This window comes from Paenibacillus mobilis (assembly GCF_058267595.1).
In genome coordinates this window covers 288,357-346,027 of sequence record NZ_JBZCMS010000006.1, presented here as the reverse complement: position 1 = coordinate 346,027, position 57,671 = coordinate 288,357, and the positions used below count along the sequence as shown (strand labels likewise).

General features: G+C 52.7%; 53 protein-coding genes and 2 tRNA genes (2 of these 55 cut by a window edge). 11 read left to right on the top strand and 44 right to left on the bottom strand.

Translation table 11 applies throughout. From position 1 onward, the window contains the following. A protein-coding gene (locus AC3ZPD_RS13885; protein ID WP_490984878.1) for an APC family permease crosses the window boundary here: on the bottom strand, positions 1 to 690 show its start. The gene continues 1,128 nt to the left of window position 1, outside the view; only the first 690 of its 1,818 coding nucleotides appear in the window; the start codon lies at positions 688 to 690; the stop codon falls past the left edge of the window. Positions 691 to 1,032: 342 nt separating this feature from the next. Further along, positions 1,033 to 1,899 (bottom strand): YitT family protein, encoded by an 867-nt coding sequence (locus AC3ZPD_RS13880; protein WP_490984877.1) that lies wholly within the window; start codon positions 1,897 to 1,899, stop codon positions 1,033 to 1,035. A 170-nt stretch (positions 1,900 to 2,069) separates the two neighbouring features. Here AC3ZPD_RS13880 and AC3ZPD_RS13875 point away from each other — a divergent pair, with 170 nt between their 5' ends. Further along, complete coding sequence (locus AC3ZPD_RS13875) at positions 2,070 to 2,231, top strand: asparagine synthase (protein WP_490984876.1); 162 nt, start codon at positions 2,070 to 2,072, stop codon at positions 2,229 to 2,231. Between the two features lie 108 nt (positions 2,232 to 2,339). On the opposite strand, the gene msrA is transcribed toward AC3ZPD_RS13875, so the two are convergent. Then, entirely contained in the window at positions 2,340 to 2,858 is a 519-nt protein-coding gene (msrA, locus tag AC3ZPD_RS13870) for a peptide-methionine (S)-S-oxide reductase MsrA (RefSeq protein WP_490984875.1), read from the bottom strand. Between the two features lie 118 nt (positions 2,859 to 2,976). Here msrA and AC3ZPD_RS13865 point away from each other — a divergent pair, with 118 nt between their 5' ends. After that, positions 2,977 to 3,315 (top strand): L,D-transpeptidase, encoded by a 339-nt coding sequence (locus AC3ZPD_RS13865; RefSeq protein ID WP_490984874.1) that lies wholly within the window; start codon positions 2,977 to 2,979, stop codon positions 3,313 to 3,315. Positions 3,316 to 3,564: 249 nt separating this feature from the next. On the opposite strand, the gene AC3ZPD_RS13860 is transcribed toward AC3ZPD_RS13865, so the two are convergent. Next, positions 3,565 to 4,989 (bottom strand): HAMP domain-containing sensor histidine kinase, encoded by a 1,425-nt coding sequence (locus tag AC3ZPD_RS13860; protein WP_490984873.1) that lies wholly within the window; start codon positions 4,987 to 4,989, stop codon positions 3,565 to 3,567. Continuing rightward, entirely contained in the window at positions 4,974 to 5,657 is a 684-nt protein-coding gene (locus AC3ZPD_RS13855; RefSeq protein ID WP_490984872.1) for a response regulator transcription factor, read from the bottom strand. The genes AC3ZPD_RS13860 and AC3ZPD_RS13855 overlap by 16 nt, the downstream gene beginning before the upstream one ends. 251 nt (positions 5,658 to 5,908) lie before the next feature. Between AC3ZPD_RS13855 and AC3ZPD_RS13850 the strand changes: the two genes are divergently transcribed. Continuing rightward, complete coding sequence (locus tag AC3ZPD_RS13850; protein ID WP_490984871.1) at positions 5,909 to 6,628, top strand: YceI family protein; 720 nt, start codon at positions 5,909 to 5,911, stop codon at positions 6,626 to 6,628. 284 nt (positions 6,629 to 6,912) lie between these two features. On the opposite strand, the gene AC3ZPD_RS13845 is transcribed toward AC3ZPD_RS13850, so the two are convergent. The 4 genes from AC3ZPD_RS13845 to AC3ZPD_RS13830 form a co-directional block, all read right to left on the bottom strand. Continuing rightward, positions 6,913 to 8,238: an extracellular solute-binding protein gene (locus AC3ZPD_RS13845; RefSeq protein WP_490984870.1), complete on the bottom strand. Its 1,326-nt coding sequence runs from the start codon at positions 8,236 to 8,238 to the stop codon at positions 6,913 to 6,915. 114 nt (positions 8,239 to 8,352) lie between these two features. After that, entirely contained in the window at positions 8,353 to 9,132 is a 780-nt protein-coding gene (locus AC3ZPD_RS13840; protein WP_490984869.1) for a response regulator transcription factor, read from the bottom strand. A gap of 4 nt (positions 9,133 to 9,136) precedes the next feature. Beyond that, positions 9,137 to 10,930 (bottom strand): cache domain-containing sensor histidine kinase, encoded by a 1,794-nt coding sequence (locus tag AC3ZPD_RS13835; protein WP_490984868.1) that lies wholly within the window; start codon positions 10,928 to 10,930, stop codon positions 9,137 to 9,139. A 13-nt stretch (positions 10,931 to 10,943) separates the two neighbouring features. Further along, entirely contained in the window at positions 10,944 to 11,864 is a 921-nt protein-coding gene (locus AC3ZPD_RS13830; RefSeq protein ID WP_490984867.1) for an AraC family transcriptional regulator, read from the bottom strand. 133 nt (positions 11,865 to 11,997) lie between these two features. Here AC3ZPD_RS13830 and AC3ZPD_RS13825 point away from each other — a divergent pair, with 133 nt between their 5' ends. Further along, complete coding sequence (locus tag AC3ZPD_RS13825; RefSeq protein ID WP_490984866.1) at positions 11,998 to 14,259, top strand: glycoside hydrolase family 52 protein; 2,262 nt, start codon at positions 11,998 to 12,000, stop codon at positions 14,257 to 14,259. 120 nt (positions 14,260 to 14,379) lie between these two features. On the opposite strand, the gene AC3ZPD_RS13820 is transcribed toward AC3ZPD_RS13825, so the two are convergent. Beyond that, entirely contained in the window at positions 14,380 to 14,778 is a 399-nt protein-coding gene (locus tag AC3ZPD_RS13820) for a VOC family protein (protein ID WP_490984865.1), read from the bottom strand. Positions 14,779 to 15,127: 349 nt separating this feature from the next. On the opposite strand from AC3ZPD_RS13820, the gene AC3ZPD_RS13815 reads away from it, so the two are divergent. Continuing rightward, positions 15,128 to 16,402 (top strand): ATP-binding protein, encoded by a 1,275-nt coding sequence (locus tag AC3ZPD_RS13815; RefSeq protein ID WP_490984864.1) that lies wholly within the window; start codon positions 15,128 to 15,130, stop codon positions 16,400 to 16,402. 103 nt (positions 16,403 to 16,505) lie between these two features. Here AC3ZPD_RS13815 and AC3ZPD_RS13810 read toward each other — a convergent pair whose 3' ends face one another. Both AC3ZPD_RS13810 and AC3ZPD_RS13805 read right to left on the bottom strand, forming a co-directional pair. Then, entirely contained in the window at positions 16,506 to 17,252 is a 747-nt protein-coding gene (locus AC3ZPD_RS13810) for a glycoside hydrolase family 73 protein (protein WP_490984863.1), read from the bottom strand. A 143-nt stretch (positions 17,253 to 17,395) separates the two neighbouring features. Next, entirely contained in the window at positions 17,396 to 17,728 is a 333-nt protein-coding gene (locus AC3ZPD_RS13805; RefSeq protein ID WP_490984862.1) for a hypothetical protein, read from the bottom strand. Positions 17,729 to 17,989: 261 nt separating this feature from the next. On the opposite strand from AC3ZPD_RS13805, the gene AC3ZPD_RS13800 reads away from it, so the two are divergent. Beyond that, complete coding sequence (locus AC3ZPD_RS13800) at positions 17,990 to 18,112, top strand: hypothetical protein (RefSeq protein ID WP_490984861.1); 123 nt, start codon at positions 17,990 to 17,992, stop codon at positions 18,110 to 18,112. A gap of 79 nt (positions 18,113 to 18,191) precedes the next feature. Here AC3ZPD_RS13800 and AC3ZPD_RS13795 read toward each other — a convergent pair whose 3' ends face one another. Further along, positions 18,192 to 19,097: a cation diffusion facilitator family transporter gene (locus AC3ZPD_RS13795; protein ID WP_490984860.1), complete on the bottom strand. Its 906-nt coding sequence runs from the start codon at positions 19,095 to 19,097 to the stop codon at positions 18,192 to 18,194. 745 nt (positions 19,098 to 19,842) lie between these two features. Between AC3ZPD_RS13795 and AC3ZPD_RS13790 the strand changes: the two genes are divergently transcribed. Further along, the gene (locus tag AC3ZPD_RS13790; RefSeq protein WP_490984859.1) at positions 19,843 to 20,046 is read left to right on the top strand and encodes a DUF6199 family natural product biosynthesis protein; all 204 of its coding nucleotides are present in this window, start codon (positions 19,843 to 19,845) and stop codon (positions 20,044 to 20,046) included. Between the two features lie 222 nt (positions 20,047 to 20,268). Here the strand turns inward: AC3ZPD_RS13790 and AC3ZPD_RS13785 are convergent, their stop codons facing one another. The 4 genes from AC3ZPD_RS13785 to AC3ZPD_RS13770 all read right to left on the bottom strand — a co-directional run bounded on the left by AC3ZPD_RS13785 (position 20,269) and on the right by AC3ZPD_RS13770 (position 25,513). Then, positions 20,269 to 21,684, bottom strand: coding sequence for an MDR family MFS transporter (locus AC3ZPD_RS13785; protein ID WP_490984858.1), 1,416 nt, complete (start codon positions 21,682 to 21,684; stop codon positions 20,269 to 20,271). A 331-nt stretch (positions 21,685 to 22,015) separates the two neighbouring features. Continuing rightward, on the bottom strand, positions 22,016 to 23,218 hold the full coding sequence (locus tag AC3ZPD_RS13780) for a multidrug effflux MFS transporter (protein ID WP_490984857.1): 1,203 nt from the start codon (positions 23,216 to 23,218) through the stop codon (positions 22,016 to 22,018). A gap of 241 nt (positions 23,219 to 23,459) precedes the next feature. After that, positions 23,460 to 24,539 (bottom strand): undecaprenyldiphospho-muramoylpentapeptide beta-N-acetylglucosaminyltransferase, encoded by a 1,080-nt coding sequence (murG, locus tag AC3ZPD_RS13775; protein ID WP_490984856.1) that lies wholly within the window; start codon positions 24,537 to 24,539, stop codon positions 23,460 to 23,462. Continuing rightward, positions 24,536 to 25,513, bottom strand: a complete 978-nt coding sequence (locus AC3ZPD_RS13770; RefSeq protein ID WP_490984855.1) for a polysaccharide biosynthesis protein — start codon at positions 25,511 to 25,513, stop codon at positions 24,536 to 24,538. Before AC3ZPD_RS13770 ends, murG begins: the two co-directional genes overlap by 4 nt. A 173-nt stretch (positions 25,514 to 25,686) precedes the next feature. Here AC3ZPD_RS13770 and AC3ZPD_RS13765 point away from each other — a divergent pair, with 173 nt between their 5' ends. From AC3ZPD_RS13765 to AC3ZPD_RS13755, 3 genes are all read left to right on the top strand, one after another. Further along, positions 25,687 to 25,851: a hypothetical protein gene (locus AC3ZPD_RS13765; protein ID WP_490984854.1), complete on the top strand. Its 165-nt coding sequence runs from the start codon at positions 25,687 to 25,689 to the stop codon at positions 25,849 to 25,851. A 61-nt stretch (positions 25,852 to 25,912) separates the two neighbouring features. Further along, positions 25,913 to 25,986, top strand: a tRNA-Met gene (locus AC3ZPD_RS13760). An 11-nt stretch (positions 25,987 to 25,997) separates the two neighbouring features. Beyond that, positions 25,998 to 26,071 (top strand) — tRNA-Ile (locus AC3ZPD_RS13755). A gap of 197 nt (positions 26,072 to 26,268) precedes the next feature. Here AC3ZPD_RS13755 and AC3ZPD_RS13750 read toward each other — a convergent pair. From AC3ZPD_RS13750 to lspA, 16 genes are all read right to left on the bottom strand, one after another. Then, entirely contained in the window at positions 26,269 to 27,816 is a 1,548-nt protein-coding gene (locus AC3ZPD_RS13750; protein ID WP_490984853.1) for an extracellular solute-binding protein, read from the bottom strand. Then, positions 27,813 to 28,706, bottom strand: coding sequence for an ABC transporter ATP-binding protein (locus AC3ZPD_RS13745; protein ID WP_490984852.1), 894 nt, complete (start codon positions 28,704 to 28,706; stop codon positions 27,813 to 27,815). Before AC3ZPD_RS13745 ends, AC3ZPD_RS13750 begins: the two co-directional genes overlap by 4 nt. A 3-nt stretch (positions 28,707 to 28,709) precedes the next feature. Then, positions 28,710 to 31,706 (bottom strand): ABC transporter permease, encoded by a 2,997-nt coding sequence (locus AC3ZPD_RS13740; protein WP_490984851.1) that lies wholly within the window; start codon positions 31,704 to 31,706, stop codon positions 28,710 to 28,712. Further along, positions 31,706 to 32,806, bottom strand: a complete 1,101-nt coding sequence (locus AC3ZPD_RS13735) for an efflux RND transporter periplasmic adaptor subunit (protein ID WP_490984850.1) — start codon at positions 32,804 to 32,806, stop codon at positions 31,706 to 31,708. The genes AC3ZPD_RS13740 and AC3ZPD_RS13735 overlap by 1 nt, the downstream gene beginning before the upstream one ends. Next, entirely contained in the window at positions 32,772 to 33,494 is a 723-nt protein-coding gene (locus AC3ZPD_RS13730; RefSeq protein WP_490984893.1) for an ABC transporter ATP-binding protein, read from the bottom strand. Before AC3ZPD_RS13730 ends, AC3ZPD_RS13735 begins: the two co-directional genes overlap by 35 nt. Positions 33,495 to 33,963: 469 nt before the next feature. Beyond that, a complete protein-coding gene (locus tag AC3ZPD_RS13725; RefSeq protein WP_490984849.1) occupies positions 33,964 to 35,136 on the bottom strand; it encodes a M20 metallopeptidase family protein in 1,173 nt (390 codons plus the stop codon). A 106-nt stretch (positions 35,137 to 35,242) separates the two neighbouring features. Beyond that, positions 35,243 to 35,884: an orotate phosphoribosyltransferase gene (gene pyrE / locus AC3ZPD_RS13720; protein WP_490984848.1), complete on the bottom strand. Its 642-nt coding sequence runs from the start codon at positions 35,882 to 35,884 to the stop codon at positions 35,243 to 35,245. Further along, positions 35,877 to 36,614, bottom strand: a complete 738-nt coding sequence (pyrF, locus tag AC3ZPD_RS13715; RefSeq protein WP_490984847.1) for an orotidine-5'-phosphate decarboxylase — start codon at positions 36,612 to 36,614, stop codon at positions 35,877 to 35,879. Before pyrF ends, pyrE begins: the two co-directional genes overlap by 8 nt. A gap of 82 nt (positions 36,615 to 36,696) precedes the next feature. Further along, a complete protein-coding gene (gene carB / locus AC3ZPD_RS13710) occupies positions 36,697 to 39,924 on the bottom strand; it encodes a carbamoyl-phosphate synthase large subunit (protein ID WP_490984846.1) in 3,228 nt (1,075 codons plus the stop codon). Positions 39,925 to 39,928: 4 nt separating this feature from the next. Then, entirely contained in the window at positions 39,929 to 41,065 is a 1,137-nt protein-coding gene (locus AC3ZPD_RS13705) for a carbamoyl phosphate synthase small subunit (RefSeq protein ID WP_490984845.1), read from the bottom strand. 44 nt (positions 41,066 to 41,109) lie between these two features. Further along, positions 41,110 to 42,405, bottom strand: a complete 1,296-nt coding sequence (gene pyrC, locus AC3ZPD_RS13700; RefSeq protein WP_490984844.1) for a dihydroorotase — start codon at positions 42,403 to 42,405, stop codon at positions 41,110 to 41,112. A 105-nt stretch (positions 42,406 to 42,510) separates the two neighbouring features. Then, complete coding sequence (locus AC3ZPD_RS13695) at positions 42,511 to 43,425, bottom strand: aspartate carbamoyltransferase catalytic subunit (RefSeq protein ID WP_490984843.1); 915 nt, start codon at positions 43,423 to 43,425, stop codon at positions 42,511 to 42,513. After that, entirely contained in the window at positions 43,422 to 43,976 is a 555-nt protein-coding gene (pyrR, locus tag AC3ZPD_RS13690; protein WP_490984842.1) for a bifunctional pyr operon transcriptional regulator/uracil phosphoribosyltransferase PyrR, read from the bottom strand. Before pyrR ends, AC3ZPD_RS13695 begins: the two co-directional genes overlap by 4 nt. A 562-nt stretch (positions 43,977 to 44,538) precedes the next feature. Beyond that, complete coding sequence (locus AC3ZPD_RS13685; RefSeq protein ID WP_490984841.1) at positions 44,539 to 45,321, bottom strand: class I SAM-dependent methyltransferase; 783 nt, start codon at positions 45,319 to 45,321, stop codon at positions 44,539 to 44,541. Positions 45,322 to 45,520: 199 nt separating this feature from the next. Beyond that, positions 45,521 to 46,450, bottom strand: a complete 930-nt coding sequence (locus AC3ZPD_RS13680; protein WP_490984892.1) for an RluA family pseudouridine synthase — start codon at positions 46,448 to 46,450, stop codon at positions 45,521 to 45,523. Positions 46,451 to 46,497: 47 nt separating this feature from the next. Then, positions 46,498 to 46,995, bottom strand: a complete 498-nt coding sequence (gene lspA, locus AC3ZPD_RS13675) for a signal peptidase II (RefSeq protein ID WP_490984840.1) — start codon at positions 46,993 to 46,995, stop codon at positions 46,498 to 46,500. A gap of 207 nt (positions 46,996 to 47,202) precedes the next feature. Between lspA and AC3ZPD_RS13670 the strand changes: the two genes are divergently transcribed. Further along, a complete protein-coding gene (locus AC3ZPD_RS13670; protein WP_490984839.1) occupies positions 47,203 to 47,940 on the top strand; it encodes a TraR/DksA C4-type zinc finger protein in 738 nt (245 codons plus the stop codon). 9 nt (positions 47,941 to 47,949) lie between these two features. Here AC3ZPD_RS13670 and AC3ZPD_RS13665 read toward each other — a convergent pair whose 3' ends face one another. The 11 genes from AC3ZPD_RS13665 to sigE all read right to left on the bottom strand — a co-directional run. Then, positions 47,950 to 48,309, bottom strand: coding sequence for a DUF5665 domain-containing protein (locus AC3ZPD_RS13665; RefSeq protein ID WP_490984838.1), 360 nt, complete (start codon positions 48,307 to 48,309; stop codon positions 47,950 to 47,952). 182 nt (positions 48,310 to 48,491) lie between these two features. Next, positions 48,492 to 51,590, bottom strand: a complete 3,099-nt coding sequence (gene ileS / locus AC3ZPD_RS13660) for an isoleucine--tRNA ligase (RefSeq protein ID WP_490984837.1) — start codon at positions 51,588 to 51,590, stop codon at positions 48,492 to 48,494. Between the two features lie 445 nt (positions 51,591 to 52,035). Then, positions 52,036 to 52,548: a DivIVA domain-containing protein gene (locus tag AC3ZPD_RS13655; RefSeq protein ID WP_490984836.1), complete on the bottom strand. Its 513-nt coding sequence runs from the start codon at positions 52,546 to 52,548 to the stop codon at positions 52,036 to 52,038. Positions 52,549 to 52,719: 171 nt separating this feature from the next. After that, entirely contained in the window at positions 52,720 to 53,505 is a 786-nt protein-coding gene (locus tag AC3ZPD_RS13650; RefSeq protein WP_490984835.1) for a YlmH family RNA-binding protein, read from the bottom strand. A 6-nt stretch (positions 53,506 to 53,511) separates the two neighbouring features. Beyond that, positions 53,512 to 53,778: a YggT family protein gene (locus AC3ZPD_RS13645; protein ID WP_490984891.1), complete on the bottom strand. Its 267-nt coding sequence runs from the start codon at positions 53,776 to 53,778 to the stop codon at positions 53,512 to 53,514. A gap of 11 nt (positions 53,779 to 53,789) precedes the next feature. Further along, the gene (locus AC3ZPD_RS13640) at positions 53,790 to 54,239 is read right to left on the bottom strand and encodes a cell division protein SepF (RefSeq protein WP_490984834.1); all 450 of its coding nucleotides are present in this window, start codon (positions 54,237 to 54,239) and stop codon (positions 53,790 to 53,792) included. Then, complete coding sequence (locus tag AC3ZPD_RS13635) at positions 54,240 to 54,935, bottom strand: YggS family pyridoxal phosphate-dependent enzyme (RefSeq protein WP_490984890.1); 696 nt, start codon at positions 54,933 to 54,935, stop codon at positions 54,240 to 54,242. 6 nt (positions 54,936 to 54,941) lie between these two features. After that, on the bottom strand, positions 54,942 to 55,796 hold the full coding sequence (gene pgeF, locus AC3ZPD_RS13630) for a peptidoglycan editing factor PgeF (protein ID WP_490984833.1): 855 nt from the start codon (positions 55,794 to 55,796) through the stop codon (positions 54,942 to 54,944). 115 nt (positions 55,797 to 55,911) lie between these two features. Beyond that, the gene (locus AC3ZPD_RS13625; protein ID WP_490984832.1) at positions 55,912 to 56,256 is read right to left on the bottom strand and encodes a YlmC/YmxH family sporulation protein; all 345 of its coding nucleotides are present in this window, start codon (positions 56,254 to 56,256) and stop codon (positions 55,912 to 55,914) included. A 167-nt stretch (positions 56,257 to 56,423) separates the two neighbouring features. Next, a complete protein-coding gene (gene sigG, locus AC3ZPD_RS13620) occupies positions 56,424 to 57,206 on the bottom strand; it encodes an RNA polymerase sporulation sigma factor SigG (RefSeq protein ID WP_068696416.1) in 783 nt (260 codons plus the stop codon). A 104-nt stretch (positions 57,207 to 57,310) separates the two neighbouring features. Continuing rightward, positions 57,311 to 57,671, bottom strand: the 3' end of a protein-coding gene (sigE, locus tag AC3ZPD_RS13615; protein ID WP_490984831.1) for an RNA polymerase sporulation sigma factor SigE. Its footprint extends 362 nt past the window's final position; the window shows 361 of its 723 coding nt (coding positions 363-723); the start codon falls outside the window, past its right edge; the stop codon is at positions 57,311 to 57,313.

Genomic DNA, 57,671 nt, shown 5'->3' with positions numbered 1-57,671 from the left:
AACACCCGTAAGCGCCGAACAGCCGGAACAAAAAGCTTTAAGCAGCAGAAAAAGACTGACGTTCGACACTGCCGATCCAAACTCGGCATGCGCCACTGCGGCGCCTACCGTAAAATATTTAATAACACCGCATATAATCAGGACAAAAATGGCCACTACAAACAAATAAATGGGCACTGCCAAAATGGAGGCCGATTCGGTAACTCCTCTAAGATTCAGGATCGTCAGGAATACAATCATAATTAAAGCAATGGTAACCCGGTATTCGTGTAAGGATGGAAAAGCGGACGTTATGGCATCCGTTCCCGCCGAGGCACTTACCGCCACCGTCAAAATATAATCGACCAGAAGCGAGCCGCCTGCGAGCAGGCTTGGAGCCTTACCCAAGTTGTCTTTTGCGACGATATAAGCGCCGCCGCCGCTTGGATAAGCAAAAATGGTTTGGCGGTAAGACGTAATCAAAATGGCTAGCAGTGCTAGAACCGCCACGGCTATCGGAAGCGAATACCAAAGCGCCATAAACCCTGCCGCCACCAGAACCAGCAAAATCTGCTCGGTACCGTACGCGACGGAAGACAGCGCATCGGAGGACAGAATCGCCAGCGCTTTGAGCTTGCTAAGCTTTTCCCCTTCAAGCTCCGCCGACTTCATGGGTCTGCCGATTAAAAGCCGCTTTACTTTCTCATACATAATTAACTCATCATCCTTTACACTACGAGTGACATTCATAAAATTGAAGCAATTGATATTATTGCTTAATTCATACTCGTTTTCAACTGTTTTTGCAAATATTTCACCTAAGGATTTAACGCCATTTTCTAAAATTGAAACCTTAGAACAAGTTAACTTTACTATTCCCAGAATGCTGTTACTTTCTTCACAGCATATTCACAAAATCCCTCTGGACCGCAAAAGAAAAAACCTAACCTCTGAAAAGAGATTAGGCCCTATAAACACCCGCGCAATAGACTCAATAAGCCATACAAGCCAAGCCATAAAAGCAAATGGATGGAATATCACTTCGAGTTCCTTTTAATGAATGCTTTTTTTGGCAAAATTGCCGCCGGTTACGTCCGAAACATGTTCGATCGCCATAAAGGCGCTACGGTCAATGTCGGTAACGATCGCCTTAAGCTTTGCCAGTTCAAGACGGGACACGACGCAGTAAACCACCTGCGTATCTTCCTTCGTGTATCCTCCGCGGGCATACATAAACGTTGTGCTCCGGCCTAGCCGGTCCATGATCGCTTGGGAAATTTCCTCATATTCCTTCGAAATGATGGTAACTGACTTCGATTCGTCCAAACCTTCCACTACGACATCCATGACTTTGGAGGCTATGTAATAGGTAAAGATCGAATACATGGCCGAATCCCAGCCGAGATAAAAGCCGGCAACGATAAAGATAAGCACATTGATAATCAAAATAATTTGGCCGACCGGCATATTGGTTTTCTTCGAAATGAGGATGGCCAAAATCTCCGCCCCATCCGTCGATCCTCCGAAACGAAGAACCAGGCCGACGCCAAGGCCCAGCAGCAGGCCTCCAAACAAAACAGCCAAAATCGTTTCATTCGTAAAAGCTTCAACATGGTGCAGAACCGTTGTCGTCAAGGACAACACCACAATCCCGTACAACGAGGAAACGGCAAAGGTTTTTCCCACCTGCTTGTAGCCGATAATCAGAAACGGAAGGTTGATAATGAACAGAAACAAACCGAGCGGCAGCCCTGTCGACTGGTTCAGCATGATGGAAATCCCCGTGATCCCGCCGTCAATGATGTCGTTCGGCACCAAAAAGATTTCAAGCGCCACGCCGGCCAATATGGCCCCGGCCGTAATAAAGATAAATCGGACGATTATATCCCTCACCGACAATTTCCTGTGCTTGTTCGCCATTCCCGCAGCCCCTTTTTTCTATGTATTTTGTCTCTTTATCTCTAATAATTGTATAGAAATTTTTCCGCGAGCTCAAATCGGGTCCTCTTTCTGTGGCACATAAGGCTGCTCTTTTTCGGAAAAACTACTGCTGTCTTTCAATCCAAATCCCTGAAAAGGAGTGTTGTGACATGCGTGAAGGTTTGATTCCAACCGTTCTAGGAACTGTGGTCTCCGCTTCGGCAGCTTCATTTCTTGGCAGCAGGTACAAGCTTGCGGCAACAGGTCTGCTCGGCTTTGGTCTAGCCCACATCGTGCTGGGAGCTATTGATTTGGTCGAACACCGTCGTTAAGGGTGGTTGAAGGATGCATGAAAAAAGAGCTGTCCAAAGTAGCGCCTGCTACATCCCGGACAGCTCTTTGTTTTGCCTGGAAGAAGGGGCGGTTTCGCCCGTGTTCCGTTATTTTTTCCAGTGCTCGTTAATAAACTCGTCACGGCCGGATTTTTCCCGGTCTTCTTTGTAGTGTTTCGTGTTTTTCTTATGGTAATCCTGGTGATAATCCTCGGCCGCATAAAAAGGCGCCGCCTCCAGAATCTCGGTCACGATCGGTTTATCGAAGCGGCCGCTGGCTGCCACCGCTGCTTTGGAGGCCTCCGCCAGTTCCTTTTGCTTCTCATTATGATAAAAAACGGCCGTCCGGTATTGGGAGCCGCGATCATGGAACTGCCCGCCGTCATCCGTCGGATCGATTTGCTGCCAGAACAGCTCAAGCAGCCGCTCATAAGGAAACAGCTCCGGATCAAACGTAATTTGAACCACTTCATAATGACCCGTATCGCCTTTTTTTACCTGCTCATAGGTCGGGTTCTCGACCGTTCCGCCCGAATATCCCGATATAATGCCATGAATCCCCGGAAGCTCGTCAAACGGCGTCACCATGCACCAGAAACAACCTCCGGCGAAAGTCGCTTTCTCCATGTCTTTCATCTCCTTCAACAATGCACCTATCAAGGGCTGCTGCATAAACTGTTATAACTTCAGCGCAAGCCCATGATAACACATCCCTTAATTAAGGGTCTATATAAGGAGCGTTCTTATGCCGAATTACCGGATTATCGTCGATCTTTCCGATCACATACTTTACCTGCTTGATAACGATACCGTGGTCCGGGGGTTTCCGGTCGCCACGGGCGCCATGCTGACGCAAACGCCCTACGGGGATTATACGATTGTAAATAAACAGCCAAATCCCGGAGGTCCCTTCGGCGTGCTTTGGATGGGACTGTCCAAACCCCACTATGGCATTCACGGCACAAACGATCCCTCTTCCATCGGGAAATCGGTATCCCACGGATGTATCCGCATGTACAACGAAGATGTGCTGCAGCTTTCGGAATTGGTGCCTATCGGGACCAGGGTTTCAATCAGGCCTTGAAGTGCGACCAGCCGGGCGCTCGGCCTGATGCAGGCAGCTCGGCGGGTCGAGCCTGGCGGAGCGGCGGGGCTCCTTCTCTTTTTAAGAAACCAGCCTTATGTTAAACTGGCTAAAAAAGACAAAGGAGTTCCCGCCTTATGTACATACTTCTGATCGTAATCATTATTTGGGTCGTTTACATGGTCATGAAAAAACGAAAAAAATAGGCCCGCAGAGTCAACTGCGGCCCTATTTTTATCAGGCATCGGGTCAGGCTGTAAAAAGCGTAAGCGCAAACGAGCTGCCTTCCTTGGACGATTGGACAAGCTCCAGTTCGCCGCCAAGCGCCTGGGCCAGCAGCCGGCTGTAGGTCAGGCCGAGCCCGAGCCCTCTCGGGCGGGCAGCCCGGCGTTCCCCGCGGTAAAAACGTTCAAAAATATTCGGCAGATCCTCCTGGCTTACTCCGATCCCGTTGTCCCGGACCACAATTCGGACCTGCTCCTGCCCCGCTTCTTCAAGGGTCACGCTGATGACCGGCGTGCGGTCACGGTGCGCGGCCTGAAAGCTGTTATTCAGCAAATTGACGATAATTTGCCTGATCCGCAAAGCGTCGCCGACCACATACAGCTTGGCTTCGGGAAGCTCTGTCGTCACCACGGCCGGACTGTGTTCCTCCATAAGCCCCCACTGCCGGACGACCTCGGAAAGCAGGTCGTTCAGCTCGATCCGGTCGCTGCGGACGCTGACATTGCCGGCAACAAGCGCATTATAGTCCAGCAGATCCGCCACCATTCTGTCCAGCCTGCCTGTTTCCTTAAGCGCAAGCTGCAGAAACTCCTCCGCCTCTTCCTCCACCACCACTTTGTCTTTGACGGCATGGATCAATCCTTTAATCGACGTTACAGGCGTTTTCAGCTCATGACTTACCCCCGCCAGCGACAGCATTCTCCACTCCTCCAGCTGTTTGAGCCGGTGAGCCATGTCCCGGAAGGACTCGATCAGTTCCGCAATCTCACGCTCCTGGGTGGAAATGCGCAAATTTTCAATGTTATAATTCCCGCCCCGGATTCGTCCGGCGGCGATCGTGATTTGTTTTAGCGGGTGGGCCAAGCGGCTGGAGAGCAGGTAAAGCGTCAGCCAGCCCGATAAAGCAAACGTCACCAGCAGAATCGCGACGACGACAAGCACGGATTTGCTGGTCGTCAGCGATCTGGAGGACTGCAGAAGCGTGACCCAGCCCACTTCCTGTCCGCCGCTCCAGACGGTAGCCGACACGGACTCGTATTGGGAATTGCGGGACTTCAAGCTGTCCGGGTTCCATTTTTCCTCCATCTCCTGCTGGGTAATTTTAGGCATGCTGTAAACCAATTTGCCGTCCTGATTGATAATCATTAAACAGAAATCCCTGTCCAGCCGGAAAAAATGCAGCCGGTTCTCCACCATCTTATCCAGCTTTGGCGGAATTTCCATCCCCTGCTTTCCCGTGACCCGGTCGGCCAGATCCTGGACAAATAAACCCGAGGTTTGCAGCCGGTTATCCCTGGCCGTTTCCCGGATCCAGTAAATGGAGACCAGCGCGATGACCGCGCAGCCTATAAACAAAATAACAAGATACCGGAGGGACCAGTAGGATAAAATCGAGACCTGTCTCGGGCCCGGTTTTCGCTTTGAATTTAAATTCAGCTTTCTACGCAAAATGAATACCCGCTTCCTCTTAATGTCCGGATTTCCCCTTGTTCCGCAGGCCATCCGGCCAGCAGCTTCCGCAGCCGCTTGATGGACAAATCCACGGCCCGGTCGCTCCCCTCGTAATCCATTCCCCAGACCTCCTCGATCAGCTGTTCCCTCGTAAACACCCTGTTGGGCCGTGAAGACAGGAAAAGCAGCACGTCCAGGTCCCGGGGAGTAAGCGACAGCTCCTGTCCCTGCAGATAGACCCGCTTCGCTTCGGGATCGATCAGCAGATCCCCGAAATGCCGCCGTCCGGTCCGGTCATGATAAATCAGGCGGCGCCTCAGGACCGCTTTCACCCGGGCCACCACCTCGTCCGGCACAAACGGTTTGGTCATATAATCGTCCGCGCCGTTATTGAGGCCCTGAAGCCGGTCGTCCATCAAATCGCGGGCGGTCAGCATAATGACCGGGCACGCGCTTTTTTCCCGAATCCGCTCCAGCACTTCAAACCCGTCAAGCTCCGGAAGCATGATATCCAGCAGCACCAGATCAAATTCTTTGTTATTAAAAAGGTCCAAAGCCGTGCGGCCGTCCATGCAGCTGCTTACCTCATACCCTTCTTTCTTTAAATACGAAGCCAGCACCCGGGCTATCGTCTGTTCATCTTCGACAATCAGCAGCTTTTGCACGCTGTCTTCACCTTCCTCTTCATTCTTTTGCGGACACGGCAAAGTAAGGTTAGGCTTTATTTTACACATTTGCTGCAAAGGGGCAAGCCCGAAGGGTTTGACACATTCCCGACTTATTCCCTTGATAAAATGCCTTATGTAAGCCGTCCGCTGCCCCAAAAGCGATCTTAAACCAAGCTGCAGAAATAGGAGTTTGAGAGAAATAGGCCTGAGAGAAAGAAAAAACGATTCCATGCGAAGGAGAGAGAACTATGAACAAAAGAAAATGGTGGATTGTGACGGGCGCTTTGATTGTCGTCCTTGTTGCAGGAGGTTATAACTTCCTGAGATCTTATATGGGGAATAACGTGGAAATCAGCAGCGTGATCCCGGCCGAAGCCGCAGCGGCAAACGGCGGAAATACTGGAAATGCGGCGGCTGCCGGCAGCGGCGAGACGGTAAGCGCAGACGCTTTAAACGGGGAATGGGACATTACGGACGGCTCGAAGATTTATTATTCAGTGACGACGTCCCAGGAAACAGTCAACTTCGTCAACGAGAAGGTCAGCGGCAGCTGGAACGTCGCGCTTGACCAGCCGGAAGCCATGACCGGCACCGGCAAGATTGATATGACCGCCAATGATTCCGGGAACAAAATGAGGGACGAGCATATTCAGAGCGCTGATTTTTTTGACGCAGCCACTTATCCTGAAGCTACCTTCACCGCTAAGTCTTTTGAGAATTTGCCATCGGAATGGACCGACGGAAAGGCGGTGCCCTTCACTTTGAAGGGGACGCTTAACGTACACGGCATCGACAAGGACGTTTCCTTCGACGCCCAGGCCTTGTACAGCGGCGGCAAGCTGCTGCTGTCGGGAACGACGATTGTGACGTTCAGCGACTTCGGCATGAAAAACCCGCATACCGTCGTGCTTGATACGCAAAATGACATCAAAGTTCAACTGGAGCTTGTTTTGGCGAAAAAGAAATAATCGCCTTGACGGATCAAGGTACTTGATAAGAGATACTCATAACAAAGATAAGAAGCCGATTGGCATGACAGTAGATTTCCATATTCAGATCCAGAGATAGGATAGAGAAAAATAGAGAAAGCCGGGACCTCCCGGCTTTTTCAGCGTTAGAGCAGCTGGCCTGCGTCTGTCTGACGCAAAAAATTTTTCGCTTGCAAGAGCAAGACGGTCATCCCGATCCGGATAGCCCTTCTGCAAAGGCAGCAAATTGGATTATTCCGTTTGGCCGCCAAGCATGCAGCAGACTATTTGCCGCTTTGAGCCGCCTCCTGATGTTTCTTGGCAAACTCTTTAGGCGTAACCGCTTTGCCGAACAAAGCCTGAATCATGTTCAGGTGGACCTGCGCTGCGTCCGGCTTCATCTGCACGTCGGCAAACAGCGTAATATTGCTGGCGTTATTCAGCTCACGAAGCAGGTCCACATACATTTGCGGCAATTTCATGCTGGTGGTGTCCACTCTTGTCGCCGGAATTACGCCTGCATCCGTTACGGATTGCTCGCCCCATTTGTCCACGAAATAAGAAACGAACTTTTTGGCTTCGTCTTTGATCTTGGAATTTTCGGCCACAAACAGACCTGCCCCCGGCCCGCCTACCCAGCTGTTGATATCGCCTTTGCCGCCTTCCACGGTCGGAAATCTAAAGAACCCTACCTTGTCTTTGAATTCCTGGGGAACGTCGGGATTGGTCGTAAAGTTGGGAATTTCCCAGGTGCCTGCCAGAAACATGGCTGCTTTTCCGCTCATAAATTCCGATTTGCCTTCCTCGTTGGACAACCCGTTAAAACCTTTGTTCAAGGCATTCATGTCGACAAGGTTCTGAATTTCAGCAGCGGCCTGGACCAGACCCGGGTCTTCAAACGTGCCGGTGCCGTTGATCGCTTTGGCCAGCGTATCGCTGCCGGCGATGCGGTCGGCCAGATACATGTACCACAGCGACCCCGTCCAGCGGTCCTTATTGCCAAGCGCAATAGCCTCCACCCCGTTTCGGGTCAGGCTTTTTATGACCTCTTTGAATTGCCCGTAGGTTGTTGGAACCTGCACATGGTATTTGGCGAAAATCTCTTTGTTATAGTAAACGGGCGTAATATTCAGCTCGATCGGAAGGGCATACGTTTTACCGTCTACGGCGTAAGCCTCCACCGTGCCCGGCACAAACTTGTTTTTCAGCTCCGGTCCGTTCAGCACGTCGTCCAGGCTGGCAAACAAACCGCCTTTGACGTAAGGGTCCATAAAGCCTGCGGCCCAGGTAATGCCTACATCAGGCAGTTCGTTGGAGGCGGATAATACCTTTAATTTGTTCTTATACTGATCGTTTTCGAATACCTCCTGCTTGATCGTGACATTCGGATTGTCTTTCTCGTATTGCTCAACGATTTGATTGACCAGCTTATACTGCTGGGACGACGTGTTTTCCGGCCAGATATGTATCATTTTCAGCGTTATAGGCTTGTCTCCGGAAACCTCAGTCGAGGAGGAAGACTCCATATTGTCAAGGCTTTCGCAGCCGGACAAAACCAGAATCAGCGTTAAAATCAGCAGCAGGCTGCACACGGTCCATTTTTTGAACATCAGGATCCCCCCTCCGACACTATTCATGTAAGCGGTTAATTTCATCCTCGCAACTCGATTCTAACAAAGAAGCTTTGGCCCATTAGGACACGAATATTGGGTAAAACACCACTTTTATTGGAAATCGGCCATCTCGTTCCGATAGCGGCTTGGGCTGACCTGCTCGTGCTGCTTGAACACTTTAATAAAATATTTGTCCGTGCTGTATCCGACCTGCTCGGCGATTTCTCCCACGGGAAGCCGGGTCTGCGCCAGCAGCTCCTTGGCCCGCTGGATACGCCTGCGGGTTACGTATTCGCTAAACGGCATACCGGCCTGTTCCTTAAACAGGACGCTGAAATAACTGGCGTTCAAATGCACCATGGCCGCCATGTCGGCCATAGTCAGCTGCTCCTGCAAATGGGCGTCCACATAATCCATGGCTTCGCCGGCCGGCCCGTTTGGCCGCAGCTCTTCTTCACCGATCGCAAACAGCTTCGGATCAACCAGCTTGGCAAGCTTCTCCGCGCGGTGGCGTTCCTCCTCCTGCTTCAGCGCGCGTTCCGTCATGTCCAGCAGCTCCTGTTTATCAATCGGCTTAAGCAAATAACCCACCGCTCCAAACCGCAAAGCCGTCTGCACGTATTCAAATTCGGCGTATCCCGATATTACCACCGCTGCCGGACGGTCAGGTCTGCCCTCCAAAGATCGAATCAAATCCAGGCCGCTGACCTCGGGCATCCGCACATCGGTGATAAGCAAATGGGCCGTATCCCGCGCCAGCCATTCTGCAGCCTCAACGCCGTTTGCCGCGCACTCTACCCGGTAACGTCCGTCCGCCCACAGCTCCAGCGTTTTCCGTATCCCCTGCCGGGTTCCCGGCTCATCGTCCACGATCAATATCGTTCGGAGCACAGCATTATTCCTCCCTTGTTTGTGAAAACTCCCCATCTAACGGAATGGAAAAAGATACGGTCGTCCCCTGAGACTCGGTACTTCGGATATGCAGGCCGCCGTCGTTTTGTCCGCCTCCGCTATAGTACAACTTAAGGCGCCTTTCCACATTGACCAATCCGACTCCCGTGCCGCTTGCAACCCTTGAGGTGCCGGTTCTGATGCCTTCGCACAGCAGCTCCAGCTCCTCCGGCTTCATGCCCTGCCCGTCGTCGGCTATCTCGATCTGCACCTTGTCTCCTGCAAGGTTTGCTTTTACATCTATAAAACCTTTCCCGATTTTGCTTTCGACGCCATAACGGATCGCATTTTCCACGATCGGCTGAACCAGAAGCTTGGGCATCGGCACCCGAGCCGCATCCGGATCCAGGTCGATTTTCCATTCCAGCCTTTCGCCGAGCCGCATGGACATAATTCGCAAGTAACGCTCCACCTGGTCGAATTCATCGGCGACGGTTACCCACTCATCCTTTTCGGGATTGCTGATAATGTACCGGAACAACCGCGACATGGCCACGACCAGACCGGCCAGCTCTTCTTCGCCTTTCTCGACCAGCGACCAGTTAAAGGCTTCAAGCGTATTAAACAGGAAATGCGGATTAATCTGTGCCTGCAGCGCTTTGAGCTCTGTCCGGCTCTGCAGCGTTTCTTTCTCGTAAACGACCCTGATCAGCCTATTGATATGATGAACCATTTCATTATAGGAATAGTTCAGTTCCCTAAGCTCCATCGTGGCGGATACGGGTTCCGGATTCGGCATCAAAATGCTGCTGAGCCTTGATTTTCTCATGGCCCGGATCAGGTGGATAATAGGCCGGGTCAGCATGGTGGACAGCAGGAAGGACAAAATCAGGAAACCCAGCGCGCCAAAACTGCCCGCGGCCAGCAGCACCGTCCTCAGCACCGAAAGTCCTTTCGTTACGTACTGTACCGGCGTCAGGATCAGGATCGTCCAGTTGGCCGCTTCCGAATACTGCTTCACCAGGACATAATCCTCGCCCTGGAACGTTACCGTTTGATCCCGGCTGTTGAGCAGCGGAGTCAAATCGGTTCCCGAGGCCGTATCGCCTATTCCGAGCAGTTCGCCGCGGTCATTGGCGAGCAGGATGGATTCCCCGCTGTCATCCACGGCCGTCCGCTCGTTCAATTGAAAATACCCGCGCTGGATCCTTGCAATGAGGTAACCTCCCGGCGAAAACCAGCGTTCAAACAGGTTGACCCGCCGGATCGCCAGCACGGACTGGCGGTTGGCCGGGTCAATGCCGATCCAGACAAGCCTGCCTTTCTGCTTGTCGGCTTCCTCGATGTACCTGGAGTCCACACGGAGATCAAGCTGCCCGTCCTTAATCGGAAACAGCAGCCTGCCGGTGTTCGTGTAAAGCTCAAGCGACTCGATTCCCGGCGTATAGGCCTGATAGCTGCCCGCAATCTGCAGCAGCGCCTGGCGTTCGTTAAAGCTGGCCTCCCGTCCGTTCACTTCTTCCATCAACAGCCTTTGAACAAAGGTATTGCCCGCCACCTGAGCCGTCAAGCTGTCGATCTGCGTCATCAGGGCATCGAGCCGCCCGCTGGCCTGCACGGCCGTTTGTTTGATATGTTTTTCAGCGTTGTTTTTAAGCAGGGAAGAAACCTTGCTGTAGGTGAACCCGCCCGCTATGCCCAAAATGATCAGCATGGCCAGGAAAAAAGCCACGAATATCCGGTTGCGCAGCGTGTTAAAGGTATGCAGTCTCCCTTTGATCTTTTTGGCCCTCTCCATCTGTTCAGCCCCTTTAAATATGAACCCTGGCCCTGAATTTCCCCGGCGATTCCCCGGTCCACCGTTTGAATTGGCGGCTGAAGTGGGCAATGTCCGCATAACCGAGCCTGCATGAGATCTGGTCGATCGACAGCTCCGGCTGCATCAGCAGCAGCTTGGCTTTCTTCAGCTTCAGCCTGGACAAGTACCCCCGCGGAGAAATGCCGTAGGCCTCCTGAAACATCCTTGTACAGGCGGAAGGACTATAGCCCAGCCCGACCATGGCCGCGGCCACCGTCTCTTTGTAGCCGTCCTCCTGTTCCGGCGCCGCTGGCCACTGCCGGTCCGTCTCCTCGACGACCCGTTCCAGAAAAGCGGCGATTTCTTCGGCGATCCGGCTGGAGCGGAGACCGCCGGATCGCGGAGCTCCGGATTGGGACATGCCGGCGGTCAAAGCCGCAAACAGGCCGAATACCGCTGAAAGCGTGTTCATTTTAATCAGCAGTTTGGGTTGCTCTTCCCGGCTTTCCTCATCGTCCACAGCCGCGAGCTCCATCAGGCGGTCCAGGCTGGGCCGGACGGCGCCGGCCATCGGACTACCGGCCGCAAAAAGCCGGAAGCCTCCCCGGCACAGCAGCTCCCTAAGCTCCCGTTCGTCCGTATCGAAATGAATGCAGTAATAGGTCATGTCGCCGGAGCCGGCATTCAGGCTTTCGTGGAGATCTTCGGGTCTAAGAAGGACCAGATCCCCCGGATGCTGTTCGTAATCCTGCCCGTTAATCTTCATGCGCTGCCTGCCGTCCAGCAGCAGATTGATTTCAAACAGCGGGTGGCTGTGCATGGGATACGTCCAGCCCTCGCTGACGGTACGCAAATGAGCCGCAAATACCCGGAAGGTGGATTCCATATCCGGCATCATCACTTCCCTGATTCCCAGCCGTTTTTCCTCAGGCATACCCCCGCCCCCTCTGCTTTCAAAGTGTGGATTTTGGATAAAACCCTTCCCGTTCTGGATATGGAAAGCGCTTAAATTCCTTGCTAGTATCAACATACCATAGATTCACGCCAATCGAACAGGAGGTAATTTTTTGGATAACAAACTTTTATTTAACGCCCATCACTCCCCTATGGGTGCTTTTTCCAGCTTTACGCTTGGTTTTCCCGGCCGCAGCGGCGGCCTGGATCTCGAATTCGGCCGGCCTCCCGAGCAAAACATTTATATCGGCCTGCAGGACCTTCCGCCTGCGGATGCGGGAGCCGGGGAAACGTTACCGGTTGCAAGCTACCGGACCCTCCCTTTCTACGATGCTTCAGCTGATGAGTCCACCCGATATACCGGCGGAGGCGAAACCGCCTCCGATCCGGACTCCGCAGCCGGAGCGCCGGAAGCCCGCACGGCAGAGTCCTCTGCCGCCCCGCAGCCTGAAGACTCCGCCGCTGCCGCGCTTGTCCGTCATTTCCCATTGGAACAGATCAGCCGCACGTTTAGCGCCGCCACGGATAGCTGGCAGGCCGGCGATTTGACCTTTACGCTTTATTCGCCTTTTGCTTCCGTGCCCGACCCGGAGACGGCCGGCGAAGAAGAGCTTGAATTTGCGCTGCTGCCGGCCGTCTTAGCGGAGATCACAGTGGATAACACTCAAGGTACGACTGCACGGCGCGCCTTCTTCGGTTTCCAGGGCACCGATCCCTATACGGCGATCCGGCGGCTGGAGGATACGACGGATGGGGCTGTTTACGGCGTCGGTCAAGGCCGTCATCTCGCCATAGCCGCAGCCCGTGATCCGCGGATTCGCAGCGCCGGACATTTTACGCTGGAAAACATCCTTCAGCCCGGCTCCGAAGACAATTTGGCTTTTGGTCTGGGACCGGTCGGCGCGCTGCTGATGGATACGCCGGCCGGCGAAAAAGCCACCTACCGTTTTGCTGTCTGCTTCTACCGCGGGGGTTACGTGACGGCCGGAATTGACGCTTCTTATATGTATACCCGGTACTTCCGGAATATTGAGGAGGTTGCCGTTTATGCGCTCGGGCATTTTGATCGCAAGCTGGAGCTCAGCCGCGAAAATGACCGCCGCCTGTCCGAATCGTCGTTGACCGACGCGCAGAAGTTTATGCTGGCTCACGCCATCCGCAGCTACTACGGCAGCACGGAGCTTCTGGAGCAGGAAGGCAAACCGCTCTGGGTTGTAAATGAAGGGGAATACCGGATGATCAATACGTTTGATTTGACGGTGGACCAGCTCTTTTTCGAAATGAAAATGAATCCTTGGACCGTCCGGAACGAGCTGGACTGGTTTGCGGACCGATACCGTTATGAAGACACGGTAAGCTTTCCGGGAGACCCGACCCCTTATCCCGGAGGAGTCAGCTTTACCCATGACATGGGTGTTGCCAATGCCTTCTCCCGGCCGGGTTATTCCTCTTACGAGCAGCATGCCCTGACAGGCTGTTTCTCGCATATGACCCAGGAGCAGCTTGTCAATTGGGTGCTGACCGCCGCCGTTTATTACCGGCAGTCCGGGGACGAAAGCTGGCTCCAGGGTAAGCTCGACCTGCTCGAACAATGCCTCGCCAGCATGGTCAACCGCGACCATCCGGAGGATGGGAAGCGGAGCGGCCTGATGGGGCTCGACAGCTCCCGTACCCAGGGCGGCGCGGAAATCACCACCTACGACAGCCTCGACGTTTCGCTCGGTCAGGCCCGGAACAATATTTATCTGGGCGGCAAAAGCTGGGCCGCTTACGTGGCGCTGGAGTCCATCTTCGAGGAACAGGGGAGAGCGGACGCGTCCCGTTTGGCCGGCCTGCAGGCGGAGCGCTGCGCCTCCACCATCGCGGCGCACATGACCGGCGAAGGATACATTCCCGCCGTCATCCAGGAAGGCAACGATTCCCGGATCATTCCGGCCATCGAAGGGCTTGTCTTCCCGCTTTATACCGGCGACGAAACTGCGCTTGAGCCGAACGGGCGGTTCGGCGGTTATATCCAAGCCTTGAAGCTGCACTTCCAAAACGTGCTGAAACCGGGAATCTGCCTGTTCCCGGACGGCGGCTGGAAGCTGTCCTCTACCAGCGACAACTCCTGGCTCAGCAAAATCTACCTCTCTCAGTTCATCGCCCGCCGCGTATTCGGCCTGCAGCAGGATGAAGCTTTGGACCGTGCGGATGCGGCGCACGTCGCCTGGCTCACCAGCCCTGTCAATGCAATCTGGAGCTGGAGCGATCAGATGGTAGCCGGCGTTGTCCAGGGCAGCCGCTACTATCCTCGCGGAGTTACGGCCGTATTATGGCTCGATGAACAGCGGGAACCGAACAAAGCCGCCCAAGCCGCCGCTTCGATTTCCTGATAAGCGAGGCACAAAAGCCAAACCAAAGCCAATTTGAACGCAGCAAAAAGCCGGGGAACTCCCCGGCTTTTGTATGCTTTTAAATCATTATCCTTGAGACTCTGTTAGCTTTAAGCGCTGCTAGTTCGACTTTGCCAAATTGAGTTCCCAGGTTAAACCGCTGCGGTCCCTGACTACGCCATATTTGGCGCCCCAAAACGTATTTTCCAGCGGCATCTGCACTTCTCCGCCTTCGCTGAGCGCCTGAAACATTCTCGTTAATTCCTCGTCATCGTCCGCATCGATCGAAAGCCAAACGTTGTTTCCCTGCGTAACTGGCCGAAAAACGTCCGCAAAATAAAGCACGCAATGTTCATTGATATGAAGCTCTGCGTGAATGTATTTCCCTTCCTGCCCTTTAAAGCCTTCAATTCCGTCCGACAACTGCGCATTCCGGATCTCCCCGCCAAGGATTTGCCGGTAACCTTCCAAAGCTTCGCGGCAATTTTCAAGAAAGATATGCGACAACAATTTTTTCATAAAACGTCTCCTTTTAGGTCATAGTCGGCTTCTTCCAGGTCCAGATAAACGGTTTTTCGCTTCCAGTCTATCACAGAACCCGAAATGTCGACAGAACCATCCAAAAGTAGACGGCTTCTTTGTCCGCGGCGAGCAAGACCGTTCAACATTTTTATAGTCCGCCTCGCATTTTATCGGCGATTTTTCCGTTTTCCACAACCTTTTGTCAATGCCCTTCTATAAATTTGTCCCCATCGCCATGAAACGACAGCTTTCCAATCCGAAGTCTAGTATTTTTAGAATACTGAAGTTAAATGACTGCTTTTTTAGGTATTTTTTACTATTTCGAATAAGGGGTTTGAACAAAGCAATGTTGCTGGAAAAATTGTTACTAAACGTTCTTATCGTCTTATCTCCGATTCTTGTCTTTACAGCGATTGGCGACCGCATCAAAAAATTTGCTTCTCCCTATTCCATAGGCTCGATGCAGGGCATAGCCTCCTCGCTTTGTCTCATTTTTTCCTACCATGCGCTTGATTTATACTGGGATCTGAGATATGTCCCGCTTGTCATTTCCATCGTTTACGGCGGCCCGATCGCCGGCCTGATCAACTATTTTTTTATTCTGCTCACCCGAACCTACCTGGACGGCAATGCGCTGCTGTTCGGTTATGTCAGCATTACCTTAACCTTTCTCGTCACCTTACTCCTATCCCGCTTCACCAGAAATCGCAGCGGCCGCGAGCGCCTCGGCCGGGTCGTTCTGATTTCCATGGTTCCCTCGCTGGTTATGCTGCTCATTCTCATCAGTTATACGACGCTTAACGTTGTCGAAAGTCCCAAGGATTTTCATCCTGTCATTGCCGCCTTGTTTTTTGGCGTCCTGCAGACGCTTGGAACCTGGCTCCCCTCGATGCTGCTGGAATTCACCAATGAAAGGGCGCAAATGAAAGAGGAAATCCTGCGCGCGGAGAAGCTGAAAACACTGGGCGAGGTCGCCGCTTCCATCGCGCATGAAATCCGGAATCCGCTGACCGTCGTTCAGGGGTTTCTCCAGCTGATGCGGGCCAGCAGCTACGATCACAAAAACCACGATTATCTGCAGATCGCCTTGGACGAGCTCGGCCGGGCGGAGTCGGTCATCAAGGATTATTTAAGCTTCACCAAACCCAAATTAACCAAATTCGAAACGTTTTGCCTCGTGGAGCTGATCCGCAACGTCACGACGCTGCTGACCCCGCTGGCCAGCTACAAGGGGATTGAATTTCGCTGCGGGCTTAAAGGTTCGATGTACATTTATACCGATCGCGGCCAGCTCCAGCAGGCCCTTCTGAATGTGATCAAAAATGCGGTCGAAGCCTCCTCGGAGAATTCCACCGTTCAAATTGAGCTGTCCCTGCGCGGCAACCAGGCCGAGCTTAAAATCATCGACAGCGGGAAAGGAATGACCAAAGAAGAAATCCAGCGGATCGGCACCTTATTTTATACAACCAAGGAAAACGGCACCGGGCTTGGCACCTCTGTGGCCGTTAGAATTATCGAAGCGATGAAAGGCAATATTTTATATGAAAGCGAAAAAGGAAAAGGAACCGTATGCATCATCTCTCTTCCTTTGGAAGCCGAACCGCTGGTAAACATGAGCTGACAAGTCCTTCAAGCCCGAATCCTAAGCAAAATAAAACCAGCTGACGATATATTCGCCTGCTGGTTCTTTCGGTTCGCCAAGCTCTAATCTCGGATATCCGAGTTCAGGAGCCGTTTTCGCCCGTCAGCTTTTTAAAGGCGGAAACGGCTTGCGGATCAAGCAATCCCAAATTTTTTAGCATTTGAAGCGCAATGAAATTTGGGATGTTTTTTCCTTCGGCCGTGCTGATGATTCCAAGTCCGCTTGCGGCCTCTACCGCGGGTTCGGCCCATTTCGGCATCGGCTCCTTCCCCGACATGTTCAGCTTTTTCTCCAACGCCTCCAGCCGTTGACTGAGCTCATCCAGCTTCAGTGTATCGTTATCCGGACTTTCTGCAGAGGGAGCGTCATATTTTTTGAGCTGATTGGCGTTGATAATTTGGATTAGTTTGGATGCATAATTGGGATCGGTTGCATAACCGCTTGCATATAAGGCCTGGCATTGGGCTTCAGGAGTCGCCGCTGCCCTTACCTTGGCGTAACGCGCGTTCGCGAACAACAGATCCTGGTCTTTATAAAAATTATAAATGCTGGGATAGGCGCGCCAGTTCGCGCTGACTTTAACGGCCTCCCCGTTTACGTATTCCCGGGTTGCCGTATTTACGCTGGTTCCGTCCCAATAAGCCGTCGGCTTGCCGGCTCCCACCTTATAACCTCCAAGATTGTTCCAGGCCGGGACAACCCCTCCGGTCTCCAGCCAGCTCTGCGCAAGCCGGACAGAAGGGAAAATCGGACTGCCCTCCGCTCTTACCCGCTCTACAATCGGAACGAGCAGCTCTATAAAGGCATCAAAACGATATGTGGTCGCCAAGTCCTTTCACCCCCTGGAATAGCTTATGAACCTCAAGGAAAAAGGTTTGGATGGGCCTCGAAAGGGCCGGCCGTGAGCCAGTTAGCTTGTTAACGGATTAGTTAACCGATAATGGTTAAGCGATTAGTTCGTTGGTTGGGTGATTAGCTGGAAGCACTGCCGGCTGCTTTCTCCTTGACCGGCCGATGGCGTTCCCTCTCCGTTTTTCCTTTCCCGGCAAACGTATGATTGACAAACTTCTCCGCTCTGTCGGCCAGTTTTGCTTTCTGTTCCTCATATTGCGTTTGCGTAATCGTTCCGTCAGCCAGCTGCTTGTCCAATCCGCTGGTGAACTGCGACGTTACGAGATCGATCACCTTCTGGGCGTCAATGCCCTGCTCCTCTGCGATGGCCGCCAGGGTTTTGCCGTTTTGCTGCGCTGTCTTCAACTCATCGGCACTTAGGCCAAGCAGGCCGGCGATAGCCGATGGGTCCATTTTAAAGAAGCCGGCGTGTGCTCCGCCTTTTCCTTTTGCTTGCTTACATCATCATAATTGCCTTTCCTTAAGGGAAAATGATTCCGGGCTGAAGAATGGCTGAAAGCCGCCTGAACATTCGCCAAATCCTTTTGGACCGCCAAACAATTTACTTTTCATTCTCCAAATTTAGATTTCACGAAACATTTTTTTCCAATAGGCGTATGATTACTAAAGCAAAAGTCTTCAAACGAGAAATTCCGGTAATAAAGGAGGATCGTCATGTTATTACATTCAAAAAAATCCGGTGCCCCTTGGAATAACCTTGCCAAAAAACCGGTTTGGACCGCCTTGGATTGGTTTATCGGCGTTCCGGCGGCGCTGCTTCGGCTGCTTCATTTTTAAGGATCCCCGAAATTCCATGCGCAAAAAAGCCCGGCAGCAGCCGGGCTTTTTGCACAATGATCCTGTTCACGTTCTAGCCTTATTGTTCCGACTCATACCACGGGTTCAAGTGCACCATTACCTCTTTCACTAGCGGATTGGCTTCTCCGATGGACAGCTTGATTTTTTTGGCGATATCATGCCCTTCCTGAATGGTCATCTCCCCCGGAATCCCGACCCGCACATCCACAATGATATAATGGCCGTGTTCTCTGGCCCGGATGCGGTCGATACGTTTGACCTCCGGTACTGCTTCAACAATCCGTAAAATTTGATCCATTTGGGCTTCGTCGATATTTTTCTCCATCAGCACGTCGACCGAAGTCCGGCCCATATGAATGGCCAGCCTCAATACCAGAAAAGCCACCAGAATCCCGGCGATCGGATCGCCGTACTTCAATATCCGGATGTCGTAATGATAGCCGATAAGCGCAAGCCCGATCCCGATAACGGCCGCCAAAGACGCATAAACGTCGGCCAGATGATCGTAAGCGGTGGCGACAAGCCCGCTGCTGTTGCTTTTTCTGCCAATACGCATCGTGTATCCATAAAGCCACAGCTTCCAGACCAGCGAAACAAACGCCGCCGCCAGCACTAATAATCCGGCTTCATGAGGCGGTTCCGTGAGCGCCATGGCCGAATGATAACCCATATAAAGTCCCGCCAGGACGAGCACAATCGCGATAATGCCGGCTCCGATGACCTCGGCTTTCCCGTGGCCGTACGGATGATCCTCATCCGGCGGACGTTTGGAGATGACCATCGAAACCAACGCTGCCGCCGTCGCAAATACGTCTCCCGCGTTGTGTACGCCATCCGCGATCAATACCTGGCTCCCGAACAGCAGGCCGACGGCCAGCTTCATAACCGTCAGGACGATATTGCTCAGCAGGCTGATCCAAATGGCAAAAGAGGATTGTTTTTCCGCTGCGTTTGACGTTTCCAAATTCTTTTTCCTCCAACCTCAAGCTGCGTTACCAGTATATCCAGAAAATGCCGATTCCCTTTCAAAGGTACCGTGTCATTATATTAAACAGGATTTGAGTAAGTCCAGAGAAAAAGTATTGCCCTAAAGAGGGATTATTGGGAGTTTCCAAGAGCGTTTGAAACAGCTAACATTGTTGCTTGCGGGCAAGACGGAACAGGGTTTGTGTTTCACTCCCCGGCTCTGCTAATATTAAACTATCAGTGTCATGCGGAAACAAAGGAGCGTTGGACAATGAAAGGCAACAGGTTTGTGATCGGATTGATTATCGGGATTGTACTGCTGATCGCCGTGTTTTTTACCGGATTTATGCTTTTGTATTTTAACGTTTTTAAAAAGAGCTAAGGGAAAAACGCTGCGTTCGAGCTTTTTTTTATTTCTGCCTTACTCCTCCACCCAAAATCACCTTCAATATTCCCTTTTTATGTCTCCAACCGGCGTGACCCAACATACCTTATCTTAAAGGATGAAATCTTCCGGCCAATCGAATTCGCTTGAATCGGAGATTTCAAGGGAGGAGTTCCATGAAGGCTGTCACCTGGAATCTTGTTGTGCTCGCCCTGCTGCTGTCCTCTTCAGGATTTATAAGAGCCCAGATTAACTCCAGAAAAACCCGGTAACGGATTCATTCGGCATAACTATACATTCCATTTAATGGAAACCTATACTCTTTTTCTGCGTATGATTAAAAAAGGAGTTGAAGGTTATGCTGGTTTTCGGAGGATTGATACTGATTGTTTTGGGGCTTGTGAATATTTTAAATCCGAAATTTGCCTGGTATCTGAAAGAAGGGTGGAAGGTTGACGGGGAGTCGGAGCCGAGCGATGCATACTTGAACCTCACCAAGTTGAGCGGAGGAGTCGGAATTGCTGCAGGCCTCGTCGTGTTATTCGCAGGAATTTTCTCATAGGCATAAGGACATTAAATGATTGCGGCCCCGAGGGCCGAATCTCCGCCGAGTTTTTAAGAATAAACGGCCGCCTTGAAAATCAGGGCGGCCGTTTATTTTTTAGCTTACGAAATTCTAATCCTGATAAAGAGCCCCTCGTTGTCCGAAGTAAACATCTTTGCGGATTCACTGGATCTTTCTTTGGGTTTCATTTCCTCGGTTGGAATCCCCATATGATGGAATTCATAATGCACGCCTTTTTTCATGCTGCACCTCTTTCTTGTTAAACGAAAACCACCAGAACAAAAGCACGATAAAGATGACAATGCCAAGCCCCAGAAACAAACCGTTCGATACCTTCAAGTTGGCTTCTTCCAACGAAAGATGCCGCGAAACGGAGCCGTTTCTCCAAAGGACAAAGGTCAATAAACAAAACACGATCGCCAGGGAGGAAGTGACCTGCTCAATCAGGTCGTTCAGGATCGAACCTTCTACAAGCCGGTTCTCCGGCAGCGCGCCCATGCCGGCGGTAGTCGCCGGAATGCTTGAAAGCCCGAATCCCGCTCCCCGAATAGCCATTAGCAAGGTCACATACCAAAATGGAGTATGGGGCGTCAGGAACCCGAGCAGCAGCGTAGTCACCCCCGTTATTCCCATACCCCAGGCGACTACATTTCGGGCCCCGTTCCGGTCCAGAATTCTCCCGCCTACCATCATAAAAATTCCGGTCATTAAGGCATCAGGGATAAATAATAGGCCGGTAGCCGTAGCACTGTAATGATAAACATCCTGGATCATGATCGGAATCAGGAAAAAAGACAGATAGTAACCTACGGCAATCAAGGTAGTTACCAGGGTGCCGATCCTGAACTGACGGATCTTTAATAACGACAAATTCAACAAGGAGTTCGGATTGCTGCGGCTGCGGACGATAAACAAAAGCAAACCGGCCAGCCCTGCGCCAAGCAGCAGCCAATTCAGCGGATTTACGGCTTGTTCAACCGTGTTCATAGCATTAAAGGCATATAAAGACAAGCCAATTCCAGCAGCTATATATAAATATCCTAACGCATCAAAAGGGGCTACCCCCTCACCCTTGGAAGGCTTTAGAAACAGGACGCCCGTAATGAATCCCAGAACCCCCGTAGGAAGGTTGATCAAAAAGAGCAAGCCGGGTTCCCCGTGATCGATAATAAATCCCCCCAAGGTTGGACCAATCGTAGGGGCAAGCATGCTGACTACTCCCCAGATCCCGGTGGCCATCCCTCTCTCCTCGGCCGGAACGGCTTCAAAGATCAGCGTAATCGACAATGGCGTCAGAAGTCCGGCACCCAGTCCTTGGATCGCTCTGCATAAAATAAGCGTAGGCAGATTCCACGCTGCCGCCGCTGCGGCAGAACCTATTAAAAACAAAACCAATCCGGTCAAATATACATTCCTCGAACCGAACCGGCCGCTCAAGAAACCCGTCAACGGGAGTGTAAGTCCCATCACCAATACATATATGTTTATAATCCAGCCGACACTTAATTCGTTAGCCCCAAATCGTTCAGTGAACATCGGAATAGCCGGATTAAGCAGGCTGGTATTCAGAATAACCGTAAACGTCCCCAGCAGTACGGCCATAATAACCGGCCATTTCCGCGTTTTTTTCTTCATGTTTTTCTCCTCCAGGCGGTAGCCCTAAGGGAAAAAGCGAATTTACACAAAAGCGTTTAAATCATAGCTAGATTTCATGCACGATTCTGCCATTCGCCAGAGGGCCCCTAATTTGTGGGTTGGGTTATCTCCGACGTCAAGATGATGAGCTGGTTCATAGACCGGGTCACTTCCTTTCTTTGAAAAATCATATAAAGCTTTGTTACAAATGTCCAGAGAAAAAACGGCTATACCCGTCCTTTTCTGCCAAACAGAGCGGCTATTTCTGAAAAGGACAAAGGGAAGCCCCGCACCTCGCGGTTAGGGTCGCCTTTGCAAATTGACAATCGAATTACAGGCGTTTTGAATGAGGGTTTAACTTATAAACCATAATTAAGCCAACCAAGGTCATCAAAGCGGCCAGGACCAGAAAATAAACCGGCATGGCCGTTAAAGACCCGTTGTGAACATAACTCATCCCGGAGGCAATCAAACTGACTACGATATAATAACCTAAACCAAAAACGGCTCCCGCCGTTCCCAGCACATCCGCATAAGCCACCAGAGCTTGGCTCAGGCAGTTCGGGATCATGATGCCAATTCCCAGCAGCAAGATAAACAGAGAAGCGATCAAGCTGATCAGCGAAGCCAGGGAAACGTCCGCTGCGTTTAATGAACTTATCAAAAGCAGCAGTGCGCCAGCCAAAGTTAAAACGGCTCCGCCAAAAATCAATTTTTCGGCCGATTGCCGCCTTGCCAGCTTCCTTGAGATCACAGCACCCAAGAGAGAGGCAAATGCCACAAAAATCCCTAAAAAACCAAACCTTCCAGGTGTCATATGGTAAAGCTTGATGAAGATGAAAGGAGCTTCGGCATAATAGCTGAACAAAATTCCGTTTGTCGCTCCGATCATAAAGCCAAAGGCCCAAATCTTGGGATCGGCGACCAAACGTTTAACAATAGACCACAGGCCGGCTTTGTTCAAACCTGCCGGTTTGGTCTCCGGCAAGGTCTTAAAGGCGTACCCGAAGATGAATAAACTCATGGCGATCAGAAAAACAAATACGGCTTTAAATCCGAGGATTTGATCCAGCCAGCCGCCGATCAGCGGTCCTGCTGCGGGCGTAATAGCCAGCACCGCCGAAATATGAGCGAAGGCCGATTGCCGTTTGCTTCCGTCCATGCTTTCCCTGATGATGGTCTGCGTAACGACGGAACCGGTGCTGGCTCCAAATGCCTGTACAAAACGGCTGACCAGCAGCCATGAGGCCGAGCCGGAAAGATAACCACCCAAACAGCCCAAAGCATAAACGGCAATGCCCAGCAGCATCGCTTGCCGGCGCCCGATAGAATCAGACAATCGTCCCCAAGCCAATACCCCTAGCGCAAATCCAAGAAAATAAATGCCCAAGGTGAGCTGGACAACATTGTCGCTTGCTTTCAAACTGGAGGCTATGTCGGGCAAAATCGGCGAATAAACCGTTTCGCTGATTTGAGGAAAACCTATCAATAGGGTCAATAACAACAGTGATGGAGTTGAGATTTTTTTATTCAATTTTCAGTCCCCCTAACTTACTTAAATCTCAATCGTTAAGGGGAGTCATCGGGGTACCGGGGGACATTTGTTAATTCTAACTACGTAACTAATCAAGACCATTTACTCCTTATTAAGGTTTCTATAATGAAAGGGGGAGGTGTTATCCGTTTGTTTCTTCCTGCTTCACAAGGTTGTTTCTTTGGCTAAATCCAGTCTATCTTAAAATGATTATGCTGTATATCCCGCGGCAAGGGTTAATCTATGAACTCACCGCCTTTCTGATAAGCTCCAAAACTTGTTCGGCCGCGTGTCCGGTATCGTTTGCCCGCATATTGTCCTCATAGAAACTACGGTTGTTATAGACCTTTTCAACGGATCTCAAAAAGACGGGTACGTTCATTTTCTCTTCCTGAAGCAGTTCGGCATATCCTTTGTCTAAAAAATGCCGGGCGTTGCGGATTTGCCCCATACGCGAACCGCCGCTGGAGTGGGGAATCAGCAGCATCGGCTTGTGCAGGGACAAACATTCATGAATGGCGCTGGAACCTGCCCGCGAAACAATAACATCCGCCATTGCCATGATATCGGCCAATTCCTGCTGAACAAACTCAAACTGCTTATAACCTTCGTAATAGCTGTAGGACAAGTCCACCTTTCCTTTGCCGCAAATGTGAACCACCTGAAACCGTTCAAGCAGCCCCGGAAGCGCGGCTCTTGTCAGCCGGTTGATCCGCTCTGCCCCCTGGCTGCCCCCCATCACCAGGAGCACGGGTTTTTCAGCGGTAAAGCCGCACAAATCAAGTCCGCCTTCCCGGCTGCCCTTTTTCAGATCCTCCCTGACAATCGGTCCGATAAATTTCATTTTGCCTGCGGCACGTTTGTTTTCTATCCTCGTTTCCTCAAAGGTGGTACAAAATGTTTGGGCATATCTGACGGAGATTCGGTTCGCCAAACCCGGATGCAGATCAGGCTCAAGAATCAGCACGGGGATCTTCCTCCAGCCGGCCCCAATCACGACCGGTACGGATACAAAACCCCCAAGCGAAAAAACAACCCCCGGCTTGATCCGAAACATCAGTCCGTAAGCCTGAAGAATACCTAAAATCAACCTGAACATGTCGGTCAGATTCCTCCAGGACCAATATCTGCGCAGCTTGCCTGTGGCGACGGCATGATAGCGGACTTGTTCCAGTTCGCCGACAAGCCTGCGTTCTATACCGTTTTTTGAACCGATATAATGAATCTCCCAGCCCTCCCGCAGCAGTTTCGATATCAGCACCAGATTGGCGGTAACATGACCGGCAGAGCCGCCCCCCGTAAAAATAATGACCTGCTTCATTCCAGAAAACCGCCTTCCCTCAGCATCGTTTCTATTTCAGCTTTCGAAATCGTGAACGACTCTGAAGAATAAGCCTGTGCGCTGCTTCCGTCGGCTGTCAGCTTGCCCTTCGCATAATCGCTATTTGTAACCCTCTGTTTGATAACAAAAAAATCTCCCCGGTCGATTACATACCCGCGGTCCATGTCGGAGATTAACGCTTCGTGAAGCCGTTCGCCGGGCCGAATGCCGATATAATGGACGCCGGCAGCCGGATTCCCGGCATGCTCCAAGAGGACTTCAGCCAGGTCGGTGATTTGGCACGCCGGCGATTTCGTGACAAAAATTTCGCCGCCCACCATTTGCTCTGCGGCCGTCAGCAAAATGTTCACGGCTTTGCTTACGGTAAGGAAATAGCGGGTCATTCGCGCATCGGTAATACTTAGCGGCAGACCTTCTTTAAGCTGCTGCCGGAATAACGGAATAACGCTGCCTTCCGATCCCAGGATGTTGCCGCTTCTGAGGCAGGCAAACCGGGTGGCCGTATACTCGTTAGCGTGCAAAATCAGCTTTTCTCCAATCGCTTTGGTCATCCCATATGTATTGGAGGGATTGGCGGCTTTGTCTGTCGAGAGGTAAATCACTTTTTGCACGCCTTGCCCGGCGGCAGCTTCAATGACATTTTGTGTTCCGTAAATATTCGTTTTAAGCGCGCAATCAGGCTGTTCTTCACAAACCGGCACGTGTTTAAGCGCGGCTAGATGAAACAGATAATCGACATCCTTGCAGGCCGTTTCAAGCTCCCATTTGTCCCTGATGTCTCCCAGGATAAAGGTTAATCTGGGATCATGAATCGTCTGCTTCATATGGGCCTGAAGGGATTCGTTCCGGGAAAAGATGCGGATTTCTTTAGGCGACAGCTTCAGCAGCTGCCTGACCAATTCCTTTCCCCATGAGCCTGTCCCGCCTGTAATTAAAATGGTTTTATTATTCATTTTTCTCATCTCCATTCACTTAGTAACTGCTGTCTCTGTTAAGAGCTTAGAACATGTCTGTTACACCACTGTGACTTTCATGGAGGGGTTATTTTGCGAAAAATGGGGAATCTTAGGGAAGGAATGAGAAATTACATAGATAGCAAGGCATCTCATGAAAGGCGGCTATAAAGATGAACTGGGTTTATTTCGGCAGATTATATAATTCGAAATTTCAGGCAGGCTGTTTGGCTCGAAGATTGGAGCACGACGGATGGGTGTACGGTTTCCGGGAAATGCGCGAAATCGAAGTGTTCCGGTCCAAAAAAGGTCGTTATGGCGTACGTTTCCTTCCCTGAATTTGAGGCTTGACGCAGCGGCAAAAAATCAGGTATATTATTTAATGTCGCTATTTACTGACGCGGGGTGGAGCAGCCCGGTAGCTCGTCGGGCTCATAACCCGAAGGCCGCAGGTTCAAATCCTGCCCCCGCAATACTTACATAAGGGCCCTTAGCTCAGTTGGTTAGAGCGGTCGGCTCATAACCGATTGGTCACAGGTTCGAGTCCTGTAGGGCCCATAGCGACCAGCCTCCTTAGTTTGCAGGGAGGTTTTTTTGTTGTTTTATTTGTCCTTTCAAATCATCTTCCCCGAAAAAATAACAGCCGCCAGAATGGATCTGGCGGCTGTTTACTTAAGTTCAGTTTGCGAGCTAAACGGCTTCAGGCTTCAGAAAAAGAAACGGGACCGGTTAAAATCATCCCCTTCACGCCGAAATCATCCCTTAACGCCGCTTGCCGCTCCTGCGTTATCCTGCGGTACAAAAGGAGTTCCGTCCTCCTGGAACATCGTTTTCGGGTTGTTTTTGATCGCCTGCAGCATCGTATTGCCCTTCTGCTGCCATTCCTTCAAAGCTTCAGCCGGCGTTTTTTTGTTATCCAGCACCTCTTTGAAATATTTCTGCCCGATTGAAGTGACCGAGGAAATGCCCGGCTTCTCCGTATATAACTTCTCATCCGAATTGGTGGTCGGCGGTACCGGCTTCAGCGCATAGAAGGCCTGCACATTATAATCTTTGCCATCTTTAGGTTTGATGTAAGATTTGCGCGACACCATCTCGTAAGAGCTGCGGGACCTGATTTTGGCCCATTCCTCGCCATTTTGGAATTTCACGAAATCCCAGGCCGTATCCGCGTTCGGCGCGTTGCTGTTGATCGCAAAAGCATTGCTCAGATAAGCGTTGCCCCCGACGCCCGGCTTCTCCGGATGAGTAGGCATCGTAACTACATCCCAATCCACGGCTTTAAAATTTTTAATCTTCGATGCATTGTCGTTCGCATCCATCACGTCATTTACATAACTGTTATACCCGATAACCATGGCTACCTTCCCGGAGAGAAACAAATCCTGACTCACTCCGCCGGAGTTGACGATGACGCCCCCCTGGCCCTGGTTGTTCATCATCTGAGTCCCATCCGGCACCACTTTATCGATATAAAGTTTGCTCATCGTGCTCCAAATTTTCTCCCATTGCGGCGTATCCACGGTCATCGTTTCTGCCTTGTCGTCAAAATAACGGAGCTGCAGCGCGCTGGAATAGTTTTGGATATCCCAATAGGGATCGGAGCCCATATAAGTATTAAAAGCCAGTCCGTAAACGCGGTCTTTCCCTTCCCCTTTGCTGACGCGGCGGGCAAGATCAAACACTTCATCCCAGGTCATTCCGTCATGAGGGGGCTCCACGCCCGCATCCTTGAACAAATTTTTATTGTAAAACAAAGCGGAAGAGCTGAAGGTCGGTGCCAAGGCATATAAATTGCCTTCTCCGATATCTTTAAGGCCGTCGATGACGGTAGGCACAAAATCCGATGTATCGAATTTATCTTCCTGAATCAGCGGATCCAGCTGTTTGACCATATTTTCCTGAATCAGCTTCTGAAGCGTGCTCGTATCCGCGATAATAACGTCGACGGGATTGCTGCCCGTCATGATTTTTTTCACGCTTTCCATGACATCCGGCTGCTGAATCTGCTCCGACCCGTCGCTGTACCGGTAAATGCTCTGGTCGATGGCCGGCACGATTTCAATATCGACGTTCGGATGCGTCAGCTCATACGCATCGGTAAACTGCTGGCGGGTATAAGAGTCGTCATAGCCGCCGTACAGCAATCCTACCCGCAGCACTTTCTGCTCATTATCCGAAGCTTTGGAGCCGCTGCAGCCCGACAATACCGAAAAAGTGAGTGCCAGTGCCAAACCTGCTCCCGCCAATCTCCTGACCAGCTTCGGATGAAAACCTCGTTTGCTTTGAACCTGCATTTTCATTTCGAATCCCCCTCCAATGATTTTGGTGCGGTAATGATAATTTTTTCCCCGTCAAACTCCATCGTTGCACGTCCGCCGATGCCTACCGATTCCAGGTATTCTTTGGGGACCTGAAGCCTCCCGGCACGGTCGACGACCACAAAAGCCTCATGGACATCTTGCAGGCCTCCCGCCTGCGGGGCGAAACCAGCGATGCTGCCGTCCAGACCCGGATTCCTCTTCAGGAACTCCGTACTGGTCAAACCGTCCCGAATGGCAACCACCCGGTCGACTTTGCCGGCCAACGCCAGATCATGCGTAACGATAACGATTGTAATGCCCAGCTCCCGGTTCACCTTGCGAAAAATATTCATGATCTGGTCGGAAGTAGCCGTATCGACCGATCCCGTCGGTTCGTCCGCCAGCAAAATGGCCGGACGGTTGGCCAGCGCAATCGCGATCGCCACCCGCTGCTGCTCGCCCCCGGACAGCTGGGTCAGCCTGCTGCGCATCCGGTCCTTGAGACCGACCCATTCCAGCAGCTGCCTGGCGTAAGCGCGGTCGACTTTGCCGCCCAAAGTCATGGGCAGTTCTACATTTTCCAGTGCCGTTAAATAGGGCAGGAGGTTCCGGGCGTTGTTCTGCCAGACGAACCCCACCGTCTTGCGTTTATAGTCCACCAGCTGTTCGTCTTTGATCTTCAGCAAATCCCAGCCGCCGACGCTGATCTGTCCGGCCGAAGGGCGGTCCAGTCCGCCCAATATATTAAGCAGGGTGGATTTGCCGCTCCCGCTGTTGCCGATGATGGCCATCATTTCCCCTTGCTCGACCGTCAGGTTCAGCCCCTGCAGCGCTACAACCTCAATGTCTTCGGATTTGAAAATTTTTACGAGTCCTTCGCAATGGATCATCTATTACCGCTCCTCTCCCAATTTAACGGCCTGATGAACCTTGAGCCGCCGGATTTGCCACATCAGCAGCCCGGCTCCGAGAAGCAGCATAACCAGGACCACCCCGTAGAGCTGAAGCGTATCGCTGGAGTTGAACACGATCCGGAACGGCGGCACCTGGGAGGTCACATTGTCCGCTGTCTGCAGGAAGGGGAGATACAGCTTGCCGGCTAATTTGCCGATGCCGATCCCGAGCAGGATGGACAACCCGGCGGTCAGAATTTGCTCTGCCAGCAGCATCAGCGTCAGCTGACGCCGTGATAATCCCATCGCCCGCAAAATGCCGAACTGAACCACCCGGCTGGACAGGTTAAAAATCCAATAAAGCACGTATCCGATCAGCGAGACGATAACCGAAAGCAGAAATCCCAGACTAAGGATGCCGAACACCCCGCCCCGGGTCGGCAGCTTGCTTTGAACGGCCAGCTCGCTGCGCACGTCTTTGACGGAAGACAATTCGATGCCTTCGTCAGCCAAAGCCGTGATCAACGGTGCGACCTTGGCTTCCGGTTTCATTTTCAGCCAAACTTCGTATGGAATCATTGGAGCCTGATCGTATATGTAATCCAGATTGGCGATGACAAACGGCGTTTGGTCCGGATATTCCGTCGGCCAATAAGGGATGATGCCGTAAACCGTAAAATCCACCAGCTGATCCTGCAAGGAAACGGAGACGATATCCCCCGTCTTTAATTGATATTTCTCAGCCAGGCTCGACGGAATCAGCGCCGCGCTTTCATTCATGCCTAGAAAATTCAAATAGTTGAACGGATGAACCGGGAACAAATCGTTCCGGAACCAGGCGACTTTGGAAAAATCGACGTTATCGATTCCCATCACGCTGCCCTGGCCCGCAGATTTGCCCGAAACGACCAGGTTTCCCTGGGTCCGCAGCACACGGGCTGCGGCCTCTACGCCTTCAAGGTGGCGGAACACCTCAAAAGGAGGTTCGGTATACACCACCTTGGTAGGCGCCGAAGGCGGACCCCCCGGTCCTCCCGCTCCCCCGGGACCGCCGGCTCCCGGCATGCCGCCTCCCCCGGGGTTTCCCGCCCCGTTCGGAGCGCCGCCGGCACCGTTGCCGCCGCCCCCGGCCCCTCCCGCATTTCCGCCGGCTACCTCTGGAGTGCCTTCCCATACGGTCTGCATCACCACATCCGATCCGTATTGGTAAAGCGTACGCTCCGTAGAGTTCAGATCGATCGTACGCGCGGCCGAAGCGTTATAAATGCCCAGCCCCAGCGTCAGCACCAATAAAATCATCAGCGGATAATACGACGCCGCGGAGCGAGACAGCTGGGTCAAGCTGAGATAATACGGGACCGGCAGCCAACGTTTCCCGATCCAGCCGAGCAGCCGGAGCAGCCACGGGAACAAGCGGAGAAAAAATAACCCTCCCGCAAAAATCGCCAAAGCCGGCACAAAAAACAGGAAAGGCTGAACCTGCAGCTCATCCGTCGTCATTCCCGTCTGGAACGTCAGCATCTGCCGGTCGTAAAACAGGTAATAACCGTATCCGGCCAAACCCAGCAGCAGCACATCGACAAACCACCGCTGCCAGCCCGGTGCCCGGTCTTTGCGGGCCTGTCTCCGCTTCGTATTGACGATAGAAGAACGGGCATAAGCGATGGCCGGGATCAGCGTGGATAAAACCGCGATCAACACCGCTGCCCCGCCAAGGGCAAACGCGTCCTGGTTGAAGCCGACCGGCAGCGATTTGCGGTCCACGAACGTCAGGAAGCCGTCTGCGGAACCGATCGATTTCGCCATAAACCAGCCTAAAAATGGTCCTGCAATCATGGCGGCAACCCCAAGCACAAGACTTTCCAGCAAATAAATAAAAACAATCTGCCTAGTCGAGGCGCCGCGGCTGCGAAGCACGGCGATGTCGCTTTGCTGTTTATCCAGCGCCTGGCGGGAGTTCATCACGATATAATAGAAAACCATGGCAATCATCGGTGCCGCCAGCGTGAATAACAGGGTTTGCAGCTGCAGGCTTTGTTTGCGGAACTCGTTCAGCAGATCGCCGAAGGAAATATCGACCTTCGTATCCTTCAGCTTCTGGTACAGCTCGATATCCAGACGCTCCAAGGTGCTCGAAAGCGCCGGCAGCTGGCCGGTTTTGATCTCCCGCAGGTCAAAAGCGTAATACCACTGCGCGCCGTGCAGCGGAACCTGCTTGGCCAGCAAATCCTGATCAAAGGATTTTTCGCTGATGTAAAAGCTGTTCATCATCCCCTCAAGACCCTGGACCCAATAGGGATCGCTTTCGTTCAATGGTTTGATCATGCCCACGATTTTGATCCTGAGCTTCAGATCCAGGCCGCTGTAAACCGGATATTCCATGATGTCTCCCACGTGGAGGTCATTGCGGTACATGCCGTCTTCCAGCATTACCGCCTCAATAACACCGCCTGAATCACCGGTTTGACCAGTCGGGGCAGCCGCAGCAGCCGTTTCTCTTCCAGCAGCGTCATTCTCTCCGCTGGTCCCGGCGTCTTCGGCCTCATACATTTTGCCGTTTGTCACCTCGACATGATCCATAAGCCCGGACATCGTCATCACCGACATGGTGCGCGTGCGGCTGGCATCCACCTTGGTCGGGTCCTCCGGCGAAACGTCGGTGCTGCGGATCGAGCGGGTGCTTACGTACACCTGATGGGGGAATCCGATTTCCTTCGGCACTTCCTCCCGGATATAATCATCCACCGCTTTAAATCCGGCCGGATCCGTTTTCGTGCCGCCTGCCGCCTGATAGCTCATCAGCAGCGAGCCCGCCGGCAGTCCCTCGCTTTGCTCTTCCAGCGATTTGGCGACCACCCGCTTCAACGCTCCATCCGCGTACATCGGAATGCTCACGGTAAAAGAAACGGCCACGATCAGTCCCAGCAGCGTGCTGAGCGTCATCCATTTGGTGTTCCACATTTTGCGGAGTAAAAATTTGATCAGCGGCATTCCCATCAGCGGCCCACTACTTTCTGACCGGGCTCAAGCCCCTTTAGGATTTCAATGTCCGTGGAGGTCTGCTGGCCGGTTTCCACATCGACTTCGCGTTTGCTGCCGTCGTCCTCCACGACCTGGACATAAGTCCGCGAGCCGATGGAGCGCAACGCCGAGATCGGAATCAGGACTGCGTTCTCTTTGCGCTGGGTGACGATTTTGACGCTCAGCGGCGTTCCCCGGTTGAGTCCTGCGGGCATTTTATCCAGCTGCACGATCAGATACTTGTCCAAGGAATCCTTGGCCGGAGGATTACCGGCTCCGCCATTCCCTCCTGCACCGCCGTTGTCCTCGCTTTCCAGAACGGGCATCACTTTGACCTTGCCTTCGAACACCCCAGCGGCATTTATATCCACCGAAGCTTTCATGCCGACGGCTACCTTCTCCAAATCCTCTTTCGCAAAAGAGGCCGCAACGACCAGATTCGAAGTATCCGCGACCACCGCAACCGGCTTATAGGCTTCAACCGCATCCCCTTTGGCTGCGCTGACGGACAGCACGGTCCCCGAAAAAGGGGCCGTCAGCACCCCTTTCGCGATTTCCGTCTCCAGGTCGCTGAGCTCCGTCCTGGCTTCTTCAAATACAATAGACGCTTCCTCAAATTCGATCGGGTCCATTTCGTCCTTTTTCCGCAGCGTCTCTTTCATGGCGACTTCCTGTTTGCGGAATTCAAGGCGTTTCTGACGGAGCTGCTTCTGCAGGTCCTCGACATCCAGGGCGGCAATCACCGCCCCGGCGGCGACCTTATCCCCCGCTTTGACGTTGATCTCTTTTATATGTAAGCCGTCAGACGTAAAATAGACCGGTTCCTCGCGCTGGCTTTTTAAGCTGCCCACGGCACTGACCGAGGTTTCCAGCGTTTCACTTCTCACCGTATACTCGGGTTTCTTGGAAATCGTGGGCGGCGTGATGACCGGCAGCGCCTCTTCTTCTTCTTCCTTGGGAAGCAAGCTGCAGCCCGCAGTGGCGGAAACCACCAAAGCTAACACGATCAGCACTGCCATCCGCCGTCCAAACCTTCCCCTCCTAGATGAATCTTCCGTCCACCATCTCGTAAACATGGTCTGCTACCTCCAAAATCGTAGGATCGTGTGTGGTCATGCAGATCGTCATCCCTTCGGATTCGATAATGCTGCGAAAAACAGCCATGACCTGTGCTCCCATTTGTGAATCCAGATTTGCCGTCGGTTCATCTGCAAGCAGCAGGTGGGGCCGGTGTGCAATCGCTTTCGCAATCGCCACCCGCTGCTGCTCGCCCCCGGACAATTCACCGGGCCTGTGGTTCATCCGTTTGCCCAGACCGACCAGTTCCAGGCAGTAGGCTACCCTGTTTTTCCATTCCGAGGCGGGCACTCCCGCCATCCGCAGGGAAAGCTCGACGTTCTCCCGCGCCGACAGCAGCGGAAGCAGCGCATAAGCCTGAAAAACAAAACCGATCTGTTTCCGCCGCAGCTGGGTGCGTTTGGCGTCTCCCCAGGCGTGCAAGGGCTGGTTCCGGAACCAGATCTCGCCTTCCGTCGGTTGATCCAGACCGCCCAGCATGTTCAGCAGGGTTGTTTTCCCCGAGCCGGAACGGCCCTTCAGCATAACCAGCTGCCGCTCCGAAACTTCCATATCGATGCCTTTCAACACCTGGAGCGCTTTGCCCCCGACCGGAAAAGAACGCTGCACGTTGCGGACCGTTAAAACCACGCCCCCGGCTTTGTCCACCTCATGATCGGGTTTCACCTCTTGATGGGTTCCTGTCATGCCTGATTCCTCTTTCCCTTGTTCCGTTTCTTGTTCTGTTCCCCCCCGTTCGTCCGTTAGCTGCCGCAACGTCGTTTTCCCCTCTAGTTCCTGTTCTTGCCCATTTCCCAACCCAGCATCAGCAGCCGACTCAGTCGGATCTGCCGTTTGGGCAGTGCCGGCAGGCTGCTTCCGAAACAATCGCCTCATGTACGCACTCCTTGTCTGGCTATGTATTTCTGGTGAACCGGATGTCTGCATTATAAACGAAACCAGTTACCAAAAAGTTACAAATCTTTTCCCACTTCCCCAATAATTTTGTTAATAAAAGCAAGAGGCCTGCTGAAAGGGATCGGATCGTCTTTATATAGACCGTTTTTTTTATGAAAAGATAACAAGACATCCCCGACAAAAAATAAAAAGGCATCCCCCCGAGCGTATCGCCCAAAAGGAATACCTTACTAAATATAGAACCGCGAGCCGCAGACCCTCAGCCCAAATAATCCAGGGCAATCGCCAGAAACAGTTTTCCGGCCTGAAGCAAAGCGCGTTCGTCTATATCGAATTTAGGATGGTGGTGCGGGTACCGGGTCCGCTCATCGTCGGTGCTGGAGCCAACTTTAATGAAATTTCCGGGTTTATGCTCCAAGTAATAAGCAAAATCCTCCGCGCCCATGACCGGCTCGAGCTCAATCAATGTATCGGCTCCGAAATGCCGGGACACCAGCCCTCTCATTCTTTCGGTTTCCGCGGCTGGATTAACGAGCGGCGGATATCCGTTCAGATAATCCACTTCGGACCGGGCGCCGGACGCTTCGCTGAGACCTCGGACAATGGCCCGCAGCTCCTGCTCCACCTGTTTGCGGACCTCCGGATTAAAGGAGCGGACCGTCCCCTGAAGCTCGGCTTTATCCGCTATGACGTTAAAAGCCGTGCCGGAAACGAACTGCCCCACCGTCACCACCGCCGAATCGATCGGGTTTACGCGCCGGCTGACGATCTGCTGAAGCGCGCCTACCATTTGCGAAGCGATGACCAGCGCGTCGATCGTCTGGTGCGGCCGCGCCCCGTGCCCTCCTTTGCCATGCACATTGATGGTAAAAGCGTCTACGGCGGCCATGGCTGGGCCCGCCTTCAAACCAAACGTGCCCAGCGGTAAATCGGATGCCAGATGGATCCCGTAAACGGCGTCCACCTCATCCAGGCAGCCGTCTTCGATCATGGCGATGGCCCCGCCCGGCGGTTTCTCCTCCGCGTGCTGGAAGATCAGCACGATCTCGCCGTTCAGCCGCTCGCGGTGCTCCTGCAGCACGCGGGCGACGCCAAGCAAAATCGATGTGTGCCCGTCATGGCCGCAGGCGTGCATCACGCCGGGAACGGTCGATTTATAGGGCACCTCTTTTTCATCCTGAATCGGAAGCGCGTCGAAATCGGCGCGGAAGGCCAGCCGGGGGCCGGGGCTGCCCCCTTTTATGTAACCCAAAATACCGTTGCCGCCCACTCCCGTGCGCACTTCGATGCCGAAGGATCGCAGCTGCTCCTCGATAAAGCGGGCCGTATTTTTTTCCTGGAAAGAAAGCTCCGGATGCCGGTGCAGAAACCGCCGCCATTCGATAAGCTGCTCCTCCTGCTCGGCGAGCCGCGCCGCAAATGTTACAAACATAGTTTTGTCCTCCCTCATGCTCGTGTCTGTCTATACTAATAAAATTATAAAGGATAACGGCCAAATAAAAAAAGACACCCGACCTAGGCCGGATGCGCTTCAAAGTTTATTGCCCGAAAGAGGCCGGATTTTGCCGCCAGGCTTGCAGCAGTTCCAAATCCTCCGGTTTAATGCTGCCCAGTTCCACGGCCTTCTCTGTCAGAGCGGTGTAATTGGACAAGGTCTGCAGCGGAATGCCCGCTTCGGCAAATGCCGTGGTCGCTTTCTCCAGCTGATAGCTGAAAATCGCCAGCACGGCCAAAGGCTCTGCCCCGGCTTCTTTCACGGCCAAAGCCGCTTTCAGGGAGCTTCCCCCGGTGGAGATCAGGTCTTCGATCACGATGACCTTCTGTCCCGGCTTGATCAGCCCTTCAATCATATTTTCCTTGCCGTGGCCTTTGGCTTTGTCGCGGATGTACGCCATAGGCAGGCCCAGCTTCTGCGACACAAAAGCGGCATGCGGAATGCCCGCCGTCGCTGTCCCCGCTATCACCTCGGCATCCGGATACTGCTCGCGGACGATAGCCGCAAAGGATTCTGCGATCAGGTCGCGGACGTCCGGATAAGACATCGTTAAGCGGTTATCGCAATAAATGGGGGACTTGATTCCTGAGGTCCAGGTAAAAGGCTGATGCGGGCGCAAAGCCACCGCTCCGATGTCCAGCAGGGAGCCGGCGATTTGTCCTGCAATTTGATCCAGATTAGGCATGCGAGTTCATCTCCTCAATGATTTGCAGAGCGGCTTCTCTCGGATCCGCCGCTGCCGTGATCGGACGGCCTACCACGATGTAGTCCGTCCCCTGTTCCATAGCTTGTCCAGGCGTTAAAATGCGGGACTGGTCCCCGGCTTCGCTGCCGGCCGGGCGGATGCCCGGGGTGACCGTCACAAACCCGGCCCCGTTTGCAGCTTTGATCGCCTGCACTTCCAGCGGCGAAGCGACCACGCCATGAAGCCCGGCCTGCTTCGCCAGCGCCGCATAATTCAACACGGCCTGCTCCACGCTGCCGGCAATGCCGATTTCGTTGTTCAGCGTTGCCTCATCCGTGCTGGTCAGCTGCGTGACCGCAATGATCTGCGGCAGGCTTAAGCCCCCGACCTCCTGCACGGCGGCCGCTGCGCCTTCATAAGCGGCCTGCATCATTTTTACGCCGCCGGCGGCATGCACGTTAAACATATCCACGCCAAGGCGGGCGATGCTGTCCGCGCCACCCTTGACCGTGTTGGGGATATCGTGCATTTTCAGATCCAGGAAAACCAGATATCCTTTGTCCTTCAGCTCCCGGACGAAATCCGGACCGGCCGCGTAATAAAGCTGCATGCCGATCTTCATGTAACAGGGAATGCCCTCCAGACGCTGTATCAGCGTCCGGGCATCCCCCGCGGTTTTAAAATCCAGCGCGACCATCAAACGGCTCGCGGCTTTCAAATCCAAGTTCATTCGTTCTCCCCCTTTATGGATGAACCCATGCCATCCATGCAGCTAGCGCATGATGCCATGGGCTCTCGCTTCAACCAAAACCTTATTTCAGACTGCCTACAGGCAGGGATGGCATCGCCTGGGAGGAGAAATTGATCGACTGCAGCATATTGAGCAGCGCTGCCGCCGTATCGAGAGAGGTCATGCAGAATACGCCGTTCTCTACCGCTTCGCGGCGGATGCGGAAGCCGTCTCTGGCCGGCTCTTTGCCTTTGGTCAGCGTGTTGATGACAAAGTGAGCCTGACCCGTACGGATCATATCCAGAATGTTTGGCGTCCCTTCGCTCAGCTTGTGGACCGTTGTTACGTGCAGGCCCTGCTCCTCCAGCGCGCTTGCCGTCCCGCCGGTTGCGATGATTTTATAACCAAGCGCGTAGAAGCCTTTCAGCAGCTCGATCGCTTCCGCCTTGTCTTTGTCCGCTACCGTTGCGATAATCGCTCCGGTCGTAGGAATTTTCATGCCTGCGCCGATTAACCCTTTATAAAGCGCTTTGGCATACTGCGGATCGCGGCCCATTACTTCGCCGGTCGACTTCATTTCAGGTCCCAGCGTCGTGTCTACGCGGCGCAGTTTGGCGAAGGAGAACACCGGCACTTTAACCGATACGTAATCCGGCTCAGGCCACAAACCTTCCGTATACCCTTCGCTCGCCAGCGCCGTGCCCAAAATCGCTTTCGTAGCCAGGTTCGCCATCGGAATGTTCGTTACCTTGCTCAGGAAAGGCACCGTCCGGGAAGAACGCGGGTTTACTTCGATTACGTAGACTTCATTTTTATAGATGACGAACTGGATGTTGACCAGGCCGATCGTCTTGAGCTCTTTGGCGATTTTAATCGTGATTTCCACGATTTTATCGCGCAGATGCTGCTCCAGATGCTGCGGCGGGTAAACGGCGATGGAGTCGCCGGAGTGTACGCCCGCGCGTTCCACATGCTCCATGATGCCCGGGATCAATACCGTTTCGCCGTCGCAGATTGCGTCGACCTCCACTTCTTTCCCCATCATGTAGCGGTCGATCAGCACCGGATGCTCCGGATTGATCTGCACGGCTTCTTCCATATACTGCAGCAGTTCTTCGTCCGAGTAGACGATCTGCATCGCGCGTCCGCCAAGCACATAGGACGGGCGGACAAGCACCGGATAACCAAGCGCCTGCGCCGTATCCACCGCCTGGTCCACGGACGTAACCGTGCTGCCCTGCGGCTGGGCAATGCTCAGTCTGGAGAGCAAAGCTTCGAATTTCTTGCGGTCTTCCGCTTCGTCGATGCTTTCCAGCGAAGTGCCCAGGATGTTGACGCCGGCCGCTTTCAGCGGAGCCGCCAGGTTAATGGCCGTCTGGCCGCCGAACTGCACGATAACGCCGATCGGTTTCTCCTGCTCGATAACGTTCATGACGTCTTCGAAGAACAGCGGCTCAAAGTACAATCGGTCGGAGGTGTTAAAGTCCGTCGATACGGTCTCCGGATTGTTGTTGATAATTACCGCTTCATAACCGGCGTTTTGAATCGCCCATACCGCATGAACGGTGGAGTAGTCGAACTCGATGCCTTGGCCGATGCGGATCGGGCCGGAGCCGAGCACCACGACTTTCTCTTTGGAGGAGGCTGTAACCTCATTTTCCGTTTCGTAAGTCGAGTAGTAATAAGGCGTTGTCGCTTCAAACTCGGCTGCGCAGGTATCTACCATTTTGTAGACAGGGCGCAGACCGCTGTCCAAGCGATATTCGCGCACTTCCTTCTCCGTGGCATGGGTGCCGCGACCTGCCAGCTTGCGCAGCTCAGCAATAGACCGGTCCGTAAAGCCCATGCGTTTCGCTTCATACAGTGTTTCACGGCTTAATTCCGCTTCGCTGCCGATTGTCTTCTCAAAGCCTACAATCCGTTCCACCTTATCGAGGAACCACCAGTCCACGTTCGTCAGATCGTGGATCTGCTGGAGCTCGTAACCGCGGCGGAAGGCTTCCGCGATCAGGAACAGGCGCTCGTCGTCGGGTTTCACCAGACGGGCCTCCAAGATTTCCTGATCCAGCTTCTCCGCACCTTTCAGGTACAGGCGATGCGTGCCGATTTCCAGGGAACGAACCGCTTTGTGGATCGATTCCTCGAAGGTGCGGCCAATCGCCATCACTTCGCCGGTTGCTTTCATCTGCGTGCCCAGTTTGCGGTTGGCATGGATAAATTTATCGAACGGCCAGCGCGGAATTTTGCTGACGATATAATCAAGCGTCGGTTCGAAGCAGGCGTAAGTTTGGCCTGTCACCGGATTGACGATTTCGTCCAGCGTGTAGCCTAGCGCGATTTTGGCGGCCATCTTGGCGATCGGATAACCCGTTGCCTTGGAAGCCAGCGCGGAAGAACGGCTGACCCGCGGATTCACTTCGATGACATAATACTGGAAGCTTTGCGGGTCCAAAGCGAACTGCACGTTGCAGCCGCCTTCAATATTGAGCGCGCGGATGATCTTCAGGGAAGCCGAACGCAGCATCTGGTATTCACGGTCGGACAACGTTTGGCTTGGCGCCACAACGATACTGTCGCCGGTATGTACGCCGACCGGGTCAAAGTTTTCCATGTTGCAGACAACGATACAGTTATCATTGGCGTCGCGCATCACTTCGTATTCGACTTCCTTCATGCCGGCGATCGATTTCTCGACCAGACATTGTGTAATCGGGCTGTAGCGCAGGCCGGAGGATACAGTCTCGCGCAGCTCTTCTTCGTCGGCGCAGATGCCGCCGCCTGTTCCACCGAGCGTATAAGCCGGACGGACGATCAGCGGGTAACCGATTTCCTCGGCGAAGTCGAGGGCTTCCTCCAGCGTAGTGACGATGGTGCTCTCAGGCACCGGCTGCTCCAGCTCGCGCATCAGCTCGCGGAACAAATCGCGGTCTTCCGCTTTCTCAATGGAGGTCAGCTGCGTGCCAAGCAATTTGACGTTTTCCCGCTCCAGCACGCCTGCGCGCGCCAGTTCCACCGCCATGTTGAGGCCCGTTTGGCCGCCGAGGGTCGGCAGCAGGCCGTCCGGACGTTCCTGACGGATAATTTGCGTCACGAAATCCAGGGTAATAGGTTCGATGTAAACTTTGTCGGCCATGTTCGTATCGGTCATGATGGTGGCCGGGTTGCTGTTGATCAGCACCACTTCCACGCCTTCTTCTTTCAGCGCTTGGCAGGCCTGCGTACCGGCGTAATCAAATTCCGCCGCTTGGCCGATGACGATCGGACCGGAGCCGATCACCAAAATTTTCTTGAGGTCTTTATTGATAGGCATAGGTTTACAGAGCTCCTTTCGCAGCGGCCATCAGTTCGGCTTGACGCGGTTTCTTTGGATTCAGGCGTTTATGCTCGCGGATCATCTCCAGGAAGCGGTCGAACAGATAACTGTTGTCGTACGGGCCTGGCGCAGCTTCCGGATGGTACTGCACGGAGAACGCCGGGTACTTCGTATGTTTAAGGCCTTCAATCGTTTTGTCGTTATTGTTGATATGCGTAACTTCGAGATCCGTTCCGGCAACCGAAGATTCGGTGACCGTATAGCCGTGGTTCTGCGAAGTGATGTAGCAGCGGCCGGATTCGAGTTCCTTCACCGGATGGTTGCCGCCGCGGTGACCGAACTTCAGGCTTTCCGTGTCAGCGCCGCAGGCCAGCGCAAACAGCTGGTGCCCGAGGCAGATGCCGAAAATCGGATATTCGCCGAGCAGCTCGGAAACCATTTTTGCCGCATAAGGCACGTCTTTCGGGTCGCCAGGGCCGTTGGACAGTTGAATGCCGTCCGGGTGCAGCTTGCGGATTTCGTCTGCGGTAGTGTCATGAGGCACGACTACTACAGCGCAGCCGCGTTTGGTAAGCTCGCGCACGATGCCGCTTTTGGCGCCGAAATCGACGAGCACAATCCGTTCGCCGGAGCCCGGCACGTTGTAAATACGCTGCGTCGAGGTTTTGGCTACTTGATCGCGCAGTTCATGGATGCTGGTGTGGGCAATCATTTCCTGAAGCTCTTCAATCGGTTTGTTTGTCGTGGTCAGAATCCCTTTCATCGTGCCGTGCTGGCGGATAATCCGGGTCAGCATGCGGGTGTCGATGCCGCTGATGGCGGGAATGCCGTACTCCTTAAGCAAATCCTCAATGCTGTATTGGGCCCGCCAGTTGCTTGGGACCGGTTCGTGACGGCGCACGACAAAACCGTGAATGGACGGAGCCACCGACTCAAAGTCGTCCCGCGTAATGCCGTAGTTCCCGATCAGCGGATAAGTCATCGTCACGATTTGTCCGCAGTAGGACGGATCCGACAGCACTTCCTGATAACCTGTAATCCCTGTATTAAAAACAACCTCGCCGGTTTTCTCCACTTCCGCACCAAAAGAAGTTCCCGTAAACAACGTGCCGTCTTCCAACAATAATCTTGCCTGCACCTTCGATCCACTCCCTGTTCTCAAATGTAAGTCCGTTCTATTCGTTAGTTGAGCACGCGATCTTCGGCCCAAGAAATTTTTCCGTTTACAATCGTAACCGCCGGCCAGCCCTTCAGGCTCCAGCCGCCAAACGGCGTGTTCCGCCCTTTGCTGGCAAAGGTGGACGGATCAACGGTTTTTTCCGTTTCCAGATCCACGACGGTCAGATCCGCCGGCGCTCCGACTTCCAGGCGTCCCGTATCCAATCCGAACACGCGGGCCGGGTCGGCTGTCATCCGCTGTACCAGCATTTGCAGCGTCCACAGCCCAGTCTCCACGAATTTCGTGTAGAGCAGAGGGAAAGCCGTCTCAAAGCCGACGATCCCAAACGGCGCAAGCTGCATGCCTTTAGCTTTCTCTTCTTCGCTGTGCGGCGCATGGTCCGTCACGACGATGTCGATCGTGCCGTCTTCCAGCGCGGCGATGCAGGCTTCCACGTCGCGGCGCGAGCGCAGCGGCGGATTCATTTTCCAGTTGGCATCCAGGCCCGGAATGTCCTCTTCGCAGAGCAGCAGGTGATGCGGGCAAACCTCCGCGGTCACGTTAATGCCGATTTGCTTTGCCTGCCGGATAAGCCGGATCGACTGCTCGGTGCTGACGTGGCACACATGGTAGTGAACCCCGGTCGCCTCGGCCAGCAAAATGTCGCGTCCGACGTGGATCGCTTCCGACTCGTTCGGAATGCCCTTCAAGCCGTGTTTTCTGGCGAACTCGCCTTCCGCCACCGGAGCGCCTTCCACCAGGGAATTATCTTCGCAGTGGGCGATCACCGGCATATTCATCGAAGCGGCCCAAGCCATTGCATCTTTCATCATTTGCGCGTTTTGTACGCCTACGCCATCATCCGTAAAGCCGATTGCTCCCGCTTCTTTCAGCGCGGTGAAATCCGTCAGCTCGCGTCCCAGCTCGTTTACCGTAATCGCCGCATAGGGCAGCACCTTGACCAGGTCCGCTTCCTTCGCTTTGTCCAGAACCAGCTTCACCGTTTCCGGATCGTCCGTGATCGGGCGGGTGTTCGGCATGCAGGCAATCGTCGTAAAACCGCCTTTGGCTGCCGACAGGCTTCCTGTCGCGATTGTCTCTTTATGCTCGAAACCCGGTTCGCGCAGATGCACGTGCATATCGATAAAACCCGGCGTCACCAGCTTGCCTGCGGCGTCCAGCGTTTCTGCTCCTTCAGCCTGAACCTCCGTGCCTTGGTCGTAAATCCCTGCGATTACTCCGTCTTTAACGGCGATCGTCTTAAGCTCCAGCTGTCCGTCCTCGTTTAACACTTTGGCGTTCGTTATGATTAATGGCATAAATACCTCCGCTTTTATTCTGAAAAATGCTTGCTTGATCGTAGCCCGATAAATTTCCGTTTGAGCCGCTGCCCTTGGCCCGCCATGCTTTAATGCTTCGGCGGCTTACAGCCGCAGCGCCCGTTCCATAACCGCCATGCGGATCGGAACCCCGTTTCTCATCTGCGGAAAAATTCTCGATTTTTCACTCTCCACGAGCGCATCGTCGATTTCCACATCACGGTTGACGGGCGCCGGATGCATGATGATCGTATGTCCGGCCAGCTTAGCCGCCCGCTCCTCTGTAAGACCGTACTGGAGGCGGTATTCCTCCGGCGATTTCAGGATTCCAGTCGCATGGCGCTCCAGCTGCACTCTCAGCATCATGACTACGTCCGCTTTAAGCGCTTCTTCCATGGTTACGTAAGGCGCTTCCGCGGCAAGCTCCGGTCCTTGCATGGATTCCGGGGCGCAAAATTTCACTTTGGCTCCGAATTTTTGCAGCGCCCATAGATTCGAGCGGGCTACGCGGCTGTGTTTGATGTCCCCAATGATGGAGACCTCGAGCCCCTTAAGGGTGCCGAATTCCTTTTTCATCGTATAAAGATCAAGCAGCGCTTGCGTTGGATGTTCGTTATTGCCGTCCCCCGCGTTCACAAGCGGAACGTTAACCTTTTCGGCGAGTTGGGCCAGAACCCCGATCGGCTTCAACCGGATTACCCCGGCATGAATACCCATCGATTCAAGCGTCCGGACAGTGTCGTAGATCGATTCTCCTTTTTCCACGCTTGAGGCGGCGGCAGCGAAGTTCAGGACCTCAGCTCCGAGGCGTTTCTCAGCCATTTCAAAGGAAAAGCGCGTCCGCGTGCTATTCTCGAAAAACATATTCGCTACAAACCGGTCCTTCAGCACCGGAATCACTTTGTCCGGCTGGGCTTCCCAATAAGCGGCCCGGTCCAGCAGTGTTTCGATTTCGGTCCGGCTAAGATCTCTCAAGCCAAGCAGACTGCGTTCTTTCAGCATTGTCGAGGTTAGGGTCATTGGTTATTCCCCCTCTTCTGGGTAAGTCTGACCAGATCCGCCTCGTCGCGTTCCTGCAGAAGAACCTCAATTTCTTCTTCCCTAGAGGTCGGCACGTTTTTGCCTACATAATCCGGCCGGATCGGAAGCTCGCGGTGTCCGCGGTCAGCAAGCACCGCCAGCTGAATCGACTCGGGGCGTCCGCAGTCCATGATGGCATCCATGGCTGCCCGGATCGTCCGGCCCGTAAAGAGCACGTCGTCGACCAGGATCACTTTTTTACCCTGCACATCCTGATCTTTCAACTGCGGGACTCCCGCTGCAAAGGAATCTCCGCTGCTCTCGCGATCATCCCTGTAAGGAGTGACATCCAGTTCGCTCCAGGGCACCGTCACGCCTTCAATCTCCTCAAGACGTTCGGCAAGCCGCTGGGCCAGATGTACGCCCCGGCTTACAATTCCAACCAATACGCAACCTTCAATTCCTTTGTTTTTCTCCAAAATTTCATGCGCAATTCTCGTTAATGCCCGGCGAATCGCGGCTTCATCCATAATGACACGGGTTTCGCTCATCCATATCCTCCTCATCGTTCCGGGCTGTGCCCGGCACCTGAACTCGATATAGCACGCCTTTAGCATTCCGTGAACGGCCCAAGCGCCTTCATAAAGCGAGGGGATTGCCTAAAGGCAGATTCAGGAACTGATGCTCCCATGCTCTTGCCCCGGCAACACATAAAAAAAACTCCTCGCCCCATCCAGGCAAGGAGTTCTCCAGCCGCAAACCGATAGTCGCGACCGTCCGGAGGTTTTGCAAAAAAAAGTCCATAACTGTGCAGCACACAGCTTGAGGAACTTTGCAAACCTCATTCACGTTACCTTGCCAGCCTCACGGGACTGATTTAAAGGTGCTATTTGATTACCGTGAATTATGACAGAATACCGGGAACTTGTCAAGATTCGAGCAGGCCAAGCGATAAGGGAATGTATGGATTTTGAATAAAAACGTATATTTTTTTAATAAATCACTGAACTTATAAATAATTATACGATATAAACGCATAAATATCCATAATCTTTTTTGCCAAAAAAAAAAGCCCACGCTTTTTATTTAGCGCGGGCTTCATCTGCTCAACTGTTACTCAGGCCGGATAGCCTGGATATAGACTGATTCACCGGAAAAATGGGCAAGCCTTCCTTGTTTATCCGAATGAATCGAAAAGAAATGCTGCACTTCTTCCGGAGCCTGCAGCAGCTTCTTCTCCAGAGCTTCTCTCTCCGTCTGCGGAAGACTGGAACGGTCACACCAATCTTTGAACGGGAACGGTTTGGGGAAACAGACAGCCATCTCCATGCGAAAACCCGTGTTTTCAATCAAATGAACCCACTCGGACTTTTTCCATGCCCGGACATGGCTTGGGTCCCGGAACTTTTCGATCTCATTATAAAATTCATCCAAATGATCCTGTTCAGGAGCTACATTATCTATGAGCAGCATTCTCCCTCCAGGTTTGACAACCCGGAGCGCTTCCGCGGCGAATGCCGGAATATCCGTGAAATGATGCGCGGCAATCCGGCAGGTCACCAGATCAAAGGAATCGGCTTCAAAGGGCAGCGCCTCCGCATCCCCCGTTATGTAACTTACGTTTGTATGTCCATTCCCGCTAATAAACCGCTCCGCGACTGCCAGCATTTCACGGGTCAAATCGCAGGCCGTTACTTGCTTAACCAGCGGCGCAAGCGCATTGGCTACGTGCCCTCCCCCTGTCGCGATATCGAGCACGTGCATCTCCGCTTTAGCCCCGGCGTGTGATACAAGCCAGGCCAGATCGTCGCCCCCGGCATGTCCTGGGCTCGTCACGTATTTTTCGGCATTCCGGGAAAACTGCTGCTTGACTTGATCTTTAATCGATTTATCCATCCTAAACTCTCCCTCCAGCATCTTTATCACAGCTATTCCCTATTGTAGATTCACCAAGGCTCACACGCAATCGAACAATCGCTGCTGCAGAGTCAAAGCTTTCACTCATCAACAAAAAAGCATGGCTTAAGGATATTCCCTTACAGCCATGCCTTTTCACGCAACGAATTTTTGTTAAAACAAACAAGCGTCGACGAATTTATCTTCCCCGCAGCTGGACAAGCAGCTGCTCCATATCCGCCGGTAGCGGAGCCGAAAACTCCAAATCTTCCCCACTCCGGGGATGGACAAAACCTAGCACGGCCGCGTGAAGCGCCTGACCATCCATTTTGATCCCCTTGCTTTTGCCGTACATCGGATCCCCGACGAGCGGATGCCCGATAAACTTCATATGCACGCGGATCTGGTGCGTCCGTCCGGTCTCCAGCTTAAGCTCAAGCAGCGTGTAATCGCCGAAACGCTCAGCCACCTGAAAATGCGTGACCGCATGTTTGCTGTTTTTCTCGGTAACGATAAACATTTTCCGGTCGGCGGAATCCCTTCCAATCGGAGCATCAACCGTACCTTGGTCATGGCTTAGATTGCCGTGCACCAGCGCAAAATATTTGCGTGTCACCGAATGATCTTTAAGCTGGGCGGCCAGCGAAACGTGGGCCAAATCATTTTTAGCCGCCATCAGCAATCCTGAAGTATCCTTGTCAATCCGGTGCACGATGCCCGGACGAAGCTCCCCGTTAATCCCCGACAAATCCTTACAATGATGCATGAGAGCATTTACCAGCGTTCCCGAAGCATGTCCGGGTGCCGGGTGAACAACCATGCCTCTCGGTTTATTCACGACGATGACGTCGCTGTCTTCATAATAGACATCAAGCGGAATATCCTCCGGCACAATCTCGACGGCGCTTGTCTCCGGGATTTGCACGGTTACCTCGTCCCCTACGGCCAGCTTGTAGTTCGACTTGACCGGTTTGCCGTTAACCATCACATGCCCGCCGTCAATCCAAAGCTGGATCTGGCTCCGGGAAACCTGTTCCTCCAAGCCTTCAACAATGTATTTGTCGATCCGCTGCTTGGCGTCCTTCTCTTCAGCCGTCCATTCGTAAAATCCCGCCTGATCCTCGGACATGAAAGACTTGTCCACCGATGCCGAATGGCTCGACTGCTCCTCATATCTCATAAATGATTGTCTCCCCGGATAGAATCCGCCGGTTTCGTTTTATCCTTCCGGCCTTCAAGCAAGGTGTCCAGAATAATCAGCGCTACGCCGACGACGATACACGAATCCGCAACATTAAAGATCGGAAAAATGTAGCTGCCAAACGTAAACTGCAGAAAATCAACCACTTCCGCATTCAGGGAACGGTCCAGGAAATTGCCGATGGCCCCGCCCAAAATAAGGGCAAGCGCTACCGGAAGCAGCTTTTGTCCATTTCTCTTCACCCGTTCCATATACCAGACGATACCGATCACAACCGCAATCGTAATCACGATAAAAAACCAACGTTTCCCTTGTAAAATCCCAAAAGCCGCGCCCTGGTTCCGGCTGGACGTAATCACAAAAAAATGACCGATAACCGGTATTTCCTCTCCAATCTGCAGCTGTTTCGCAATCAGGTATTTGGTCCCTTGGTCAACCAGAAAAGCGATTAAAGCGATCAAATAATAAATCACTGTAGGTTGTCACCCCGTTTATTCTTATGGCGTTTCCGGCTTCCCGTACAGACAGGATTAACCAAAACAAGCTTCCTTATTGTAGCACAGGGCCCAATATACCGTCCATGCACGAAAGGATTTTCCTTCTCTAAAAATAGGCCTTTTGGCGCAATCTAAACGGTAGCACCACCCGAATCTTTAACCTGGAGGAAGGAGTCCTGTCCCATGGATCATCTGACTCAAAACGAACTGCAGCAGCTTGAAGAGCAACTGCTTGAACGCAAACAGGATCTGGAGCGGAGGCTCGAAGACAACGATCATTTCGGAATTGAAGCTTCCCTGCGCGACGAAACGGGCGAGCTGTCCACCAATGATAACCACCCCGCCGACGTTGCGACCGAAATGTTTGAGCGCTCCAAGGATTTATCCTTGCTTGAACATGCCGAAATGGAGCTTACCCGGGTTGACGAAGCTTTAGTCCGCATGCAGAACGGTTCTTACGGCATCTGTGAAACGTGCGGAGCCCCTATCGACGTGGAGCGGCTGAACGCCCTTCCCGAGACGATTTACTGCCGGGAGCACAGCCCTCAGCAATCGGTGTCGGCAAGACGTCCGGTGGAAGAAGATTTTCTTTACCCGCCTTTTGGCCGTACCAGCTTTGACGAACGGGATGATGAAACCGAATTTGACGGCGAAGATGCCTGGCAGATCGTGGAGAGCTACGGAACCTCGACTTCGCCGGCTTATGCCGAAGACAATGAAGTCGATGACTACAATGACCTTGAAATCGAGGCTAGCGGCGAGCTGGACGGTTTTACGGAAGCTTTCGAAAGTTTTGTTGCCACCGACATTTACGGGGAAAATACCTGCTTTTACCGCAACGGCGTTTACCGCAAGCATATGAAAGAAACGAAACACCTGTCCTCCGAGGATTCGCTCGGCACGGGCTCCAATATTTATTAAAACCTGCCGTTAAAGCTGCAGCTGTCTTTGCACAACCCTGACCAGGTCGGCGATATAGTCGCCGATGATGGGAAGATTTAGCGCTCCAAGCGCCTGCAGCAAATAAACAATCGTAGCGGCAAACAAAGTCAGGCCGATCCCGTAACCGACCCCTCTGGCCGTACCGGATAATAAATTCAGCCAAATCAAACGAAACGGCCGATGCAGCAGCTGGGTGTAATCCGCAATTCTCGATTTCTCCAGCTCGTTAGCCAGCCAGACGGATAACTCGTACACCCGGTTTACCCGGTCTTCCAGATTTTCCGGCTCCGCTTCGGCGGCGAGATCGGACGGCTTCTGCCATTTTCCGTTTTTCTTGTTCTGATCCATGCGGGGTATCATCCTTTATTCTTCTCGAAAAAGCGCCGAATAGCGCAAACGAGCCGGTCAGCTCCGAAGGTTTCGGTACTCCGAAATCCTTTGGACTGCCCAGCCCGTTTGCTATTCTTTAGCTTGTATTATAACCCTGCGCAGGGAAGAGCATGCAGGTTTCGATGAATTCAGGTTACCGATTAATCCGCAATCGCAACCCCGATTTTTTTGCTGCCCAAATCGATGATTTCCATATTGCCCGCTTCGCCAAAACTTACGTCCGTTACCAGAACGTTTTCTTTCAATACGTCCATAAACGCGGTAATCGCCTGCTTCAGCTCGTCGTCCACATGCAGCGTGAGCGCTACACGTTTCTCGATCGGAAGATCCAGCTTTTTGCGCGTATCCTGTACGGCGCGAACCACTTCGCGGACCCAGCCTTCCTGTTCCAGCTCAGGCGTAAGATCCGTATTCAGCGCAACGGTGATTCCGTAACCGGAAGCGGAAGCGAAACCTTCTTTGGCTGTTTTTTCGATCAGCAGCTCGTCAGAAGTAATCTGCAGCTCTTCGCCCTCCGGAGATAGAACGGCCCATATGCCCGTCTCTACAATCCGGCGAGTGTCTTCAGGAGCCATGTTTTTCAGGTAACCCTGCAGGAAACCGACATTTTTGCCGTATTTCTTGCCCGCTACTTTCAGGTTCAGCTTCAAAGTGAAATCCACAACGCTGCTGTCGCTGTTTTCGATTTCAAGCTTCTTGACGTTGATTTCTTCTTTGATGATCTCTTCATAAGAAGCTGCGTCGAAATCAGTGCTGAGCGATACCACCAGGCCGGAAAGCGGCTGCCGGGTTTTGATCCCGGTTTCGTTGCGCACGTTGCGAGCCAGCTCAACGATTTGACGCGCCGTTTCCATATCCCGCTCCAGCGTTTTATCGATCAGACTGTCTTCCGCTTTTGGATAATCAGCCAAATGGACGCTTTCTCCGCCGGTCAGGTTTACGAAAATATCTTCCGAAAGCATCGGCGTATACGGTGCCATAAGCTTCGCCAAAGTCACCAGCACGCCGGTCAGCGTTTGATAAGCGGACAATTTGTCTTCGCTTAGCCCTTCGCCCCAGAAACGGTCGCGGGAGCGGCGGATATACCAGTTGCTCAGCTCATCGACAAACCCTTCGATCGCTTTGGCCGGGTTCAGGAAGTCGTTGACCGCAAGTCCTTTATCCACCGTGCCGATCAAGGAGTTCAAACGGGACAAAATCCAGCGGTCCAGCTTGTTCTCGGACGGACGGAAAACATGCTCTTCCGGCTGGTAGCCGTCGATATTAGCGTAAAGCGTCAGGAACGCATGCGTATTCACGAGCGTATCGATCACTTTGGATTTGGCTTCGGACACGATTCCTTTGGAGAAACGTTTGCTGTTCCACGGCGCACTGTCGGAGAGCAAAGCCCAACGGAAGGCGTCCGTACCGTATTCGTTAATGATCTCCCAAGGATCGATAACGTTGCCTTTGGATTTGGACATTTTCTGGCCGTTTTCGTCCAGCACATGACCGGTTGCGATAACCGCTTTGTATGCCGGCTTGCCGGTGTAAAGCGTCGACACGGCCAGCAGGCTGTAGAACCAGCCGCGAGTCTGATCGATGCCTTCGCAGATCATGTCGGCCGGATACTGCTCCCCGAAGGTTGCTTCATTTTCAAACGGATAATGCTGCTGAGCAAAAGGCATCGAACCGCTGTCGAACCAGACGTCGATTACCTCCGGCGTTCTGTTCATCACCGCACCTTCCTGGAACGGCGACTTCAGCTGAATGCCGTCCACATACGGCTTATGCAGCTCGATGTCTTCCGGAATATCGCCTACCGCCCGGGCTCTCAGATCGGCAATGCTTTTCGGCGCGTATTCCTTGCCGGTCGCTTCGCAGACCCAAACGTTAAGCGGCGTTCCCCAATAGCGGTTGCGGCTGATGTTCCAATCCACCAAATCGTCGAGGAATTTGCCGAAACGGCCTTCACGGATATGATCCGGATACCACTGAACGGTATTGTTGTTCTTGATCAGCTGTTCTTTAACAGCCGTCGTTTTGATAAACCAGCTGTCCATCGCATAGTAGAGCAGCGGCGTTTTGCAGCGCCAGCAGAACGGATAGCTGTGCTCGTATTTTTCCTTGCCGTACAGTAGCCCTTTTTCGGACAAGGATTTAACGATATCTACGTCCAGCGTTTCGTCTTTCACGAACCGGCCGGCAAAATCGCTGACCACGTCCGTGTAGCGCCCCTGCTGATCCACCACGTTGATAAATTCCACACCATTGTCACGGCAGGTCTTATAGTCGTCTTCACCATGAGCCGGAGCGATATGGACGATCCCGGTACCGCTGGACTCCGTTACAAAGGCAGCTCCCAAAATTTTAAGCCCGTTCTCCGGATGGATATAACCGAATGGAGCGTCATAGGATTGACCGACCAATTCGGAGCCTTTCAGACTTGAAAGCACTTCATAGTCGCTTTTTAGCACGTCTTCGGCCAGGTTTTTAGCCACAATATAAGTCTCGCCGTTTTGTTTGGCGCGGACATATTCCAGCTCCGGATTAACCGCAAGCGCGGAGTTCGCCGGCAGTGTCCAAGGCGTTGTCGTCCAGGCCAGCACAAATTCGCCGCTGTTCTTCAGCTTGAATTTCGCTGTAGCGCTGAGGTCCTTCACATCTTCATATCCCTGCGCTACCTCATGGGAGCTGAGCGTTGTCTGACAGCTCGGGCAATACGGGCTGACGCGGTGACCGCGGTACAGCAGCCCTTTTTCATGAATGGTGCCAAGGATGTTCCATACACTTTCGATATAACCGTTATCCATCGTGATGTAAGGGTGGTCGAGATCCGTCCAGTAAGCAATCGCTTCGGTCAGCTCTCTCCATTGTTTTTCATATTCGAATACGCTCGCTTTACATTTCTTGACGAACTCTTCGATGCCGTAATTTTCGATTTCCTGTTTGCCGGAAATGCCCAGCTGCTTCTCCACGCCAAGCTCGACTGGAAGGCCGTGCGTATCCCAGCCTGCTTTGCGGACAACGCGGTAACCGTTCATCGTCTGATAACGGCCGATAAAATCTTTAATTACGCGGCCCAGCACGTGGCCGATATGCGGTTTACCGTTGGCGGTTGGCGGTCCTTCGTAAAACACATAATTAGGCCGGCCTTCCCGGTTCTGGATCGTTTTTTGAAACGTGTTGTCCTGCTGCCACTTCGCAAGAACCCGCTGTTCGCGGGCCCGCGCTTTCTCTTTCACATCAACTTTTTGCAAGGGAATGACACCTCTCTTGAGTTATTAAAAAAACAAAAAAAGCCCCCGCCCCAAAGGGACGAGAACTGTGCTCGCGTTACCACCCTAATTTCATAAGGACCTGTTCTTCTTCTCACGAAAAACAAGCCGTCATGACTCTTATGTCCCATATCGCATCAATATGGGGCCCGTATAACGGTAGGCTGGCCGGTCAAGCTTACACTTTCAGGAACAAACCCTGAAATTTCTGCTTCACATCTCCGGGATGATATACCTTCTGCGTGCTGAACATCGGCTTTCAGCGGTATGCCGACTCTCTGGGGAACAACCCCGCAGTGTACGAATTCCCATCATCAATATTAAAAATATAAGGCAGACAATTAAATGTAATCTATATTGTATAATACTTACTTTAAATGTCAACCGTCAAATGCCTATACCCAGCAAGTATGGCCTAAAACTGCGATTAATAAACTTCTCTTACTTCCCGTTCACGCGGTTCTTTCTCGGCCGAGGAGTGATCCTCCAGCGATTCCCAGCCTTCCTGGCTGAGCAGCTCAAGCTGAGCCTCGACCAGCGTGCGGAACCGTGCCCGGTAGATGGAAGCCTGCTTCTTAAGCTCTTCAACTTCAAGGGAGACGCGGCGCGACTTGGACAACGACTCGTTGATGATCCGGTCGGCATTTTTCTCCGCTTCCTTAATGATGAGCTGCGCTTCCTTCTTGGCGTTGTTTCTAACTTCATCGGCAGCCTCTTGAGCTACAATGATGGTTTTGCTAAGCGTTTCTTCGATATTGGCAAAATGATCCAGCTTCTCCTGTACAGCGAGCAGCTGGTTCTGCAGATCTTTGTTCTCACGGATTACGATCTCATAATCCTTAATGACCTGGTCAAGGAATTCGTTGACTTCATCCTCGTCATAACCGCGAAGTCTTCTGGAAAACTCCTTGTTATGTATGTCCAGCGGTGTTAATGGCATGGGAAGCACCTCCTGAATGATTTGAACCGTGAATATACACACGCTTATTCCTCTTAAATATATGCGTCGATAAGCGTTTAACGCTGAAAAAATTTGTACAGCCTCAGTATTCCTTCACAGGTTAGCGTAAATCAATCTATTCGACAGAAAATCGCGAACTCCTGCAAGTGTTTATACAAATTTCCCGATTTTCACCCGGTACCTGCCTTTTTTCGTCACTCCTTCGAGCTCCAGCACTTTAAATCGGCCAAAACCCTGCAAAGAAACGACGTCGCCGGCTTTTAACGGTTTTGAAGGATCCTCTTCCGTCTTCCAGTTGATCCGGCACCGCCCCGCCTTGATCGGCGCCAAAATTTTGCTGCGGCTAAGCTTAAAAACGTCGCCCGCAATTCCATCCAAACGCAAAGAAGCCACTGTTATATCCAGCGGCTCCTGAACCGATACCACCGTTTTAAGTTCGTCCAGCTCCAAAATGTCAGTCAAAACGGAAACGCGGTGAACCTGCCGAAGGTGCAAATTCAGAAAATCCGCGATTTCAGCCGTCACTATGACATGGCAGCCGTCTTCACGAACCTGAAAGTCGCCAATAACCTCGCGTTTAAGTCCGAGTCCCAGGATAGCGCCCATATAATCGCCGTGATCCAGCTCGGAAATCCGTTCATCGTCCGATGTAATGCTGACGACCTTCATGTCCATCGGCTCGTTGTCAAGGTCCCGGTAATCGGGAGCAATCAAGGCACGGCGCCTTTCGGCTCCTTCATAACCCCCGTAAAGCCGGATCGCGACATCCGGATGACGGTTTGCCAGACTGGTCAGAATGAGGCATTGCCTCGGGTCCAGAAAACCGGTCAGCTTGACTTCGTGATAGTCGCCCGCATTGACCACCCATTCCGTGGCCCGGTCGATAAACGGTTTTTCTTCAGGCAAAAAGTGTACGTAAATGTCTTCTGCTTTCATTCTTTATCAAACCAATCTGGCAAGAATGCTGACAAGTCCGTAGGTCGCAAGTCTAAGCGCAAACAACGCGACGATCGGCGAAATATCAATCATGCCCATAATCGGCGGAATAAAACGGCGGAAAGGACTCAGAAACGGCTCTACAAGTTTGCCGAGCAGCTGGCCGACAAAACTTTCCCGTACGTTAGGCACCCAGGAAAGCAGCACATAAATAATGATCATGTAAGAATAAATCGTACTTAACAGACTCAAAAGCTGTATAATCGCAAACATCGATTCCACGGTCACCTCATTCTGTTGTAATCTTGTTCCTCGGTCAAAATCTCCGTGATGGACCCTGAAATTTCAACGGTATCCGGCGTGCACAGAAAAATGTTCTCGCCGATCTTGGATATACCGCCGTTAAGCGCATATACGGTGCCGCTCAAAAAATCGATGATCCGCATGCCCTGATCCTTGCGGACGCGCTGCAAATTGACTACGACCGTGCGGTGGGACCGCAAATGGTCGGCGATTTCCTGAGCTTCATCGTAAGAGCGAGGCTCATTCAGGATGACTTTGACATTTTTCTGGGAATGAATGCTGACCACATTGCTCCCCCTCTGATTTTTACGTTGTTCAAAGCTTGGGGTTTCAATTTCTTGCTGTTCAGGCTCAAAAACTTTCTCATGCTCTACAACTTCCTCTTCCTCCTGAAGCCCCAGAAAGTTCATAAATCGGTTCATAACGCTCATTTACGACTCCTCCTCTCCTTTCCCTACCAAAAGAGAACCCAGACGCAGCCAGGTCGCGCCCTCCTGCACAGCAATTTCAAAATCATTGGACATGCCCATCGATAATTCCGTCAGCGGCTCGCGGCTAACCCCGAGCTCATTGAGCTTGTCCCGCAATTGTCTGAGGCCTCTGAAGACAGGCCGGGTCTCTTCCGGCTGCGCTTCAAAGGGAGCCATCGTCATCAGGCCGATGACCTGCAGATGTTTAAAACCTGACAACAATCTGATAAATTCAGGCGTTTCTTCAGGATTCAATCCGGACTTGCTGTCTTCGCCCGAAATGTTGACCTGCACAAACACTTTAACCGTAATCCCGGCGGCTGAACATCTCTTCTCCAGCTCCTCCGCCAAAGACATACGGTCCAAGGAATGAATATATTCGAATTTGTGGATGACATCCTTGACTTTCTTGGTTTGCAGATTTCCGATGAAATGCCATGTCCCGCGTCCGCCGAGCGCCTCCCATTTCGGGCCGGCGGCTTCGATCCGGTTCTCGCCGATCTGATCCAGCCCCGCTTCCAGCACGGCTGCCGTCTCAGCAGTCGACACATATTTGGTCACTGCCACAACCTTGATTTCTTCCCTGCTTCTTCCGCTTGCCTCGCAGGCGCGCCGAATCCGCGCTTCCACCTGCTCCATCCGTTCTCTCAGCGACAGAAGGGATCACCTCTCCTTCAGGCCGATAAAGCTGGCCATTCTCCCTGTCTTCCCGTTTTCTTTCCTATGAGAGAAAAAGAGATTCACATGGGTGCTGGTGCACCATCTTGTACATTCGATATGACTCGGCATAATTCCTGCTTTTATCATAATCATTCGATTTAATTCTTTCAAGTTCAGCAGCCAGCGTCCTTCTTGTGCCGATTTTTTGCAGGGCCTTGCTTCCCCGTCGTTTGTCTCTAAACGATCCAGCAGGGGCCAAACCCGGTCCATCACTTTCCCGTCGACCTCATAAGCGTCCTCGCCGATGGACGGTCCGATCGCCGCCAGCAGCTGCTGCGGCTCCGTTCCATAGGTATCGCTCATCGTCTTCACCACATGGGCCGCTATTTCCGCCACCGTTCCTTTCCAACCGGCATGCGCCAGACCTACGGCCCGGTGAACCGGATCATAGAAATAAAGCGGTACGCAATCCGCATAAAAGGAGGTCAGCAGAATACCGGGCACATTCGTGATCAATCCATCCGTCTCTTGGAACGCGGATTCGCGGTCCAGCCTGCCTCTTCCGCGGTCTTCCGCGGTGACGGCCGCTACCCGTGCGCCGTGCGTCTGCTCGCCGCACGTCCAAGCGGCGGGCTCAAAGCCGAGCGTCTCGGCAAGAAGCCGGCGGTTCTCCAGCACGGCCTCAGGCGCGTCTCCGACATGCAGCGCCAGGTTCAGGCTGCCGAAAGGGGCGTCCGAAACGCCGCCGCCGCGGCCCGTAAAGCCCGCGGCAAGGAGCGGTTCAGCCGCCGTCCATTTTTCCAGTTCAAAAATTTGCGGTTGTCCCTCTTTATACGATTTCCCAATAAACGGTTCCATATCCTCACCCCATCATAAAGCGGCTTTATGCCGTCCCCGTATGTTTGTGACCAGTGTATCATATTTCCGGAGAGCTTTTCCCGCGACAAGGCCAAAAACCTTTCTTAAGCAGTTTTCAGTAGTTCCGGCGGTCTCCACGTCCTTCTTTCATTTCACGGTATTCACGGGCGTCGCGTTCCGCATAAGCGATTGCCTCCGCCTCCGGTCCCCTGGGCACGCTGGCTTTCGGCTCTTCCATTTTGACAAGGACAACGTCCGAGCCAATCTTGACGATATTTTTCCATGGAATGATTAAATCGCTTCCCCCTCCAAACAATCCCATAAATTTGCTGTATCCGGGCACCACGATCGCCTCGATGACCCCTCTGCCCAAGTCAAGCTCCAAATCGCTGATCTGTCCGAGCCGGCGGCCATCCACCACATTGATCACGTCTTTGGTCTGAAAGTCTGAAATCTTCATCCGTTTCTCCCCCGCTTTCCTTGTCTTTGCTCGGTTTAATATATGTCCGCATCGGATGATATAGGCGAAAAACCGGAACCAGGCTTAAATAAAATGCTCGCAAAGCAGGGCCGTGCTCCAGACTAATCGTTCAGGCAAACAAAAAAAACGACCCTGAAAAGGATCGTTTATGACTTCACATGTTTCTGCATTTGTACAATGGCGGATTTCTCTAATCGGGAGACCTGGGCCTGGGAAATGCCGATTTCATCGGCGACCTCCATCTGCGTTTTTCCTTCAAAAAAGCGCATGGACAAAATCATTTTCTCCCGTCTCCCCAGTCTCTGCATCGCTTCGCGCAGCGCAATGCCTTCGATCCAGGAAATGTCTTTGTTCCGGTCATCGCTAATCTGGTCCATGACGTAAATCGGATCCCCGCCGTCGTTGTAAATCGGCTCAAACAAGGATACAGGATCCTGAATGGAATCCAGCGCAAACACTACGTCTTCCTTGGGAAGACCAAGCGCCGCGGAAATTTCGAGCACCGTCGGTTCCCGGGAGTTCTGGTTGGTCAGACTGTCGCGCATTTGCAGCGCCTTATAGGCGATGTCCCGCAGCGAACGCGAAACCCGGATCGGATTGTTATCCCGCAGATACCTGCGGATTTCACCGATGATCATCGGTACGGCATAAGTTGAGAATTTAACGTTTTGGGACAGGTCGAAATTGTCTATCGCCTTCATCAGGCCGATACATCCGACTTGAAACAGATCGTCCACGAACTCGCCCCTGTTGTTAAAGCGCTGGATAACGCTGAGTACGAGCCGCAAATTTCCATTGACCAACTTTTCTCTGGCTGCTCGCACGTGGTCTTGCTGTAGAGAGACAAATAGTTCACGCATTTCCGCATTTGTTAGCACTGGCAATTTCGCGGTATCCACACCGCAAATCTCGACTTTGTTTCGAGCCATTATGTCATACCTCCCAAGGTGAAACATTAATGTTCATTATCTCCTTGGGCTGTCTTTTTATTCCTGAAAAAAGTTTTAAGAAGGGGCGATGCCCCTCCCTGTGCTTAAACCATCTTATTAAATTCCTTGCGGAGCCTTTTGATGATCCGTTTTTCCAAACGGGAGATATAGGACTGCGAAATGCCAAGCAGATCGGCCACGTCCTTCTGCGTCTTCTCTTCTCCGCCCTGCAGGCCAAACCGCAGCTCCATGATCATCCGCTCCCGGTCGGACAGCTTATCCAGCGCTTTATGCAGCAGCTTGCGGTCTACCTGTTCTTCGATATTGCGGTAGATCGTATCGTTCTCCGTGCCCAGCACATCGGACAGGAGCAGCTCGTTTCCGTCCCAATCGATGTTCAGCGGTTCGTCAAAGGAGACTTCGGTGCGGATTTTGTTGTTTCTGCGCAGGTACATCAAAATTTCG

Coding starts and splice junctions, on each gene's coding strand:
- AC3ZPD_RS13650 (WP_490984835.1), bottom strand. CDS start 53,505: ATGAAAGCAGAAGACATTTACGTACACTTTTTGCCTGAAGAAAAACCG.
- AC3ZPD_RS13820 (WP_490984865.1), bottom strand. CDS start 14,778: ATGAAAAAATTGTTGTCGCATATCTTTCTTGAAAATTGCCGCGAAGCT.
- AC3ZPD_RS13880 (WP_490984877.1), bottom strand. CDS start 1,899: ATGGCGAACAAGCACAGGAAATTGTCGGTGAGGGATATAATCGTCCGA.
- AC3ZPD_RS13835 (WP_490984868.1), bottom strand. CDS start 10,930: ATGGAGAGGGCCAAAAAGATCAAAGGGAGACTGCATACCTTTAACACG.
- pyrR (WP_490984842.1), bottom strand. CDS start 43,976: ATGAGCGAAACCCGTGTCATTATGGATGAAGCCGCGATTCGCCGGGCA.
- AC3ZPD_RS13665 (WP_490984838.1), bottom strand. CDS start 48,309: ATGGATCAGAACAAGAAAAACGGAAAATGGCAGAAGCCGTCCGATCTC.
- AC3ZPD_RS13685 (WP_490984841.1), bottom strand. CDS start 45,321: ATGGATAAATCGATTAAAGATCAAGTCAAGCAGCAGTTTTCCCGGAAT.
- AC3ZPD_RS13815 (WP_490984864.1), top strand. CDS start 15,128: ATGTTGCTGGAAAAATTGTTACTAAACGTTCTTATCGTCTTATCTCCG.
- carB (WP_490984846.1), bottom strand. CDS start 39,924: ATGCCTATCAATAAAGACCTCAAGAAAATTTTGGTGATCGGCTCCGGT.
- AC3ZPD_RS13785 (WP_490984858.1), bottom strand. CDS start 21,684: ATGAAGAAAAAAACGCGGAAATGGCCGGTTATTATGGCCGTACTGCTG.
- AC3ZPD_RS13850 (WP_490984871.1), top strand. CDS start 5,909: ATGAACAAAAGAAAATGGTGGATTGTGACGGGCGCTTTGATTGTCGTC.
- AC3ZPD_RS13875 (WP_490984876.1), top strand. CDS start 2,070: ATGCGTGAAGGTTTGATTCCAACCGTTCTAGGAACTGTGGTCTCCGCT.
- pyrE (WP_490984848.1), bottom strand. CDS start 35,884: ATGCCTAATCTGGATCAAATTGCAGGACAAATCGCCGGCTCCCTGCTG.
- AC3ZPD_RS13725 (WP_490984849.1), bottom strand. CDS start 35,136: ATGTTTGTAACATTTGCGGCGCGGCTCGCCGAGCAGGAGGAGCAGCTT.
- pyrF (WP_490984847.1), bottom strand. CDS start 36,614: ATGAACTTGGATTTGAAAGCCGCGAGCCGTTTGATGGTCGCGCTGGAT.
- AC3ZPD_RS13800 (WP_490984861.1), top strand. CDS start 17,990: ATGTTATTACATTCAAAAAAATCCGGTGCCCCTTGGAATAACCTTGCC.
- msrA (WP_490984875.1), bottom strand. CDS start 2,858: ATGGAGAAAGCGACTTTCGCCGGAGGTTGTTTCTGGTGCATGGTGACG.
- AC3ZPD_RS13790 (WP_490984859.1), top strand. CDS start 19,843: ATGCTGGTTTTCGGAGGATTGATACTGATTGTTTTGGGGCTTGTGAAT.
- AC3ZPD_RS13640 (WP_490984834.1), bottom strand. CDS start 54,239: ATGAGCGTTATGAACCGATTTATGAACTTTCTGGGGCTTCAGGAGGAA.
- AC3ZPD_RS13845 (WP_490984870.1), bottom strand. CDS start 8,238: ATGTTCAAAAAATGGACCGTGTGCAGCCTGCTGCTGATTTTAACGCTG.
- AC3ZPD_RS13680 (WP_490984892.1), bottom strand. CDS start 46,450: ATGTCCGAGGATCAGGCGGGATTTTACGAATGGACGGCTGAAGAGAAG.
- AC3ZPD_RS13695 (WP_490984843.1), bottom strand. CDS start 43,425: ATGACCCTAACCTCGACAATGCTGAAAGAACGCAGTCTGCTTGGCTTG.
- murG (WP_490984856.1), bottom strand. CDS start 24,539: ATGAAGCAGGTCATTATTTTTACGGGGGGCGGCTCTGCCGGTCATGTT.
- AC3ZPD_RS13735 (WP_490984850.1), bottom strand. CDS start 32,806: ATGTTTACGAGATGGTGGACGGAAGATTCATCTAGGAGGGGAAGGTTT.
- pgeF (WP_490984833.1), bottom strand. CDS start 55,796: ATGGAACCGTTTATTGGGAAATCGTATAAAGAGGGACAACCGCAAATT.
- AC3ZPD_RS13865 (WP_490984874.1), top strand. CDS start 2,977: ATGCCGAATTACCGGATTATCGTCGATCTTTCCGATCACATACTTTAC.
- pyrC (WP_490984844.1), bottom strand. CDS start 42,405: ATGCCATTAATCATAACGAACGCCAAAGTGTTAAACGAGGACGGACAG.
- AC3ZPD_RS13745 (WP_490984852.1), bottom strand. CDS start 28,706: ATGATCCATTGCGAAGGACTCGTAAAAATTTTCAAATCCGAAGACATT.
- AC3ZPD_RS13740 (WP_490984851.1), bottom strand. CDS start 31,706: ATGGGAATGCCGCTGATCAAATTTTTACTCCGCAAAATGTGGAACACC.
- AC3ZPD_RS13770 (WP_490984855.1), bottom strand. CDS start 25,513: ATGAATAATAAAACCATTTTAATTACAGGCGGGACAGGCTCATGGGGA.
- AC3ZPD_RS13645 (WP_490984891.1), bottom strand. CDS start 53,778: ATGTTTGCGATTATACAGCTTTTGAGTCTGTTAAGTACGATTTATTCT.
- AC3ZPD_RS13765 (WP_490984854.1), top strand. CDS start 25,687: ATGAACTGGGTTTATTTCGGCAGATTATATAATTCGAAATTTCAGGCA.
- AC3ZPD_RS13750 (WP_490984853.1), bottom strand. CDS start 27,816: ATGAAAATGCAGGTTCAAAGCAAACGAGGTTTTCATCCGAAGCTGGTC.
- AC3ZPD_RS13670 (WP_490984839.1), top strand. CDS start 47,203: ATGGATCATCTGACTCAAAACGAACTGCAGCAGCTTGAAGAGCAACTG.
- AC3ZPD_RS13625 (WP_490984832.1), bottom strand. CDS start 56,256: ATGAAGATTTCAGACTTTCAGACCAAAGACGTGATCAATGTGGTGGAT.
- sigG (WP_068696416.1), bottom strand. CDS start 57,206: ATGGCTCGAAACAAAGTCGAGATTTGCGGTGTGGATACCGCGAAATTG.
- AC3ZPD_RS13830 (WP_490984867.1), bottom strand. CDS start 11,864: ATGCCTGAGGAAAAACGGCTGGGAATCAGGGAAGTGATGATGCCGGAT.
- AC3ZPD_RS13655 (WP_490984836.1), bottom strand. CDS start 52,548: ATGCCATTAACACCGCTGGACATACATAACAAGGAGTTTTCCAGAAGA.
- AC3ZPD_RS13730 (WP_490984893.1), bottom strand. CDS start 33,494: ATGACAGGAACCCATCAAGAGGTGAAACCCGATCATGAGGTGGACAAA.
- AC3ZPD_RS13805 (WP_490984862.1), bottom strand. CDS start 17,728: ATGGACCCATCGGCTATCGCCGGCCTGCTTGGCCTAAGTGCCGATGAG.